The sequence below is a fragment of the Pseudomonas sp. MWU12-3088 genome (assembly GCF_023242405.1).
Classification (GTDB): Bacteria; Pseudomonadota; Gammaproteobacteria; order Pseudomonadales; family Pseudomonadaceae; genus Aquipseudomonas; species Aquipseudomonas kribbensis.
Genome location: NZ_JALJEA010000002.1, coordinates 172,699 through 228,393, shown reverse-complemented (window position 1 = coordinate 228,393; position 55,695 = coordinate 172,699). Strand labels below are relative to the sequence as shown.

Below are 55,695 nucleotides of genomic sequence, written 5' to 3'. Positions count from 1 at the left end.
AACGATCACGCGCCGCGCTTGATTGATGCCCCCACCCGACACTCCTAAGGTAGCTCCACGACAGCGAACCCCGTGGAGTGAGCATGACAACAACAATTTCCCCCGACTCGCGCTGGACGCGGCGGCGCGACGAGAAGCAGCGGCGCCTCGACAAGGTGCGCGGGCTGGCCGACGGTGCGGTGTTGCCCAGCGACAGGATCGTCGCGGCGCTTGAGGCGCTGATCCTGCCCGGCGACCGTGTGGTGCTGGAGGGCAACAACCAGAAGCAGGCGGATTTCCTTTCCCGTGCCCTGGCCAAGGCTGATCCCGAGAAGCTCCACGACCTGCACATGATCATGCCCAGCGTCGGACGCTCCGAACATCTGGACCTGTTCGAACGCGGCATCGCCCGCAAGCTCGATTTCTCCTTCGCCGGCACCCAGAGCCTGCGCATCAGCCAGTTGCTCGAAGACGGCCTGCTGGAAGTCGGCGCGATCCACACCTACATCGAACTCTACGCCCGGCTGGTGGTGGACCTGATTCCCAACGTCGTGCTCTCGGCCGGGTTCATGGCCGACCGGGCCGGCAACATCTACACCGGCCCAAGCACCGAAGACACCCCGGCGCTGATCGAACCAGCGGCGTTCAGCGACGGCATCGTCATCGTCCAGGTCAACCAACTGGTGGACGACGTCAGCGAACTGCCCCGCGTGGACATTCCCGCGTCGTGGGTGGATTTCGTGGTGGTGGCGGACAAGCCGTTCTACATCGAACCGCTGTTCACCCGCGACCCTCGGCACATCAAGCCTGTGCATGTGCTGATGGCGATGATGGCGATCCGTGGCATCTACGAAAAACACAACGTGCAGTCGTTGAACCACGGCATCGGTTTCAACACCGCCGCCATCGAACTGATCCTGCCGACCTACGGCGAATCCCTCGGCCTCAAGGGCAAGATCTGCCGTAACTGGACCCTCAATCCGCACCCGACTTTGATCCCGGCGATTGAAAGCGGCTGGGTCGAAAGCGTGCATTGCTTCGGCACTGAACTGGGCATGGAAAACTACATCGCCGCCCGTCCCGACGTGTTCTTCACCGGCCGCGACGGCTCGTTGCGTTCCAACCGGATGTTCTGCCAACTGGCCGGGCAATACGCGGTGGACCTGTTCATCGGCGCAACCCTGCAAGTCGATGGTGATGGCCATTCTTCAACCGTTACCCGAGGCCGCCTTGCCGGTTTCGGTGGCGCACCGAACATGGGCCACGACCCGCGCGGCCGTCGTCACGGCACCCCGGCGTGGCTCGATATGCGTCATGACGATTCGCAGCAACCGATGCTCGAACGCGGCAAGAAGCTCGTGGTGCAAATGGTCGAGACCTTCCAGGAGGGCGGCAAACCGACCTTCGTCGAAACCCTCGACGCGGTGGAGGTGGCGAAGAAAAGCGGCATGCCGCTGGCGCCGATCATGATCTACGGCGACGACGTCACTCACTTGCTCACCGAAGAGGGCATCGCCTACCTGTACAAGGCGCGTTCGCTGGAAGAGCGTCAGGCGATGATCGCCGCCGTTGCGGGTGTCACCGCCATCGGCCTGCGCCACAACCCGAAAGACACCGAGCGCATGCGCCGCGAAGGGCTGATCGCCTTGCCCGAAGACCTCGGCATCCGTCGTACCGACGCCACTCGCGAACTGCTCGCGGCGAAGAGCGTGGCCGATCTGGTCGAGTGGTCCGGCGGCCTCTACAACCCTCCCGCCAAGTTCAGGAGCTGGTAATGCACGCACTCAACCTGAAAGCGAAACCTGTTTCCTTGGCCGACCGGTTAGCGGATCTGGCCGTGGACGCGCTGATCGACGAGGCCGACCTGTCGCCGAAACCGGCGCTGGTCGACCGTCGCGGCAACGGTGCGCACACCGACCTCCACCTGGGGTTGATGCACGCCTCGGCGCTGGCCTTGTGGCCAGCGTTCAAGGAAATGGCTGAAGCCGCGCTTGAGTTCGGCGAGATCGGCTTGCCGCTGCGCGAAGCCATTGGCCGCATTGGGCGGGAAGGCGAGCAAGCGATGCTCGCCACCACCCACGGCGTGAACACCCATCGCGGTGCGATCTGGGCGCTGGGCCTGCTGGTCACGGCGGCTGCGCTGGAGACGAAATCCACCAGCGCTGGCGCCGTTACCCTGCGCGCCGCACGTCTGGCGTTGCTCGATGACCGTTATGCGCCGCGCCCGCTGAGCCACGGCGCGCAAGTCGCCCAACGCTATGGTGCTCGCGGTGCCCGGGAAGAAGCGCAGCTCGGCTTCCCCTCCGTGGTGCAACGAGGTCTGCCGCAGCTCAAGCGCAGCCGCGCCGCCGGCCATGGCGAACAGAACGCCCGGCTCGATGCCTTGCTGGCGATCATGACCGACCTTGCCGACACCTGCGTGCTGTACCGCGCCGGCGAACCGGGCCTGCACGTCATGCAGCACGGCGCTCAAGCGGTGCTCGACGCCGGGGGCAGTGCCAGCCTCACCGGTCGCCGCCGCCTGCACGAACTTGATCAACAACTCATCGCATTGAATGCCTCGCCCGGTGGCGCCGCCGACTTGCTTGCCGCCACGCTGTTGCTCGACCGGATCGAGCGCGACGGCATCCTTCAGGGAGCGTTTTGATGGAAACCTTATCCTTTGAATTCCCCGCCGGGCAGCCGCCACGCGGCCGGGCGCTGGTCGGTTGTGTCGGCTCGGGCGATCTGGAAGTGCTGATCGAACCGGGCCTGGCCGGCAGGCTGACGATCAATGTGCAGACCTCGGTCAACGGTGCGCAGCAGCGCTGGCAGCATCTGTTTGCGCGGATGTTCGACGGCACCACGCCACCGGCGATGGCCATCGATATCCACGACTTCGGCGCGACCCCGGGCGTGGTTCGCCTGCGACTGGAACAAGGCTTCGAGGAGATCGGCCATGACTGACACCTCGGCACTTTTGCACAAACATTCGTTCGTCGAACTCGGCGCTCGGCAGCGGGCGAAAGCCTTGCTCGACACCGGCACCTTCCGCGAACTGCTCGACCCGTTCCAACGCGTCATGTCGCCATGGCTCGAACGCCAGGACGTTGTGCCACAGGCCGATGACGGCGTGGTGATCGCCAAGGGCAGACTCGACGGTTTGCCGGTGGTGATCGCGGCGATTGAGGGCGCGTTTCAGGGTGGCAGCCTCGGTGAGGTCGGCGGCGCCAAAATCGCCGGCGCGCTGGAACTGGCCGCCGAAGACAACCGCAAAGGCATCCCGACCCGCGCCATTCTGCTGCTGGAGACCGGCGGCGTGCGCTTGCAGGAAGCCAACCTCGGACTGGCGGCGATTGCCGACATTCACGCGGCGATTGTCGATCTGCAGCAGAACCAACCGGTGGTTGGTGTGGTGGCCGGCAGCGTCGGTTGCTTTGGCGGCATGTCGATTGCCGCCGCCCTGTGCAGCTACTTGCTGGTGACCCAGGAAGCACGCCTCGGCCTGAACGGCCCGCAGGTGATCGAGCAGGAAGCCGGGATCGAGGAATACGACTCCCGCGACCGGCCGTTCATCTGGAGCCTGACCGGCGGTGAGCAACGTTTCGCCAGTGGCCTGGTGGATCGCTATGTCGCCGATGACGTGGCGCAGATTCGCCAGCAGGTCGGCGAATTGCTGCAACAAGGCTTGCCGCTGCAACCGCGCAGTCAGCGGGCCGAGTGGTTCCTGCAACGCCTGACGAGCCTGGACACTGACAAGCAAATCGAGCCTTCGGTGGTTCGCGATCTGTTTCAAGGAGAGCGCTCATGAGTGGTTATTCCGTGCGCGGTTTGAACTGGTTCAACGCCTTGAGCGCCGGGGCGAATGCCGTTGAAGGTTTACCGCCATCGCTGAAGGTTGCCGACGGGCCACTCGGGCGTTTTATCGCCGTGGTCGCCGATCCGCAAAACCGTTTCCCTCGGGCTCGCAACGGCGAAGTCGGATTGCTCGAAGGCTGGGGCCTGGCCAAGGCTGTGGAGGATGCAATCACCGCCGACCGCGACAAAACGCAAAAACGCCCACTGATTGCCATCGTCGATGTGCCGAGCCAGGCCTATGGCCGCCGCGAAGAAGCCCTAGGCATTCATCAGGCCTTGGCCGGTGCGGCAGATGCTTACGCCCGCGCACGTCTGGCCGGGCATCCGGTGATTGCGCTGCTGGTGGGCAAGGCCATGTCCGGGGCGTTTCTGGCCCACGGTTATCAGGCCAACCGCTTGATCGCCCTGCGCGATCCGGGGGTGATGGTGCATGCGATGGGCAAGGCATCGGCGGCGCGGGTGACCCTGCGCAGCGTCGAAGAGCTGGAAGCCCTGGCCTCCAGCGTGCCGCCGATGGCCTATGACATCGACAGCTATGCCAGCCTCGGATTGCTCTGGGAAACCTTGTCAGTGCAACAGATCGAACAGCCGACAGCGGAGGATCTGGCGCGGGTCGGCGAATGCCTGAAGCAGGCCATCGGCAATATTGGCGCGACGGATTTGAGCAATCGTCTCGGCGCGAAGAATCGCGAAGCCTCGAGTCGCGTACGTGAGCTGTTGAGGGCGCAGTGGTGAACAGCGTTCTCACCCACGACCTGCTGTGGGGCATGACGCCTGAGCAGTTGCCGGCGGATGCGCCGCAGTGGGCGATTGATTCGCTGGCGGCCGGGCAACCGGTAGTGGTGCGGCGGGCGCTGAGTGAAGACGGGTTCGTGGCGGTGGGCGTGCGCGGTCGGTTGCGCGAGCAGCGGCTGGCGGCGTTCATGCCTGTCGATTCGATTGCCTGTCGGGTCAGCCCGGAAGCGCTTTGTCAGGTCGAGAGCGAACGTGATCTGCCGGTCATGCGGGCGCTCCGGCAACTGCGGCCGATGCTCGATGATTGTGGTTGGATCTGGGGCGTCAGTGGCAGTGTCGGATTCGAATTGGCCAGCGGTTTTAAAGCGATGCATGAGGCCAGCGATCTCGATCTGATCCTGCGTGCGCCGCAACTCGTCACCCGTAATCAGGCACGCAAACTGGTTGCGATTTTCGATCAAGCAATCTGCCGGGTCGACCTGCAGTTGCAGACGCCATTCGGTGCCGTTGCCCTGCGCGAATGGGCCGGGAACGCTTCGCGGGTGCTGCTGAAAAACGCCCATGCGGCCTGTCTGGTGTCTGATCCGTGGAACCCGCAGGAGCAGGCAGCGTGAGCAGCCTGCTGGTGTTTCCCGGTCAGGGCGCGCAGCAGCCCGGCATGCTCCAGCGTTTGCCTCGGGAAACGTTGATCGAGGCCAGCGACGGGCTCGGAGAAGATGTCTTGCGCCTGGATTCCAGCGAAGCGTTGCGCAGCACCCGGGCGGTTCAGCTTTGCTTGCTGATCGCCGGCGTCGCGGCCTCGCGGCAGTTGCTGCAGGACGGACTCACCGCCGATTACGTCGCCGGCCTGTCCATCGGTGCCTACCCGGCAGCGGTGGTCGCCGGCGCGTTGAGCTTCAGCGATGCGTTGCATCTGGTCAGCCTGCGGGGTGAGTTGATGCAGCAGGTTTATCCACAGGGCTTCGGCATGACCGCGATTATCGGCCTGCAATTATCCACAGTTGAAACGCTGCTGGCGCAGGTGCACGGCGCAGAAACGCCGGTGTACCTGGCCAACATCAATGCCGATAACCAGGTGGTGATTGCCGGCAGCGACAAGGCGATGCAAGCGGTCGCCGAGCTGGCGCGCAGTCGTGGTGCCGGGCTGGCAAAACGTCTGGCGGTCAGCGTGCCGTCGCACTGCACGCTGCTGGATGAACCTGCGCAAACTCTCGCCGAAGCGTTCAAAAAGGTTGAACTGAAAACACCGAAAATCGCTTACCTGAGCGGCAGTCGCGCCAGGCCTGTGACCAAGGTAGAAGCGCTGCGCGACGATCTCGCCTTCAACATGTGCCGCGTGGTGGACTGGCGCGGCACCGTGCAAAGCGCCTACGAGCGCGGCGTGCGACTACAGATCGAACTGCCGCCCGGTGCGGTGCTGACCGGGCTGGCGCGCCGGGTGTTTGAACAGGGGACTGTCACTGCCTTTGACAGTGCCCGGCTCGACACCTTGCAGGCGCTGTTGCGAGAGGAGGAGGGCCGACGACCCTAAATCACCGACTCAGGCTTCGAACAACAAAAACAACATTCGACGATGCACTTTGAGGACTACAACAATGATTATTTACGGTGTGGCGCTGTTGGCGATCTGTACGCTGGCAGGGGTGATCATGGGTGACCTGCTCGGCGTGTTGCTGGGGGTCAAATCCAACGTCGGCGGGGTCGGCATCGCGATGATCCTGTTGATCTGCGCGCGGCTGTGGATGCAAAAACGCGGTGGCATGACCAAGGATTGCGAGATGGGCGTCGGCTTCTGGGGCGCCATGTACATTCCGGTGGTGGTGGCGATGGCCGCGCAACAGAACGTCGTCACCGCCCTGCACGGCGGCCCGGTGGCAGTGCTGGCGGCGATCGGTTCGGTGGTGGTCTGTGGCTGCACCATTGCCCTGATCAGCCGCACCCACAAGGGCGAGCCGTTGCCCGATGAACCGGCGGAAATCTCCCCGGTCGGCACACCCGTAGGAGGTCGCTGACATGTGGGATCTCATTGAAAAGGGTCTGGAACACAACGGTCTGATCACTGCGTTCGCCTTCGTCGGCGTGATCATGTGGGTCTCGGTGATTCTCTCCAAACGCCTGACGTTCGGGCGGATTCACGGCTCGGCGATTGCCATCGTCATCGGCCTGGTGCTGGCGTGGGTGGGCGGCACCATGACCGGTGGCCAGAAGGGCCTGGCGGATCTGTCGCTGTTCTCTGGTATCGGCCTGATGGGCGGCGCGATGCTGCGGGATTTTGCCATCGTCGCCACGGCGTTCGAGGTGCAGGCAACCGAGGCGAAGAAGGCCGGGTTGATTGGCGTGATCGCGTTGCTGCTGGGCACGATCCTGCCGTTCATTGTCGGCGCGTGTATGGCTTACGCGTTCGGTTATCGCGATGCCGTGAGCATGACCACCATCGGCGCAGGCGCGGTGACCTACATCGTCGGCCCGGTGACCGGCGCGGCGATTGGCGCGACCTCGGATGTGATGGCGCTGTCGATTGCCACCGGGTTGATCAAGGCGATTCTGGTGATGGTCGGTACCCCGGTGGCGGCGCGCTGGATGGGCCTGGATAACCCGCGTTCGGCGATGGTGTTTGGCGGGCTGGCCGGGACGGTGAGTGGCGTGACGGCGGGGCTGGCGGCGACGGATCGGCGGTTGGTGCCTTATGGGGCGTTGACCGCTACTTTCCACACTGGGCTTGGCTGCCTGCTTGGGCCTTCGCTGCTGTTCTTCATCGTGCGCGGGATTGTGGGCTAGGTTCGGATTCTGGGTTGTCGGGTCTGACGCCATCGCTGGCAAGCCAGCTCCCACAGGTTTTGTGTTGTAGGAAGATTTTCGAATCAGCACAAATCCCTGTGGGAGCTGGCTTACCAGCGATGCAGGCGACTCGGGTTCAGGTCTGGCGATTCGCATACATCCGACACTCCGCCAACAACGCCAGCAAATTCGGATCCCGCTCCTTGGCCTTCAAAAACACCACGCCAATGTGCTGCTGCAACCGGTACTTCTCCTGCAACGGAATCAGCTTCACCCGGTTCTCGTACACCGCCGCAATCCTCCCCGGCAGCAACGCATAACCGACCCCGGAGCTGACCATGCTCAGCAGGGTGAAGATGTCGTTGACCTGCATCGCCACCTTCGGCTCGAACCCCGCCTGCCTGAACACCCGGATGCCGTCCTGATGGGTGGCGAAGCCCTGGGTGAGGGTGATGAAGGTTTCGTCGCGCACCTCCGCCAAGTCCACTTCGCTGCGTTGGGCAAAGCGGGAATCGGCGGGGGTGGCGAGGAAGATGTCGTCGGAAAACAGCGGAATCTGCTCGCAGTCCGGGTCGTTGACGCTGTCGTCCAGCGACACCAGGATCGCGTCGACTTCCATGTTTTTCAGCTTGTAGAGCAGGTCGATGTTCGAGCCGAGGATCAGGTCGATGTTGAGTTCGCTGCGGCGGATCTTCAAACCCATGATCAGCTGCGGCACGGTCTTCACCGTCAGCGAATACAGCGAGCCGAGCTTGAAGCGTTCGGCCGAGAACCCGGCGGCTTCGCGGGTCAGGCGCACGCTTTCGACCACGTCCTGAATCAGCTTCTGCGCCCGCTCTTCGAGTACGTAGGCACTTTCCAGCGGTGTGAGGTTGCGTCCTTCGTGCTTGAACAGCGGGCAGCGCAAGGCGCTTTCCAGCGAATGGATCGCACGGTGCACGCTGACGTTGCTGGTCTGCAATTCAGCGGCGGCGCGGGCAAGGTTGCCGGTGCGCATGAAGGCGAGGAACACCTCGAGTTTCTTCAGGGTCAATTCTTCGTCGATCAGCATGGCGCGGACTCTTCTTGGTATCGCTCGATTGTGCCCAAATATCAGGACAGGTGCAGGCCCGCGTTGAACGGAAACATTGCGCTTTTACGCTCAAGGCCCGAGCCTTGCGCGCTGCGGTAATGAAATCGAGGTGTGCGACACATGTATCACGGAGAAAAACTGAACGCCTGGACGCATCTGGTCGGGGCGGTAGCGGCGTTTGTCGGGGGCGTCTGGATGCTGGTGATCGCCAGCCTCGACGGCAGCCCGTGGAAGATCGTCAGCGTGGCGATTTACGCCTTTACGTTGCTGGTGCTCTACAGCGCATCCACCGTGTATCACAGCGTGCGCGGGCGCAAGAAAGCGATCATGAAGAAGGTCGATCACTTTTCGATCTACCTGCTGATCGCCGGCAGTTACACGCCGTTCTGTCTGGTGACCTTACGTGGGCCGTGGGGCTGGACGTTGTTCGGAATCGTCTGGGGGCTGGCGCTGATCGGCATCCTGCAAGAGATCAAGCCGCGCTCCGAGGCGCGGATCCTGTCGATCGTGATCTACGCGGTGATGGGCTGGATCGTGCTGGTGGCGGTCAAGCCGCTGATCGACGCGCTGGGGACGGCGGGGTTTGCCTGGCTGGCGTCGGGCGGCGTGTTGTACACCGTGGGGATCATCTTTTTTGCCCTTGATCACCGGTTGCGGCATGCGCACGGGATCTGGCATTTGTTTGTGATCGCCGGGAGTCTGCTGCACTTTGTGGCGATTCTGTTTTACGTCCTTTAAGGGCGCATCAGTCGGTCGAGTTGTTCCCGGGCGCGCTGACTGAAGATCTGCAGCAAATCATTCAAGTTGTGGGGCGGAGGTTCGGTGGCGCGGGTCACGGCGTACAGCGTGATCGGCAGCGGCGGGGCGAGGGGGCGGATAGTGGTGGTGGCCGATGAGGCACCGAGCGCGGTGAACGGGTCGATTACCGCCACGCCAGCTCCGGATTCAACCATCGCCCGGGCCAGTGAGTACGTCTGCACGGCGATCCGCACACGCGGCGGCGGCTCGACCGCTTCCAGATAACTGTCGAGGCGGGCGGCCAGCGGGTCGGCGCTGGACAGCCCGATCAGCGGCGCTCCGGCCAGAGCCATCAGCGGCAACGGCTGACCGGCGTCTTCCTCCGGCCAATAACCTTTCGGCGCCAGCGCTACCAACACACCCGCTGCCAATGCCTGCGCCTTCAGCCCCGGGTGGTCCGGCAACTGCAACGTCAGGGCCACGTCCACTTCGCGCATCAGCAGGTTCTGCATCAGCTCGCGGCTGTGGGCGCTCGACAGTTCGCAGGCGATGTCCGGGAACTGCGCGGTCCAATGCTGGATCGCCGGCGGCAGCAATGACAGCGCCAGCGCCGGGGTCGCGCCGATGCGCAAGCTGCGGCCGGGCTCACGGCGCAGGCTCTGGGCGAGACGCCGCACGCCTTGCAGGCTTTCCGTGACCTTGTCGACTTCGCGCTCCAGTTCAAGCGCTTCCGGGGTCGCCTGCAATTTACCGCGCACCCGCAGAAACAATGGAAAGCCCAACTGCTGCTCGGCGTGCTGCAGCACTTTGGTCACCGCCGGTTGCGAGACGTGCAGCAATTGCGCAGCGGCGCTGACCGAGCCGGTCTGGCGAATGGCCTGGAAAATCTCGATGTGACGAAGGCGCATGACGATCCCATAACCTTTTTATATAGGCCTGGCATCTTTATTCATTGTTCGGCGCCTGTCACCTCACCCTAACCTCGGCCTCGTCTTCAAAAAGAATTAAGGACGGACATGGCTCAGCGAGTGTGCATCATCGGCGGCGGTGTGATTGGCCTGGCAACGGCCTATGCGCTGGTGCGCGACGGCTTCGAGGTGACAGTGGTCGAGGCGCGGCAGTCGCTGGGCAGCGAAACCAGTTTCGCCAACGGCGGTCAGTTGTCCTATCGCTACGTTGCGCCGCTGGCCGATGCCGGCGTGCCGTTGCAGGCCATCGGCTGGATGCTGCGCGGCGACTCACCGCTCAAGTTGCGCCCGCGTCTGGACCCGGCGCAGTGGCGCTGGATGGCGTCGTTTCTTGCCGCGTGCCGCACCTCGGTCAACCGGAAAAACGCGGCGCATCTGTTGCGTCTGGCGCTGTTCAGCCAGAGCACGCTGAAACGCTGGCGCGAGGACGACGGGCTCGTCGGCTTCAACTGGCGGCGCAACGGCAAACTGGTGACCTTCCGCAACGCCGCCAGCTTCGACCATGCGCGCAGGGGCCTGGCCGATCCGCAACAACAGCAGGTGTTGTCCGCCACCGAATGTGCGCAACTGGAACCGGCACTGGCCGATGCGCCATTTGTGGGCGCGATCTACACACCCGATGAAGAAGTCGGCGACTGTCACGGCTTCTGCCAACAGTTGGCCGCGCGATTGAAGGCGTCGGGCCGCTGCGAGTTTCGCCTCGGTCAGGCAGTGACCGGCATTCGCCACAACGTCGGCGCCGTCACGGCCATTGAGCTAGGTGAAGAAACCCTGCCGGTCGAACAACTGGTGATCGCCGCCGGCCATCGCAGCCCGTTGCTGGCGCTGCCCGGCCTGCGCCTGCCGCTGTATCCGCTGAAGGGCTACAGCCTGACCGTGCCGATTGGCAGCGGGCATCGGGCGCCGGACGTGAGCATCACCGACTACGACCGCAAGATCGTCTACGCGCGCATCGGCGAACAGTTGCGCGTGGCGGCGATGGTCGACATCGTCGGTTTCGACCCGGCGGTGGACCCCGAACGGCTGGAGCTGATCAAGCGCCAGGCCCGCAACACCTTTCCCGACGCCGGCCACTACGACGCCGCCGTCGAATGGGCCGGCATGCGCCCGGCCACCCCCACCGGCGTTCCGCTGCTGGGCGCCACGGCGTATCGCAATCTGTGGCTTAACCTCGGCCACGGCGCGCTGGGTTTCACTCTGGCCTGCGGCAGCGGGCAGTTGCTCAGCGAACTGATCGGCCAGCAGCGCACATCCATTGATCTGTACGGGTTCAATCCCCGTGCGGCGTGAACGCCAAATGCTTAGAAATCACCCCACAGTTGCTGCGCCACCGCCAGCGCCACAACCGGCGCCGTCTCGGTACGCAGCACGCGCGGGCCGAGGCGGGCGGCGTGGAAGCTGTTGCCCTTGGCCTGCTCGACTTCGGCGTCGGACAAACCGCCTTCGGGGCCGATCAGGAATGCCAGGGTCGATGGTTTGGCGTGGCTGACCAAAGGCTCGGCCACCGGGTGCAGAACCAGTTTCAGTTCGGCTTCGGTCTGTTTCAGCCAGTCGGCCAGCAGCACCGGCGGATGAATCACCGGCACCCGTGAACGACCGCATTGCTCGCAAGCGCTGATCGCCACCTGGCGCCAGTGCAGCAGGCGTTTGTCGGCGCGTTCGTCCTTGAGGCGGACTTCGCAACGTTCGCTGAAGATCGGGGTGATTTCGTTGACGCCCAGTTCGGTGGCTTTCTGGATCGCCCAGTCCATCCGCTCGCCCCGGGACAGACCCTGGCCGAGGTGGATGTGCAACGGCGATTCAACCTGACCGGCGAACTGCTCGTCGATCTGCACCACGACGCGCTTCTTGCCGACTTCTACCAACGATCCGCGAAAGTCGTGGCCGGAACCGTCGAACAACTGCACCGCATCGCCCTGGGCCATGCGCAGCACGCGGCTGATGTAATGCGCCTGGGCTTCCGGCAGTTCGTGTTCGCCGGTGCTGAGCGGGGCGTCGATAAAGAAGCGGGACAGTCTCATTCGGAGTCTCTGAAAAGGATCATTGTTCGTTGTGCAACTTTGTGGGAGCGAGCCTGCTCGCGATTGGATCGGCGAGTTGTATCAGACAGTTCGCGGCGTCCGCATCGCGAGCAGGCTCGCTCCTACATGAAATCAATCAGCCCGGATCACGGAACCCGGGATGGAAATCCTTCGGCACGGCCACGCTGACACTGTCGCGGGTAGCGATGTCGATGCCTTCGCTGGCGACTTCGGCGAGGAAGTCGATCTGCTCCGGGGTGATCACGTACGGCGGCAGGAAATACACCACGCTGCCCAGCGGGCGCAGCAACGCGCCGCGGCCCAGAGCATGCTGGAACACTTTCAGGCCGCGACGTTCCTGCCACGGATAAGCCTCTTTCGTGGCCTTGTCCTTGACCATCTCGATGGCCATGACCATGCCGGTCTGACGGACTTCCGAAACATTCGGATGATCCACCAGATGCGCGGTCGCAGACGCCATGCGTTGAGCCAAGGCCCGGTTGTTCTCGATCACGTTGTCCTGTTCGAAGATATCCAGGGTCGCCAATGCTGCCGCGCAGGCCAGCGGGTTGCCGGTGTAGCTGTGCGAATGCAGGAAGGCGCGCAGGGTCGGGTAATCGTCGTAGAACGCGCTGTACACCTCGTCGGTGGTCAGGCACGCCGCCAACGGCAGATAACCGCCGGTCAGGGCTTTCGACAGGCACAGGAAGTCCGGACGGATGCCGGCCTGTTCGCAGGCAAACATGGTCCCGGTACGACCGAAACCGACGGCGATTTCATCGTGGATCAGATGTACGCCGTAGCGGTCGCAGGCTTCGCGCAGCAGCTTGAGGTACACCGGGTGATACATGCGCATGCCGCCGGCGCCCTGGATCAGCGGCTCGAGGATCACGGCCGCAACGCTGTCATGATTTTCCGCCAGCGTCTGCTCCATGGCCGCGAACATGTTGCGCGAGTGCTCTTCCCAGCTCATGCCCTGCGGGCGCAGGTAGCAATCCGGGCTCGGCACCTTGATGGTGTCCATCAGCAGGGCTTTGTAGGTCTCGGTGAACAGCGGCACGTCGCCGACCGCCATCGCCGCCATGGTTTCACCGTGGTAGCTGTTGGTCAGGGTGACGAAGCGTTTCTTGTTCGGCTGGCCGCGGTTGAGCCAGTAGTGAAAGCTCATTTTCAGCGCGACTTCGATGCAGGACGAACCGTTATCGGCGTAGAACACCCGATTCAGGCCTTCCGGCGTCATCTTCACCAGACGCTCGGACAGTTCGATCACCGGTTGATGGCTGAAACCGGCCAGAATCACGTGCTCCAGCTGATCGACCTGATCCTTGATGCGCTGGTTGATACGCGGGTTGGCGTGGCCGAACACGTTGACCCACCAGGAACTGACGGCGTCCAGGTAGCGCTTGCCTTCAAAGTCCTCCAGCCAGACGCCTTCACCGCGCTTGATCGGAATCAGCGGCAGCTGTTCGTGGTCTTTCATCTGGGTGCAGGGATGCCACAACACCGCGAGATCGCGTTGCATCCACTGGTTGTTCAGGCCCATGTTCAGTCTCCTCGAGGCGGCTCGCGTCAGGCGCGGGCAAACAATCGCGCAAGCCTATGCAATGCGTCGCGCCGGGACAACCCATTGCGTCGATTGAGCTACTTTGTATGGGCCGATAGACGTCGCTGGCGGCGTTTTGATGGCTGACGTATTCTTCGCGGTTCTTTGGGTCGTCTGACCCGCAAAACTGCTTTTTCCTACGTGTTTTTCCGGAGTTCGCTGAATGTCTGTCGGTTGGCTGCGCGCCTGTGCGCTTGTGGTGTTGGGGCTTTTCAGCGTTACGGCGCTGGCCAAGGATAAAACCGCGATCGTGATCGGCGGCGGCCTGTCGGGCCTGACCGCGGCTTACGAGCTGCAGAACAAGGGCTGGCAGGTCACGCTGCTGGAAGCCAAGCCGAGCCTGGGCGGCCGCTCGGGCATGGCCACCAGCGAGTGGATCGGCAACGACAAGGCGCAGCCGGTGCTGAACAAGTACGTCTCGACTTTCAAGCTGAGCACCACGCCGGCCCCTGAATTCGTGCGTACCCCGGGTTACCTGATCGATGGCGAGTATTTCTCTGCCGCCGACCTGGCCACCAAGCAACCGGCCACCGCGCAGGCGTTGAAAACCTTCGAGAAAACCCGTGACGATCTCGCGCGTTCGATCGACGATCCGCAGAACCCTGCGGCGACCAACACTCTTCACGCGCTGGACCAGATCAACGTGTCGAGCTGGCTCGACAAGCAGAACCTGCCTGCCACCGCGCGTCAGCTGATCAACCAGGATATCCGTACCCATTACGACGAACCGTCGCGTCTGTCGCTGCTGTACTACGCACAGCAGAGCCGTGTTTATCGCGGCGTGTCCGACCGTGACATGCGCGCTTCGCGTCTGGTCGGTGGCAGCCCGGTGCTGGCCCAGGCCTTCGTCAAACAACTGAAAACCATCAAGACCAGCTCGCCGGTTTCCGCGATCGTTCAGGACAAGGACGGCGTGACCGTCAAAGTCGGCAGTGTCGGCTATCAGGCAGACTACGTTGTGCTGGCGGTGCCTTTGCGCGCCCTCGACAAGATCCAGCTGACCCCGGCCCTGGATGCCCAGCACCTGGCCGCGATCAAAGGCACCAACTACGGCTGGCGCGACCAGATCATGCTGAAGTTCAAGACGCCGGTCTGGGAAAGCAAGGCGCGGATGTCCGGCGAGATCTACAGCAACACCGGCCTGGGCATGTTGTGGATCGAACCGGCCTTGAAGGGCGGCGCGAACGTGGTGATCAACCTGTCCGGCGACAACGCCCGCGTCATGCAGGCCTTCGGCGACAAGCAGATGGTCGATCAGGTGCTGATCCGTCTGCACGCGTTTTATCCACAGGCCCGTGGCGCGTTCACCGGTTATGAAATCCGTCGCTACAGCACCGACCCGTCAACCGGCGGTTCGTACCTGGCCTTCGGCCCGGGCCAGATCAGCAAATACTGGCGTCTGTGGGAGCGTCCGCTGCAGCGCGTAGCGTTTGCCGGCGAACACACCGACACCCTGTACCCGGGCACCCTGGAAGGCGCACTGCGCACCGGTCAGCGTGCGGCCAGTCAGGTTGAAGACCTGGCGGCAGGCAAATCCTTCGAACCGATCAAGGTCGGCCCGGCGGCGGCCACCGCAGCAGCGGCGGCAGGCGCAGCAGGTGCGGCCACGGCGGCGAAGAAAGGCAACTTCTTCACCAACCTGTTCGGTGGTTCGGATGACGAGAAGAAACCAGAGCCAGTAAAAGCCCCAGAGCCGGCACCTGCTCCAGCCGCTCCGGCGCCTGCACCGACTCCGGCACCTGCGCCAGCCCCGGTGGAAGCGCCGAAGCCAGCGGCCCCGGTGAAGGCCGAGCCAGCCAAGAAAGCACCGGCCAAGCCGGCAGCGAAAAAACCTGCGGCCAAGACCGAGGCGAAAAAAGCCCCGGCCAAACCGGCAGCGAAAAAGGCTGAACCGGCGAAGAAGCCAGCCGCAAAACCGGCTGCGGCCCCGGCTGCAGCGACCGATACCAAAGCGCAGTAAGGCTTTGCGGTGAATGAAAAAGCGCGGCTTTCAGGCCGCGCTTTTTTATTGCCTGTGAAACAGCAAGCATTCTGTGTTTGCTCGCTCGCCAGCTAATCTCCCGTCACACTTTTCCCCTTTAATCTTTCCTTAACTCCCTTGTTCAAGACTCTTGATCGTATTTCTCGATATTTCAAAGCGAAATTTTCCGCTTTAATTCGATAGATAACTCGCTAGTCTTGGTTCGCAGTTCTCACAGGATTTGGGCAATGCAGCTACGTAACTCTTCTTCGCGCTACGGTTGGGTCAGCATCTTCATGCACTGGGGTGTGGCGCTGGCGGTCTTCGGGCTGTTCGCGCTCGGTCTGTGGATGGTGGGGCTGGATTACTACAGCACCTGGCGCAAAGACGCGCCGGATCTGCACAAGAGCATCGGTCTGGTGCTGCTGGCTGTGATGGTGTTGCGGGTGCTGTGGCGCTTTGTCAGCCCACCGCCGCCAACGCTGCAGAGCTACAGCCGCATGACCCGCATCGGCGCCAGGTTCGGCCACGGGTTTCTGTACCTTGCGCTGTTCGCCGTGATGATTGCCGGTTACCTGATTTCCACCGCAGACGGTGTCGGGATCCCGGTGTTTGGCCTGTTTGAAGTTCCTGCACTGGTTTCCGGACTACCGGATCAGGCAGATACCGCCGGGGTGATTCACTTGTACCTGGCGTGGGCACTGGTAATTTTTTCCGGTCTCCATGCGTTGGCAGCATTGAAGCACCACTTTATCGATCGTGATGCGACCCTCACTCGAATGCTCGGTCGCAAAGCCTGAAGCTCAACCTCGACTCAAAGGAAAAGAAAGCATGTTGAAAAAGACTCTGGCCGCTCTGGCAATCGGTTCTGCCGTGCTGTCCGCCAACGTAATGGCCGCTGACTACACCGTCGACAAAGAAGGCCAGCACGCCTTCGTCGACTTCAAGATCAGCCACCTGGGCTACAGCTACATCACCGGTACCTTCAAGGACATCAGCGGCAAGTTCAGCTTCGATGCTGCCAAGCCTGAAGACAGCAAGATCGAGTTCGACGTGAAGACCGCCAGCGTGTTCACCAACCACGCCGAGCGTGACAAGCACATCGCCAGCAAAGACTTCCTGGACGTGGGCAAATTCGCTGACGCCAAGTTCGTTTCCACCAGCGTCAAATCCACCGGCAAGAACGCCGATGGCAAAGACACTGCCGACGTGACCGGTGACCTGACCCTGCACGGCGTGACCAAGCCGATCGTGGTCAAGGCCACTTTCCTGGGTGAAGGCAAGGATCCATGGGGCGGCTACCGTGCCGGCTTCGAAGGCACCACCAGCATCAAGCGTTCTGATTTCGGCAAGATGATGGACCTGGGTCCACAGTCCGACAAAGTCGACCTGTACATCTCGTTCGAAGGTGTCAAAGCGAAGTAATTTTCGCTTGGCACACAAAAACGCCCCCGGTCTTGCGACCGGGGGCGTTTTTTATTGCCTTGTCGAAACTCAGCGATTGCGGGTCAGCAAGGCCGGCTTCTCACCGCGTGGGCGGCTTGGCAGTTGATCCAGCTGCTCAGGCGTCGGGAAGCGGTCGGCTTTCGATTCCTTGTGCATGATCTTCGGGCCGCTGCTGCGCGGGTTCTGCACGGCCGGTTCGGCACGTTGCTGATCGTCACGGGCCGGACGGCGGTTGCGCGAATTTTCGTCGCGACGACCCTGACCATCACGCGGGGCACCGTTACGCGGGCCGTTGCGTTTGCCCGGCGGGGTGCCGGTGCTCGAGCCGTTGCTGTTGCGCGGGCCGTTCTGACGACCTTGCGACTGGCCGCCGCGTGGAGCGCCCGAACCTGCGCCTTGCGCCGGAGCGCCAGGACGACGGTTGCGACCACCGGCCGGAGCCTGCTTCGGCACGTAGTCAACGCGGTTACCGAAGTTATCGATATCGTCGTCGAGGAACTCGTCCGGTGCACGATCAGCCGCAGCACGTGGCGGCTGGCTTGGCTGACGCTGTTCGCGGGCCGGGGTGCCTTCGCGTGGTTTCTGCTGGCGGGCTGGACGTTCGCCACGCTCACCGCGTTCGCCGGCAGGTTTTTCCTTGCCCTTGTCCTTGCCTTTGTCTTTACGACCGCCGCCACCGCCGCCGCCATTCGGGCCGTCGCCGCGCGGGCCACGACCGTTGCGCGGGTTGCGCATGTCCGGACGCTCGCGCACTTCAGGCTTCTCGGCCTCGATGGTGCTGGCGTCGAAGCCCATCAGGTCGCCGTCGGCGATTTTCTGCTTGGTCATGCGTTCGATGCTTTTCAGCAGTTTCTCTTCGTCCGGCGCGACCAGCGAGATCGCCTCGCCCGAACGACCGGCACGGCCGGTACGGCCGATGCGGTGCACGTAGTCTTCATCGACGTTCGGCAGTTCGAAGTTGACCACGTGTGGCAACTGGTCGATGTCCAGGCCGCGCGCCGCGATGTCGGTGGCAACCAGGATGCGCACCTGGTTGGCCTTGAAGTCGGCCAGGGCTTTGGTGCGGGCGTTCTGGCTCTTGTTACCGTGGATCGCCACAGCCGGCAGGCCGTGTTTGTCCAGGTACTCGGCCAGACGGTTGGCGCCGTGCTTGGTGCGGGTGAACACCAGCACCTGTTCCCACGCACCGGCGGTGATCAGGTGGGCCAGCAGCGCACGCTTGTGGCTGGCCGGCAGACGGAAGACGCGTTGTTCGATGCGCTCGACCGTGGTGTTCGGCGGCGTCACTTCGATGCGTTCCGGGTTGTGCAGCAGCTTGCCGGCGAGGTCGGTGATGTCTTTGGAGAAGGTCGCCGAGAACAGCAGGTTCTGGCGCTTGGCCGGCAGGCGGGCGAGGACTTTCTTCACGTCATGGACAAAGCCCATGTCGAGCATGCGGTCGGCTTCGTCCAGCACGAGGATTTCAACGTGGGACAGATCGATGCTGCCCTGGCCGCACAGGTCGAGCAGACGACCCGGGCAGGCAACCAGTACGTCCACACCACGGGACATGGCCTGAACCTGCGGGTTCATGCCGACGCCGCCGAAGATGCAGGCGCTGACGAATTTCAGGTCACGGGCGTAGATCTTGAAGCTGTCGTGTACCTGGGCCGCGAGTTCGCGGGTCGGGGTCAGGACCAGGACGCGCGGCTGGCGCGGGCCGTGGCGCTGGGATTTGTCCGGGTGACCGTTGGGGAACAGCCGCTCCAGGATCGGAAGGGCGAAACCGCCGGTTTTACCGGTACCTGTCTGTGCCGCAACCATCAGGTCGCGACCTTGCAACACGGCGGGAATGGCCCGCTGTTGCACCGGAGTAGGCTCGGTATAGCCCGCGTCTTCGATAGCGCGGACCAAAGCCTCGGAGAGACCGAGGGAAGCAAAGGACATGAGTAATCCTGTTTTAGTTAGGGCTTGGCCCAATGGGAGTCTTGCCTGGCGCGAATGGCGTTTAAGAGGACGCAATCCCGTCCGGTCCTGCTGCGGTTCCGAAGGCACGTCCGGAGCGCTCGCGCGGGCTGAAGAGCTGCGCTGTAGCGGGTCGGGAGGCCTGTTACGGTTCCGGGCGTCCGGGCGTGAGCCTGGCGGGAACGCCGGAGTATAACAGAGCTATCACTGCGCGCCCCTTTCCTGCTGCTCAACGGTTTTGCCGCTGGCGGTGGCGCTGCTCAAGGGTTTTTCCGAAACCGGGGCTGCACCGTAGCGTGCGCTCAACTCGGCATAGGCCGGCTCGCGCTTGAAACGCTTGAGCTCGGCGCCGAAGCGTTGCACCAGCAAATCCATCCCTGCATTGCGCCGCACGGCCAGAAACTGGCTCTGGCGGCTAATGACGGTGGGGTTTTCGGTGATCTGATCGCGGATATTCAGTTCATCGAGCAAATGCTGACCCACGCGGCGATCGGTGATCAGCAGGTCGATGCGCCCGCGCACCAGTTTGCCGAAATTGGCTTCATGGGTCGGGGCCGGTTCCCGGTTGAACAGGGTCGATTCACTGAAGTCGGGGCTGTACAGATAACCCGGCGAGGTACCGATGGTCAGGCCCTTGAGGTCTTCAAGGCTGCGAAAAGGGTGCGGTCGGTCGTTGGCGTAGAACATCACGAACTCGACGTCCGACAGCGGTTCGCTCGGATAGAGCAGGGTGGCGTCGCGTTCGTCGCTGTGAAAGATGTCCAGCGCACCGTCGGCCTGGCCGGTTTCGAGCATCGACAGGCAACGCTTCCATGGCAGGAACTGCCACTCGACATCGATGCCGAGGCGTTTGAACACGATGGCAGTGGTTTCGTAGTCCAGCCCGAGGTTCTTGCCGTTCTCTTCGTAAACGTACGGCGCCCACGGTTCGGTGACGATACGCAGCTTCTCGCCTTGAGCCGCAAAGCTCAGGCAAGCAAAAACCAGCACGGCGAATAACTGCGTGATCAAAGGCATGACTTGAGATTACGACGAGAAACGCCAAAGAGCCAGAAACTGGCTGCAGAAGCTCTGTTTCGGGCCTTAAAAGCAAAAGATCGCAGTTGCGACAACCCACCAGGAGCTGTCGAAACTTGCGATCTTCTGTTGTTGCATGAAGCTTTCAGCTTGAAGCGTACAGCGGTATCAGCGTGGCAACTTCAGGTTGTTCCAGATCGCCAGGCTAGGTTCGGCCTGGTTCATGGAATAGAAGTGCAGGCCAGGAGCGCCGCCTTGCAGCAGGCGCTCGCACATTTCGCTGACGACTTGCTCGCCGAAGCGCTGAATGCTCTGGCTGTCATCGCCGTAGGCTTCCAGCTGCTTGCGGATCCAGCGCGGGATTTCCGCACCGCAGGCATCGGAGAAACGCGCGAGTTTGCTGTAGTTGGTGATCGGCATGATCCCCGGAACCACCGGAATGTCCACGCCCAGCGCCTGCAAACGGTCGACGAAGTAGAAGTAGCTGTCGGCGTTGAAGAAGTACTGGGTGATCGCGCTGTCGGCGCCGGCACGGGCCTTGCGCACGAAGTTGGCGAGATCGTCTTCGTAGTTGCGCGCTTGCGGATGCATCTCCGGGTAAGCGGCGACCTCGATGTGGAAATGATTGCCGGTTTCTTCACGAATGAACTCAACCAGCTCATTGGCGTGACGCAGCTCGCCGCTGGTCATGCCCATGCCGGACGGCAGGTCGCCACGCAGGGCAACGATGCGCTTGATGCCGGCAGCCTTGTACTCGTTCAGCAGGCCGCGCAGGTCGTCCTTGCTGTCGCCGACGCACGACAGGTGCGGGGCGGCGGGTACTTTGACTTCGCTTTCCAGCTGCAGCACGGTGTTCAGCGTGCGGTCACGGGTCGAGCCGCCGGCGCCGTAGGTGCAGGAAAAGAAGTCAGGGTTGTAGGTGGCCAGCTGACGGGCAGTGGCGAGCAGTTTTTCATGCCCGGCATCGGTCTTGGTCGGGAAGAACTCGAAGCTGTAGCGACGGTCTTGGGACATCGGGGGACCTCCAGTCACGAGCGGCAAGCTACAAGCTTCGAGAGAAGCGGAGGTGCGCTGATCTCTCGTGCGTGATTCCTGCTGCCTGAAACTGTTTTGAAATAGGGGCAGAGCTCTCAAGCTTCGTACGGCAAGCCCGGCTTGTGGCCTTGCTTGCCGCTTGAAGCTTGAGGCTCGCAGCTGCTCTTAGTAGCGGTAAGCGTGCGGCTTGAACGGGCCTTCGACGGTCACGCCGATGTAGTCAGCCTGTTGCTTGGTCAGTTGAGTGACCACGCCGCCGAAGCCGCGAACCATTTCCAGGGCCACTTCTTCGTCGAGTTTCTTCGGCAGTACTTCAACGGTCAGGCGCTCGGCTTTCTGGGCTGGCGACAGGTCGGCGTACTTCTGGCCGAACAGGAAGATCTGCGCCAGAACCTGGTTGGCGAACGAACCGTCCATGATGCGGCTCGGGTGACCGGTGGCGTTGCCCAGGTTCACCAGACGGCCTTCGGCCAGCAGGATCAGGTAGTCGTCGTTCTGAGCATCGAATGCGCCCGGGCCGGTACGGTGGATCTTGTGTACCTGTGGCTTCACTTCTTCCCATGCCCAGTTCTTGCGCATGAAAGCGGTGTCGATTTCGTTGTCGAAGTGACCGATGTTGCAGACAACGGCGCGCTTCTTCAGGGCTTTGAGCATGTTTGCGTCGCAAACGTTGACGTTACCGGTGGTGGTCACGATCAGGTCGATCTTGCCCAGCAGCGCTTTGTCGATGCTTGCTTCGGTGCCGTCGTTGATACCGTCGATGAACGGCGAAACCAGTTCGAAACCGTCCATGCAGGCCTGCATGGCGCAGATCGGGTCAACTTCGGAAACCTTGACGATCATGCCTTCCTGACGCAGGGACTGGGCCGAACCCTTGCCCACGTCACCGTAGCCGATGACCAGCGCTTGCTTGCCGGACAGCAGGTGGTCGGTACCACGCTTGATTGCGTCGTTCAGGCTGTGACGGCAGCCGTACTTGTTGTCGTTCTTGGACTTGGTCACCGAGTCGTTGACGTTGATGGCCGGGATGCGCAGTTCGCCCTTGGCCAGCATGTCCAGCAGACGGTGTACGCCGGTGGTGGTTTCTTCGGTCACGCCGTGAACGCGGTCCAGAACCTGTGGGTACTTGTCGTGCAGCAGCTGGGTCAGGTCGCCGCCGTCGTCGAGGATCATGTTGGCGTCCCATGGCTGGCCATCCTTCAGGATGGTCTGCTCCAGGCACCACTCGTACTCTTCTTCGGTTTCACCTTTCCAGGCGAAAACCGGGATGCCGGCAGCGGCGATGGAAGCGGCGGCCTGATCCTGAGTCGAGAAGATGTTGCAGGACGACCAACGAACTTCGGCACCCAGGGCAACCAGGGTTTCGATCAGCACGGCGGTCTGAATGGTCATGTGGATGCAGCCGAGGATTTTTGCGCCTTTCAGCGGCTGCTCGGAAGCGTACTTGCGGCGCAGACCCATCAGGGCCGGCATTTCCGACTCGGCGATGATGGTTTCGCGACGGCCCCAGGCAGCCAGGGACATGTCGGCAACTTTGTAATCGTTAAAATCTGCAGGCGTGATAACAGCGCTCATGAGAGCCTCCATTCGTAATGTATGCGAATGGGCGCCGTTGTGCGTTTAGTGTCCGGCCTGAGCCAGTCAACGCCCCATCCGAGCCTGACAGGTTGAACCTGCTGCAGCGCCCCTCGGACAGGTGGCGGGAAAACGGTATCAAGTGAACGTTACCGTTTTGAAACGGGGGCGATTATAGCCGTCTAGACTGATCTTCCAAAGGGTTTCTGTCGGCCAAATGAAGATCGCTAATAGCGACCATAGTAGAAGCCTCATGGAGCATGACCGCTCAGTCTGCCAAGATGGCCCCATCATTCGGCAAGACGCTCAGGAGTGAAGATGAATTTCCACACCCGCAAGTGGGTAAAACCCGAAGACCTCAACCCCAACGGCACCCTGTTCGGCGGCAGCCTGCTGCGCTGGATCGACGAAGAAGCGGCGATCTACGCCATCGTCCAGCTGGGCAACCAGCGCGTGGTGACCAAGTACATTTCCGAGATCAACTTCGTCAGCGCCTCGCGCCAGGGCGACATCATCGAACTGGGCATCACCGCCACCGAGTTCGGCCGCACCTCGATCACCCTGACCTGTGAAGTGCGCAACAAGATCACCCGCAAGAGCATCCTGACCGTCGAGAAGATGGTCTTCGTCAACCTTGGCGAAGACGGCCTGCCGGCGCCGCACGGGCGGACCGAGATCAAGTACGTCAAAGACCAGTTCAAGGATGAAACGCCCGTTACCGAGTAATCGGCGAGTCCCGTAGAACGGAAGCCGAGCGGCGCGTGTCGTAGCTTTATGACCCCGCCACCGGTTTCCCGCCATGACCACGCCAACAGACGGCAAGACCCCCGACCTCTCGGCCAAGGAACAACACGAAGTCGAGAAAAACCAGCCGCCCCGGGCGGCGGTCCTGCATGAAATCATCCGCAAACAGGGCGACCAGGAACTGGAGCGCAGCATCGCCGCGCTGTGGTGGTCGGCACTCGCGGCCGGGCTGACCATGGGCCTGTCGCTGATGGGCATGGGCCTGCTCAACTCCCGTCTGCCCGAGGGCGACGAATTCAAAGTGATCGCCAGTTTTGGTTACTGCGCCGGTTTCCTTGCGGTGATCCTGGCTCGCCAGCAACTGTTCACCGAAAACACCCTGACCGCAGTCCTGCCGGTCATGACCAAACCGACGCTCGGCAATTTCGGCCGATTGATCCGGCTCTGGACCGTCGTGCTGTTCGGCAACCTGTGCGGCACGATTCTGGTGGCCTACGTGATGCTCGAACTGCCTATCTTCGACAGCAAGACCGACGCCGCCTTCCTCGAAATCGGCCGCAAGGTCATGGAAAACCACGCGAGCCAGATGTTCGCCAAGGGCATCGTTTCCGGCTGGATGATCGCCACCATGGTCTGGATGATCCCGTCCATGGAGAGCGCGAAGATGTGGATCATCATCCTCATCACCTACCTCATGGCGCTGGGCGACTTTACGCACATCGTGGTGGGTTCGGCGGAGGTGTCGTATCTGGTGTTTGCCGGCGAATTGCCGTGGAGCGATTTCTGGGCGGTGTTTGCCGGGCCGACTTTGGCGGGGAACATCATCGGCGGCAGTTTCATCTTTGCCCTGATCAGCCATGCGCAGATCCGCAGCGAAAGCGGCAAACCGAAGGAGTCTGCGGATCAGGCGGAAAAGCCCGACCCGCAGCGGATCAGGAAATGATCAGTGGTGCGCAGGCTCGGCAGTGGTCGCCGGCTCGTCGCGAGTCGCATGCTTGACCAGTTTGCCGATGGTCAGACCCTGCAACAGGATCGACGACAGCACCACGATGTAGGTGATGCTCAGCAGCAGATCGCGCTCCGGGCCCAGCGGCAGGGCCAAAGCCAAGGCCACCGAAACCCCGCCGCGCAAACCGCCCCAGGTCAGGATCCGAATAGTGCCGCGCGGCACCGTGCGCCAGCGCCGCAACAGAACGATGGCCGGTGCCACGGTGAGCAGGCGCGACAACAGAATCGCCAGCGCCAGCAGACTTGCCGCCGCCACGTGCAGCCAGTTGAACGGCAGCAGCAACAGTTCCATGCCGATCAGCGCGAACAGCAGGGCGTTGAGCATGTCGTCGAGCAACTCCCAGAAACCGTCCAGGTATTTGCGCGTCATGTCGTTCATCGCCAGGTTGCGACCGAGGTTGCCGATGATCAGGCCGGCGACCACCATCGCAATCGGCGCCGAGACGTGCAGCTCGGTGGCCATCGCCGAACCGCCGATGACCAGCGCCAGGGTCAGCATGACTTCGATCTGGTGCTGCTCGATGCTCTTGATCATCAGGTACACCAGATAACCGATCAGCCCGCCGAACAGCACGCCGCCGATGGCTTCGTGGGCAAACAGCATGGCGGTGGCGCCGATGGTCGGGGTTTCGCCCAGTTGCGCGATGCCCAGTAACACGGTGAACACCACCACGGCAGTGCCGTCGTTGAACAGCGATTCGCCGACGATGGTGGTCTTCAACGGCTTCGAGGCGTTGGCAGTCCGCAACACGCCGAGCACCGCGATCGGGTCGGTCGGGGAAATCAGTGCGCCGAACAACAGGCAGTAAAGGAAGCTCACGTGCCAGCCGAACAGGGCGAAGATGTAGTAGGCGAGGCTGCCGATCACGGCGGTGGCGATCAATACACCGAAGGTCGCCAGCAGGCCGATGGGCCAGCGATAACTGCGCAGGTCGTTCAGGTTGACGTGCAGGGCGCCGGCGAACAGCAGGAACGACAGCATCCAGTTCATCAGCAGATCACCGAAGTCGATCTGGCCGATCAATTGCTGTACGCGTTCTTCGAGGCCGGGGTAGCCGAGCAGGCTCAGGCCTTGCAGCAACAGGGAAAACATCAGTGCGGTAACCATCACGCCGATGGTCGGAGGCAAACCGATGAAGCGGAAATTCACAAAAGTGAGGAGGGTGGTGAGGCAGATGAAAGCGGCGACAAGTTCAAGCATCCGGGGTCCTTTGGATGGGGGGTGAAAAGACAGCGCACCTGTTCATGGGCGCAAGGGTTGGATGGGTAGACACCGGGTGGGGGCACAATTGTGTGACCCGGGCAGGTTTTTTTGGCATTTGTCTGTGCGCAACCGGGTGTGGCGAGGTCGCTTGACGTATAAACAGCGCCTGATACATCGCGAATCAAAGACCTGATCAAATGGCTCGGGTTCAAAAACAAGAATGAAGGAGTGACACGTGCTGGCGACAGCTCTGGTGTTGGTGGCGGCGCTGTTGCACGCCGCGTGGAATACCCTGATCAAGTTCAGCGCCGAGCGGCTGCTGGTGGTGGCCTGCATGGACACCGTGGCGCTGTTGTTCGTCGCGCTGGCGTTTCCTTTCATCAGCCTGCCGCCGCAGGAAATCTGGCCGTGGATTCTGGCGTCGGCGGCGTTCGAGCTGCTTTATCGCTACCTGTTGATCCAGGCCTATCGGGTCGGCGACCTGGGACTGGTCTATCCGTTGATGCGTGGATTGTCGCCACTGGTGGTGCTGGCGCTGACCCTGATCTTCGCCGGCGAAGTGCTGACCACCCAGCAGATCTTCGGAATCATGCTGATCCCGCTGGGCATGGCCTGCCTGCTCTGGCAGGGCGGCGGCGGGAAACACCTGCCGTGGTCGATGCTGCCGGTGGTGGCGCTGATCGGGCTGTGCATCGGCTGCTACACCTACATCGATGGGCAGGCCTTGCGGCGCTGGTCGCATCCGCTGGATTACCTGGTCTGGGTCACGCTGCTCAGTGCGTGGCCGTTCCCGATGCTGGCGTGGGTGGCCAAACGTCCGGCGTTCCTGCAGTTCTGGCGCGAACAATGGAAGCTGGGGCTGGCGGTCGGGTTCTGCGTGTTGTTCAGCTACGCTCTGGTGCTGTGGGCGATGCAACTGGGGTCGATTGCCGAGGCCGCAGCGTTGCGCGAGATCAGCGTGATTCTGGTGGTGCTGTTCGGCATGCGTTACCTGAAAGAACCTTTCGGTCGGCCACGGCTCTTAGCCTGTGGGCTGGTGCTGATCGGCATGCTGGTGATGAAGTTCTGACCCGCCAACTCTAAAAACTGAAAAAGGACGGCGTTATGACGGTGGCTCTGTGGTGCGTTTTCATTGCGATCTTTCTGCCCTATGTGTGCACGGGCGTGGCCAAGGCTGTCGGTGGTTACCGGCTGAGCGACAATCACGATCCCCGGGATTTTCTCGAAAGCCTGAACGGTGTGGCGCGACGGGCCCACGCGGCGCAACTGAACAGTTTTGAGGTGACGCCGGCCTTTGCAGCGGCGGTGATCGTCGCGCACCTGGTGGGCACGGCACAGCTGGTGACGGTGAATGTGCTGGCAGTGCTGTTCATCACCAGTCGCCTGCTTTACATCATCTGCTATCTGGCGGACTGGGCGATTCTGCGGTCGCTGGTGTGGTTTGTCGGGATGGGGCTGATTGCCAGTTTCTTCTTCGTTTCGGTCTGACGCTGAAGGGATCGCAGGCTGACGAGGCCTGCGATCCCTTGCGTTTCGCTTACTGCTTGTCGGCCACTTGCGGCACTTGTGGCAATGCCGCGCCTTTTGGCCAGAGCATCCAGATCTGCCCCTGCTGCTTCATGTCGCCGGCCAGTTGCCCGGCAGTATCGCCGGTGCCCCAGAACAGATCCGCACGAACCTCACCGGCAATCGCGCCGCCGGTGTCCTGCGCAGCCACCGGGCGTACCAGTGCCGTACCGTCAGGGCGGGTGGTCGACAGCCATAACAGGCTGCCCAACGGAATCACCTTGCGATCCACCGCCGCGCTGTAACCGGCGGTCAGCGGCACATTCAGCGAGCCGCGCGGGCCTTCGTTACTGTCCGGGTTGCGGGTGAAGAACACATAGCTCGGGTTGCTGCCCAGCAATTCCGGAATGCGCGACGGGTTGGCCTTGGCCCAGTTGCTGATCGCGCCCATGGTCACGTCTTCTTTCTTCAGCTCGCCCTGTTCCACCAGCCAGCGGCCGATCGGCCGGTACGGGTGACCGTTCTGGTCGGCGTAGGCGATGCGCAGTTGCCGGCCGTCATCGGTCTGAATCCGCCCCGAACCCTGGATCTGCAGGAATTGCAGGTTCATCGGATCGGTCAGCCACGCCACCACGGGCGCCTTGACGCCTTTGCTCTCGATGGTCGAGGCGTCGTCGTAAGGTTTCAGCACGCGGCCCTCAAGGCGTCCGCGCAGTCGTTTGCCTTTCAGCTCCGGGTAAATGCTGTCCAGGGAGACGATGATCATGTCTTCGGGCACGCCATACACCGGCACATTGGCGGTCGCGGTTTGCGTCAGGCTGCCGGGATAGACCGGTTCGTAGTAACCGGTGATCAGGCCGTTGGGGTTGTCATTTTCGGCGCGCAGGCCGAACACATCGAGGTGCTGCTTGAGGAACGTGCGGATGTCGCCAGCGCTTTGCGGCACATTGGCGGCCGCCGCACAGGTGGCACCCCAGATCGGGTCAGCCTTGAGCCGGGTGCAGGCGCTGCGCCATGAACCGAAACCGGCCACCAGATCGTTGTCGGAAACCGCAGGCAGGGCTTCCCAGGTGGCGCTGGAGTAAGTGGCCAGTGCGTGGGTTTTCGGCTTGGCACTGTCGCCCCCGGTGCAGCCGGCAAGAATGGCCAGCAGCGGCAGGGTTGCGATGAGTGGGTGACGCCAGGCCTTGAAACGGCTGTTCATGGAGAGTTTCCTGTGTCGGTTGCAGGCGTGCTCCATGCGCGCCAGCAACCCGTATTATTAATAGGGCTATTGGTGTTTGGCGGTGACGCGAGGATACTGGCCGCCGAATTCCGTGACCTGAAGCCACCATGACTCTTAAAAGACTTTCTGTTGTATTGCTGGCCTGTCTGACCTTGTCCGCCTGTGGCGGTGTTGATCCCAATTCCCCACTGGGTCAGCGCAAGGCGATCTTCAAGCAGATGCTCAAGACCGGCGAAGACCTGGGCGGCATGCTGCGCGGGCGCATCCCCTTCGACGGGCCGAAATTCACGGAAGGCGCGGTCAAGCTCGATGCGTTGTCCCATGAACCGTGGAAGCATTTTCCTTCGGTGCGCGAGGAAGATCACACCAGCGCCAAGGACGATGTCTGGCAGCGACAGGCACGTTTCCAGGAAATGGCCCGCACCCTTGAGGCGGCCACCGGTGAACTGGTGGTCGCCAGCAAGGTCCAGCCGTACAAGGCCAGCAACCTGGGGCCGGCGGTGCAGAAGGTCGAAGATGCCTGCAGTGCCTGTCATAAAGAGTTTCGGGATCATTGATCCTGACGTGCGGTGACGGAGAGGGCTCTTTCACCGCATGTTGCCTGCCGGATTACTTGTCCAGTTCGTCCAGTGCGTCCTGCAATTCCTTGCGCGACTCGGCGAGCTTGTTCTTGCGCTTGTCGATCTTCTCCGGATCGCCCTTCTTCATGGCCTTGTCGAGATCGGCCTGACGCTTGCTGACTTCGTGCTTGGCGTCGAGCACCTTGTTTTCACGTTCCTTCTTCAGGCCCGCATCGGTGCAGTGTTCGGTGACTTCGCGCAGGGCGGTTTCGAGACCGGCCTGCTGGTCGGCGTTGCCACGGGATTTGGCCTGTTCGATCTGATTGATGATGCCTTGCTTCTTGGCGGCACAGCCGGTCAGGCCCGGGGCGTCTTCGCCAGCCATCGCGGGTGCGGCCATTACGGCGCAAAGAGTCAGCATGGCGAGCGGTGCGAGAAATTTCATAAAAGCTCCATGTGCAAAGGCAATCGGGTCGGGAAAGCACTGCGCTGTTGGAGCGCTTCGGCGACCGTTGGGTTCCCGGCTTGCCGGGATGCATGTTCAGAAACCGTCGATTCCGGCGGCGCGTAAGGTTTCACTCAGGGCCAGCACCTGCGGGTCGCGGAAAAAAGCGCTCAATTGCGCCGCACGACCGGGGCCGATTCCGGGTTCTGCCTGCCATTGTTCGGTATTTCGTTGTGCCAGCGCTTGCCATGAATCAGCCAAAGAGGCCTGACCGGTCGGCGGCAGCCCGAGAGCCTTGAGCCATTGGGTAAACGGCCGCTGGCGAGCGCTGTGAAAACTGTGGAGCAGGCGGGCGCTGCTGCGCTCGCCGAGGCCGGCAATCTTAGCAAGCTCTGGCTCGTCGAGGGTCAACCAATCCAGCAGGCTGTTCAGTCGGCCTGTATCCAGAAGTTTCTCCCACGTGCCGCGACCGACATGGGGCAGTGCCAGCCCTTGCTTGCCGCCAAGCCAGATCAGGCGCGCGAGGAACTGACTCTCGCACCCGGGCGTCGGTTGCCAGCAGCTTAGCGGGTGAAAGTCACTGGCGAGAGGAGCGTTCAATTCGATGCGGTCCGTGCTGCGCAGCACGACGCTGTCGAGTCGCGGAATCGTCAGCCCAGCCAGGCTGATCGCCACTTGATCGCCGGGACGAATGTCCAGTTCCTGCCAGCGTTTGAGCGAGCTGACGCTGACCCGTCTGATCTGGCGGTCATCGAGTATGACCGGCGCCAGTTCCAGTACGGGGGTGATACGTCCGGTGCGGCCGACCTTGAAATCGACCTTGCGCACATCGGCCAGCGCCTGGGCAAACGGGTATTTCCAGGCCACGGCCCAGTAAGGTGAGCGCGCCTGCCAGCGTTCGGCAGCAGGACGCTGGCTCTGACGCAGGACGATGCCGTCGCTGGCAAAGGGCAGTGGCGAGCGATACCAGTGATCGCGCCACTGCTGCGCATCGGCAAGACTACTGACGGGTTGGCTATAAGGTTCTGTCGTGGCGAAGCCCAGTGTTGTCAGCCCCCTGATTCGCTCTGTCAGGCTGTCCGGTCCCAGCGGCCAGTCCCAGACAAACAGCCCGATACCCGCTGCCTGTTCGGCACTGAGATCCTTGCGTCCCATCAGGCCGGCGACTATTGCGCGGGCGTTGGCGCTGCCGGCGCGGGCCTGGATATGGTCGTTCAGTTGCCAATAGAGCTCGCCCTGTACCGACAGATCCAGCGGTTGGGTCAGTTGCCGGGGAATGGCGTTGATCTTTTGTGCCGAGGCAGTCCAGTCCTGCCCGCGAACGCCGTCGCCGCGACTGATCGCCTGCTGCAACCGCCCGGCGCGATAGATCAGCGTGACGGCCACACCATCGACCTTGGGTTGTACCCAGACGTCCTTGCGGTCACGCAGCCAGGCTTCGATGTCCGCTGCGTCGTGAAGCTTGTCGAGGCCGGTGTGGACGATCGGGTGCACGACCGGACCTGATGCGGTGCGTAACGGCTTGGTCGGTGAAGGAAGTTTGAAGCACTGGCGCCATTCGCCGAGCCGGGTGCGGGACTGATCGTAGAGTTCATCGGCGATCAGTGACCGGCCTTCACGGTGATAGGCGTCGTCCCATTGATCGATCTGCTGTTGCAGGGCAGTGATTTCGCTTCGGGCCCGGTCGGCTGGCCAAGTGGGGCAATCGCCAGCGAAGGCGCTGAGGTGGGTGCAGAGCAGCAGGAAAATGCAAAACAGGCGCAGTGTGGCAAGCATCGTGAGCGTCCTTGCTCAGGGAGATACCTGAAGGCTAGCCGGGATTTTCCAGCGGGCCGGTCGGCTGTTTTGCCGGGTGTTTCGCGGCCATGAAAAAGCCCCGCACGGCGAACCGTGCGGGGCTTTTTGTACCGCCAGGAAAATTACAGGCCGGCAGCAGAACGCAGAGCGTCGGCGCGGTCGGTTTTTTCCCAGGTGAAAGTGGAGAAGGTGTCTTCGCCAACAGTCTTGGTCTGCGGAGCACGGCCGAAGTGGCCGTAGGCTGCAGTTTCCTGGTACATCGGGTGCAGCAGATCCAGCATGGTGGTGATTGCGTATGGACGCAGGTCGAACACTTCGCGGACCAGTTTGATGATCTTGTCATCGCTGATCTTGCCGGTGCCGAAGGTGTTCAGCGAGATCGAAGTAGGCTGGGCCACACCGATCGCGTAGGAAACCTGGATCTCGCAACGCTCGGCCAGGCCGGCCGCCACGATGTTCTTGGCAACGTAACGGCCAGCGTAGGCAGCCGAACGGTCAACCTTCGATGGATCCTTGCCGGAGAACGCGCCACCGCCGTGACGGGCCATGCCGCCGTAGCTGTCGACGATGATCTTGCGACCGGTCAGACCGCAGTCGCCCACCGGGCCGCCGATGATGAACTGGCCGGTCGGGTTGATGTGGAACTGGGTGTCCTTGCTCAGCAGTTCGGCAGGCAGCACGTGCTTGACGATCAGCTCCATCACACCTTCGCGCAGGTCGTTGTACGACACTTCAGGGTTGTGCTGGGTCGACAGGACCACGGCGTCGATACCGACAACCTTGCCGCCTTCGTAACGGCAGGTCACTTGCGACTTGGCGTCCGGACGCAGCCAAGGCAGCAGACCCGATTTACGGGCTTCGGCCTGACGCTGCACCAGCTGGTGGGAGAAGGTGATCGGTGCTGGCATCAGCACGTCGGTTTCGTTGCTGGCGTAGCCGAACATCAGGCCCTGGTCGCCGGCGCCCTGATCTTCAGGCTTGGCACGGTCAACGCCCTGGTTGATGTCAGGGGACTGCTTGCCGATGATGTTCATCACGCCGCAGGTAGCACCGTCGAAGCCGACGTCGGAGCTGGTGTAGCCGATGTCGCAGATCACGTCACGAACGATCTGCTCCAGGTCGACCCAGGCGCTGGTGGTTACTTCACCGGCAACGATGGCCACGCCGGTCTTGACCAGGGTTTCCACCGCAACGCGTGCGTGCTTGTCCTGGGCGATGATGGCGTCCAGCACTGCATCGGAAATCTGGTCGGCGATTTTGTCCGGATGTCCTTCAGACACGGACTCGGAGGTGAAGAGGGAGTATTCGCTCATCTCGATGTTTTCCTGAATTTACCGATGGTGAGTGTCGCCAGCCGGTCGCTGAAAGTGGCGGACCTGGATCTGGAAACCATTACGTAAGCCTACATAGAGGCTTTCCCCGGGAACGAGTCCCGCAGCGGTGGCCCAACGGGCCAGATCGTCCTGTTCAAACCCCAACCACAGATCACCGCAGGCCTCCCTGGCCCAACTCTGGTTGTGGCTACATAACTCTGTCACGAGCAGACTACCGCCCGGTTGCAGCAGGCTGGCCATGTGCTTGAGCGCTTCGGCCGGCGCGGCGAAATGGTGCAACACCATGTTCAACACCACGCAATCGGCCTGAAGGCTAACGCCATTCAATGCATCGGCCAATTGCAGGCTGACGTTAGTCAGCTTTTCACGTTCACATACCTGGCGGGCCAGTTCGAGCATCGCCGCGCTGTTGTCCAGTGCGGTTACGGTGCCGAAGCGATGCGCCAGTTCCGGCAGGAATGCACCATCGCCGGGGCCGACTTCAATGGCCGTGGCAGCGCCATTGAAGTTCAGTTTGTCGAGCAGGGCCAGCACGCTTTCACGGTACTGCGGCAGGCCGGCAATCAAATCCTGCTGGGCGCGGAATTTCTCTGCGACCCGTGCGAAAAAGTCCTGGCTGTTGGCAGCACGCTGTCCATGGACCTGTGCGATCCGTGTTTCCACGTCGGCCGGCAGCGCCAGATTGTCGACTTCTTCTAACAATGCAGCGTGCAACTTGCCGCCCAGCAACTCGGTGTGGGGCAGGGCGCGGCGATAGAAAACCGCATTGCCTTCACGGCGAGTCGCCACCAGATCGGCTTGTGCCAACACCTTGAGGTGATGGCTCATGCCGGACTGGCCGATATCGAAAATCTGCGCCAGTTCCAGTACGCCGAACGAGTCGTTGGCCAGGGCGCGCAATACGTTCAGCCGCAGCGGATCACCGCCGGCCTTGCACAGGGCCGCCAGCTCGTCGCAATCGTCATGGCGAATGGAAGGCACGCGTAAGTTCATAGGGCCAGCAGTCTAGAGACGACCGGAAAACACCGCAAGGCCAATATCAAAAAGTTTTGATATTGCTCGATGGGTGGCACTTTTTATTGCACTTCTCACTGACCGGTTAACTCTACAGGCGAACAGCGGAAAGGTTTCACCAGCCGAAACCGATGTTATCCATGGGAAAAACGCCTCCGGATGACTATCTGTCATTGCCCCGAGGCGCTCGGGTGAGGGAAAATGCCCTCCTTTTTTCCGTTTCAATCTATTCACACCCAGGAGATCAGCGATGCCTAGCCGTCGTGAGCGTGCCAACGCCATTCGTGCCCTCAGCATGGATGCCGTGCAAAAAGCCAACAGCGGCCATCCCGGTGCCCCTATGGGTATGGCAGATATTGCCGAAGTGCTTTGGCGCGACTACCTCAAGCACAACCCGAGCAATCCGTCTTTCGCCGACCGTGACCGCTTCGTGCTGTCCAACGGCCACGGCTCGATGTTGATCTACTCGCTGCTGCACCTGACCGGTTACGACCTGTCGATCGACGACCTGAAACAGTTCCGTCAACTGCACAGCCGCACCCCGGGCCACCCGGAATTCGGTTACACCCCGGGCGTTGAAACCACCACCGGCCCGCTGGGTCAGGGTCTGGCCAACGCCGTAGGCTTCGCCCTGGCTGAAAAGGTACTGGGCGCGCAGTTCAACCGTCCTGGCCACAACATCGTCGACCACCACACCTACGTGTTCCTGGGTGATGGCTGCATGATGGAAGGCATTTCCCACGAAGTCGCTTCCCTGGCCGGCACTCTGGGCCTGGGCAAGCTGATCGCCTTCTACGATGACAACGGCATCTCCATCGACGGCGAAGTCGAGGGCTGGTTCACCGATGACACGCCGAAGCGGTTCGAAGCCTACAACTGGCAGGTGATCCGCAACGTCGACGGTCACGATCCGGAAGAGGTCAAGACCGCCATCGAGACCGCTCGCAAGAGCCCGCTGCCGACTCTGATCTGCTGCAAGACCACCATCGGTTTCGGTTCGCCGAACAAGCAGGGCAAGGAAGATTGCCACGGCGCCCCGCTGGGTGACGCGGAAATCGCCCTGACCCGTCAGGCGCTGAACTGGAACTACGGTCCATTCGAAATCCCGGCCGACATCTATGCCGAGTGGGATGCCAAGGAAAAGGGCCGCGCCGTCGAGTCCGAGTGGGACCAGCGTTTCGCTGCCTACTCCGCCGCGTTCCCGACCGAAGCCAACGAACTGATCCGTCGCCTGAGCGGAGAACTGCCAGCTGACTTCTCCGAGAAGGCTGACGCCTACATCGCCGAAGTCGCGGCCAAGGGCGAAACCATCGCCAGCCGTAAAGCCAGCCAGAACGCCCTGAACGCGTTCGGCCCGCTGCTGCCGGAAGTGCTGGGCGGTTCGGCTGACCTGGCCGGTTCCAACCTGACCCTGTGGAAAGGCTGCAAAGGCGTCAGCGCCGAAGACGCCAGCGGCAACTACATGTATTACGGCGTGCGCGAATTCGGCATGACCGCGATCATGAACGGCGTTGCCCTGCACGGCGGTCTGGTGCCTTACGGCGCGACCTTCCTGATGTTCATGGAATACGCCCGCAACGCGGTGCGCATGTCCGCACTGATGAAGCAGCGCGTGATCCACGTCTACACCCACGACTCCATCGGTCTGGGCGAAGACGGCCCGACGCACCAGCCGATCGAGCAGCTGACCAGCCTGCGCAGCACGCCGAACCTCGACACCTGGCGTCCAGCCGATGCCGTTGAATCGGCAGTGGCCTGGAAAAACGCCCTGGAACGCAAGGATGGTCCGTCGGCGCTGATCTTCTCCCGTCAGAACCTGCAGCACCAAACTCGTGATGCCGGCCAGATCGCCGACATCAGCCGTGGTGGCTACGTGCTGAAGGACTGCGCAGGCGAGCCTGAGCTGATCCTGATCGCTACCGGTTCGGAAGTCGGCCTGGCCGTTCAGGCCTACGACAAACTGACCGGGCAGGGCCGCAAGGTACGTGTGGTTTCCATGCCATGCACCAGCGCGTTCGACGCTCAGGACGCCAGCTACAAGCAATCGGTCCTGCCGTTGCAGGTTGGCGCGCGTATCGCGATCGAAGCGGCCCACGCCGACTTCTGGTTCAAGTACGTGGGTCTGGAAGGTCGCGTGATCGGCATGACCACTTACGGCGAATCGGCTCCGGCTTCGGCACTGTTCGAAGAGTTCGGCTTCACCCTGGAAAACATCCTGGGTCAGGCTGAAGAGCTGCTGGAAGACTGATCCAGAAGTTTTGTCGTCTGGGCTGCCGCCCATCGTCGGAACGCCGCCCGGAGCAGGCTCGCTCCCACATTGGAATGCATTTTCCTGTGGGAGCGAGCCTGCTCGCGATAGCGGTAGTTGAAGCACCGCAACACTGACGGTTTCACCACGGTAATCGAGAACCCCATGCCTCAACCGCGTCCCTACAAAGTTGCACTCAACGGCTACGGCCGGATTGGTCGTTGCGTCTTGCGTGCGTTGTTCGAGCGAGGCGATAAGGCCGGGTTTGAAATTGTCGCAATCAACGATCTGGCCGACATGGCCAGCATCGAATACCTGACACGCTTCGACTCCACCCACGGCCGGTTCCCGGGCGAAGTGAAGGTCGACGGCGATTGTCTGCATATCAATGGCAACTGCGTGAAGGTTCTGCGCAGTTCCACCCCCGAAAGCATCGATTGGGCGTCCCTTGGCGTCGATCTGGTGCTCGAATGCTCCGGCGCCTACCACACCCGTGAAGACGGCCAGCGTTTCCTCGACGCCGGCGCGCCGCGGGTGCTGTTCTCGCAGCCGATGGCCAGCGAGGCGGATGTCGACGCCACCATCGTCTACGGCGTCAATCAGGATTGCCTGACCGGTGACGAATTGCTGGTGTCCAACGCCTCCTGCACCACCAACTGCGGCGTGCCGCTGTTGCGCCTGCTGGACAAGGCGATCGGCCTGGAATTCGTGTCGATCACCACGATTCACTCGGCGATGAACGATCAGCCAGTGATCGACGCCTATCACCACGAAGACCTGCGCCGCACCCGTTCGGCATTCCAGTCGGTGATCCCGGTGTCCACCGGTCTGGCGCGGGGCATCGAGCGCCTGCTGCCGGAACTTGCCGGGCGAATCCAGGCCAAAGCCGTACGCGTGCCGACGGTCAACGTGTCCTGCCTCGACATCACGATGCAGACCGCGAGCGACACCGACGCCGGCGAGGTCAACCGGATCCTGCGCGAGGCTGCCACCAGCGGCCCGCTCAAAGGTCTGCTGGCCTACACCGAGCTGCCCCACGCAAGTTGTGATTTCAACCATGACCCACATTCGGCCATCGTCGATGCCAGTCAGACCCGCGTTTCCGGCCCACGGCTGGTGAACATCCTGGCCTGGTTCGACAACGAATGGGGTTTTGCCAACCGAATGCTGGATGTTGCAGAACACTATCTGCAGACAGCGACTTCAAAAAAACCGTAGGAAGTGCGACCCATGACCGTGTTGAAGATGTCCGACCTCGATCTGCAAGGTAAGCGCGTATTGATCCGCGAAGACCTCAACGTCCCAGTCAAGGACGGTGTTGTCACCAGCGATGCGCGTATCCTGGCTTCGCTGCCGACCATCAAGCTGGCCCTGGAAAAAGGCGCGGCCGTGATGGTCTGCTCGCACCTGGGTCGTCCGACCGAAGGTGAGTTCTCTGCCGAGAACAGCCTCAAGCCTGTCGCCGACTACCTGAGCAAGGCCCTGGGCCGCGAAGTGCCGCTGGTGGCCGACTACCTGGGCGGCGTTGACGTCAAGGCCGGCGACATCGTGCTGTTCGAAAACGTGCGCTTCAACAAGGGCGAGAAAAAGAACGCCGACGAACTGGCCCAGCAATACGCGGCCCTGTGCGACGTGTTCGTGATGGACGCTTTCGGTACTGCTCACCGCGCCGAAGGTTCGACCCACGGCGTGGCCAAGTTCGCCAAAGTCGCTGCCGCTGGTCCGCTGCTGGCCGCCGAACTCGACGCACTGGGCAAGGCTCTGGGCGCACCGGCCAAGCCGATGGCGGCCATCGTTGCCGGCTCCAAGGTCTCGACCAAACTCGACGTGCTGAACAGCCTGAGCCAGATCTGCGATCAACTGATCGTCGGCGGCGGCATCGCCAACACCTTCCTCGCTGCGGCCGGTCACCCGGTCGGCAAGTCGCTGTACGAACCGGACCTGCTGGACACCGCGCGCGCCATCGCCGCCAAGGTCAGCGTGCCGCTGCCGGTGGACGTTGTGGTTGCCAAGGAATTCGCTGAAAGCGCCGAAGCGACCGTAAAACTGATCGCTGACGTTGCGGCTGACGACATGATCCTGGACATCGGCCCGCAAACCGCGGCCAACTTCGCCGAACTGCTGAAGTCGTCGAAAACCATCCTGTGGAACGGCCCGGTCGGCGTGTTCGAATTCGACCAGTTCGGCAACGGCACCAAAGTGCTGGCCGAAGCCATCGCCGAAAGCGCGGCGTTCTCGATTGCCGGCGGTGGCGACACCCTGGCGGCCATCGATAAATATGGCGTGGCGGAAAAGATCTCCTACATTTCCACCGGCGGTGGCGCGTTCCTCGAATTCGTCGAAGGCAAGGTGCTGCCGGCCGTTGAAGTCCTGGAAAGCCGGGCCAAGGCCTGAGGCCGCCCGTTTGGCCAGGCAAAGGAGTGTTCAGATGGTCAAGTCGTTAGCGCTGTTGTTGCTGACCGGTACATTGGCAGCCTGCGGGAGTAACCCGAAGGCCGAGCCGACACCGGCACCCGGCGAGGCACAGAAAGGCTGCTACCAGGCCGACTGGCAGGCCGAAACCAACCCGGTGCTGAACAAGCGCTCGGGGCCGGAAGGCCTGGACAAATACGAGACGCAAACCCCGGCCAAGGAACATGGTTGCCCTTGACCGGTCTGACTCTTTAACTCAGGGCCGGCGGCGTGCGCTGCCGGTCGAGGAACACGGATGAAAGGCTTGATCGCCGTTGCGGCACTGGGATTGTTGGGTGGTTGCGCGCAGTGGAACCCGTTCCAGTCGTCCGCCCCTGTGGATAACTGGACCACCTGGACCTGCGACAGCCAGGCCAAGGTGCTGTGGCGCTACACCGATGCCGGCCAGAAAGCCGTCGATGTGCGACTGGGCGGCGGCGATCAGGTCTATCGCCTGAAAGAAGAGCCGGGCGCCTCGGGCGCGTTGTACAGCGACGACATGCTGGCGTTTCACATCAAAGGTAATGAAGGCCTGGTTTACTGGGTCGCAACCAATGATCTGATCGGCCGGGGCTGCAAAGCCGAATAAAACAGAATCTGCTTTATCGAATCACCAGGCCGGGCCTCAACCCCCGATCTGCAATCACTTGAATAGCCGCCGCCGCTCCGGCAGGCTGGCACGATTAACGACCCAAACCGGGAGAGACACACACAATGGCACTTATCAGCATGCGCCAGATGCTGGACCACGCAGCCGAGTTCGGCTACGGCGTTCCAGCCTTCAACGTCAACAACCTTGAGCAGATGCGCGCCATCATGGAAGCCGCTGACAAGACTGACTCCCCGGTGATCGTCCAGGCTTCGGCCGGCGCTCGCAAATACGCCGGCGCGCCGTTCCTGCGTCACCTGATCCTGGCCGCGATCGAAGAATTCCCGCACATCCCGGTGTGCATGCACCAGGACCACGGCACCAGCCCTGACGTCTGCCAGCGCTCGATCCAGCTGGGCTTCAGCTCGGTGATGATGGACGGCTCCCTCGGCGAAGACGGCAAGACCCCGACCGACTACGAATACAACGTTCGCGTAACTCAACAAACCGTCGCCATGGCTCACGCCTGCGGCGTTTCGGTTGAAGGCGAGCTGGGCTGCCTGGGTTCGCTGGAAACCGGCATGGCCGGTGAAGAAGACGGCATCGGTGCCGAAGGCGTTCTGGACCACAGCCAGATGCTGACCGACCCGGAAGAAGCCGCTGACTTCGTCAAGAAGACTCAGGTCGACGCCCTGGCCATCGCCATCGGCACCAGCCACGGCGCCTACAAGTTCACCAAGCCACCTACCGGCGACGTGCTGGCCATCGACCGCATCAAGGAAATCCATAAACGTATCCCGAACACCCACCTGGTGATGCACGGTTCCTCGTCGGTTCCACAAGAGTGGCTGGCGATCATCAACCAGTACGGCGGCGACATCAAAGAAACCTACGGCGTACCGGTTGAAGAAATCGTCGAAGGCATCAAGCACGGCGTGCGCAAGGTCAACATCGACACCGACCTGCGTCTGGCATCCACCGGCGCCATGCGTCGCCTGATGGCCACCAACCCGAGCGAATTCGACCCGCGTAAATTCTTCGGTGAAACCGTGAAGGCGATGCGCGATGTATGTATCGCTCGTTACGAAGCTTTCGGCACTGCCGGCAACGCTTCGAAGATCAAGCCGATCTCGCTGGAAAGCATGTATCAGCGTTATCTGAAGGGTGAGTTGAACGCCAAGGTCAATTGAGACTGGGTGTTTAGCTGATTTAAAGAAAACCCGCCGAGAGGCGGGTTTCTTTTTGCCTGAAATTTCACGGCGAGCTCATATTTCTGCTGCGTGAAATGTCACCTGTAACGGACAAAATCTGGATCGGCTTGGCCGAAGTCCGATATGGGTGACATTTTTATGGTCTGCGCAGCTTGTAGCGGCTTTAGTGAGAAGTTGATGGTTAAATAAATCCGTTCCCTTTGATTCATTGTTTGTTTTCTTGTGTTTTATTTAGTGAAGGTGATGTTGTATGTTTTACCTACATTCGGTCCTCCACGATCGACGCGAACAGTGCCGTTCAAATTGGAGTAACTTCTATCAGGTGAACTCATGCTGATAATAAGGACGTTATATTCCGGGGCTCCTGCTTGTGCTCGAAGGTCGAAGGATACAGCGGATTCATCTGATAAATTTTGATAGGCGAAACTCCCGTCAACGGTAAAGGTAAGTCCGTAATAATCCATTGTGGCCTGTGAAATGTTGCCTGTTTGCGGGTCGGAATCAATAATGATGAGAGTGGCGTTATGACTCTCGCCGGCATCATACACGCGCCCGTAATAGGTTCCGTTCGGATTGACCTGGCCCATGACCTTTCTCCTTCATGTCTTCGTGGAATATTAAAATTTAGGAACTTTTTTCTGTGCCGTTCATGATGTTAGTTTTTAACTCGAGTTGCAGCACCTGTTATAAATGACAGTTTTTAATAATTATTTGGAATGGTTTTTGATTTTTTTGATATTTGGACAGGCGTGGCGATGAAAGGCAGCTGGTTTGTTGTTTTTAATGTGAAAAAATCGGACGCAGATGCTTGGGGAAATGCTGAGAGTAATAGAGGGGGCGACTCAATGAGTTCGCCCCTTTTTGCACTTATTACTTCGGCTCGACGTGATCCAGCGCCTGATTCACCGCCAGTTCCCCAAGCATCACCACTTGTGCGATACCCAGCGCGGTTTTGCGGTGGAATGGCGGGAGTATCGCGGCGAAGTTGTTGAGCATTTCGCTGGCGGAGCCGAGGGTTTCGCTGGCGTTGGCCAGCAGGGATTCGGTGTTGCAGGCGGGGTTGGCGAAGTACATGCGGTCGGGTTCGTTGACCGTGACCATGATGCGGGCGCCGGGGCAGAGGTAGTGGTCGAGGGCGCGTTCGGCGGCTTCGTTGAGTTTTTTGGGGTCGAGGGAATCGTAGGGGGAGGCCGGATCTGTTTCTGGCGGGTTAGGCGTAGGTTTGAACATAAGCTGAAAACTCCTGTAAGGAGCTGCCGGTCCTTCCCTACTAAAAGAAGGGTGGCAGCTGTGCGCAGGTTAGTAGACCGGGGAGTATTCAGCATTGACCGGCGCGCCGAAGCGCCCTGCGCACAGCCACCATCACAGTCAGACTGGAATGTCTGATGGATAGCGCATTGCACGTAGCTGAAAACACCACGGGCTACTAAACCCGATCACTGCGAATCAGTGACCCGAATCAAGTTACCGACGGCCCTCCAGGCGCACAAGCCGGCGGATTCTGGCGTAGCGGTAGGCCGCGACGCAAGCCGTTGTAGGCTTCAGGAAGTAACGCGAACCGTCTTTAAACAGCAGCCTTAAACGGTCACGCGGCTGCTATTTATCGTGATCGATATCCAGCTTGCTGAACGTCACCTGCCCACCCTCGCTGGTGTACCCGGTGTTGTCCTGCACATACACGCCGGCCTTGAAGTACAGCGGTTTGTTGCGCCACGTCGCGCTGATCTGCGAGTCCCACTGATACCCGGCCGCGCTGATACCCAGCGCACCACCGGGGCTGAGGTGAATCAGGTAGTTGAACTCGCGATCCAGTTTGATTCCGGTCGCGAGGGTAATCACCCGGCCTTCGTCATCATCCGGATGCATGCGCACCTTGATCACCAGGTTGCCGGAGTCCAGTTTGCTCTTGTACTGATACTCGAGTTTCACCAGCGGTTTCTGGCTTTCATAGGCGTGGATCTGGCCGATGACGATCTTGCCGGAGCTGGGCACTTTGTTGACCGAGAGGGTCGCGCGTAGCAGGTTGTCGGCGTCCGGGTAGTACCAGTTGCGCAGGGTGCCGTTGCTGAAGGTTTCGCGCAGTTCGGTGCGCGGGTAGATGGCGTTTTCGGTTTTCGAGCCGGTCACCGGGGACCAGAAAAACAGGGTGCCGGTGTCGGAATGGAAGTACTGATCCTTGAAGCCGTTCACCAGTCTGGAGGTTTCGACGGTGTGGGGCGGGCTGCCAACGGGAACGCTGAGGTTCCAGGTTGCGAGGTCGATCATGTCGGTTCTTCCACTCTGTTTCTGCTGCACGCGCGTGCCAGAAGCTCTAGCCCGCGCCTCTTGGGGGCGGCCTTTATAAGCGTAGAGGGATTTTTTGTTAACGGCCGTCTGGCGGATGATTGGCGCCAACATCCTGTCGAAATGCCATGTTTCCCGGTTTTCGGGGGCTGCAGCGATGACCGTTAGTCGGCTACTTACCGGTTTGGTTAAATGATGGCCTGATGACAGCTACTGCTTTTTCGGATCCAGGACTAGAGTGAAGGCTCAGTAACAGTACGGTTTTCACGAGAAACCGGCCGCGTCCCGATTGGATGTCCCGACAAGAGAAGCAGCATGGAATGCGCGCAAACCCAGCCAGGTGAAGGCAGCTCCGTCCTTTTGATCGTTGATGATTACCCTGAAAATCTGATCAGCATGCGCGCGTTGCTGCAGCGCCAGGACTGGCAGGTCATGACCGCGGCTTCCGGTTTCGAAGCCCTCAGCCTGTTGCTCGAACACGACATCGACCTGGTGCTGCTGGATGTGCAGATGCCGGGCATGGACGGTTTCGAAGTTGCACGCCTGATGCGCGGCAGCCAGCGAACGCGGCTCACTCCCATCATTTTCCTTACCGCCAACGAACAGTCCCAGGACGCCGTGATCAAGGGCTATGCCAGTGGCGCGGTGGATTACCTGTTCAAACCGTTCGACCCGCAGATTCTCAAGCCCAAGGTCCAGGCGTTGCTGGAGCATCAGCGCAATCGCCGGGCCTTGCAGCGCCTGAGTCAGGATCTGGAATCGGCGCGGGCCTTCAATGCGTCGGTGCTGGATAACGCCGCCGAAGGGATTCTGGTATTGGCCGAGGATGGCTTGATCCGCTTCGCCAACCCGGCGATTTCCCGATTGCTCAATGCGCCGGTGAAGGAACTGGAAGGGCAGGAGTTTCTCGATTTCCTGCAGAAACCGCACATTCCGCTGTGGGCCGATTCGGAGTTTTATGCCAGTTACAAACGCGGCGAGACGCTGCGCTTACACGACGCGTTGCTGCGTACCGCTCCGGGCCAGCAAGTGCCGGTGGCGCTGTCCTGCGCGCCGTTGCCGAGCGAGCAGCACGCGATGGTGGTGACGGTGCTGGACATGTCGGTGGTGCGGCATCTGCATCAACAGCTGGAATTTCAGGCGGTCACCGATCCGTTGACCGGGCTGCTCAATCGCCGTGGTTTTTACCAGACGGTGGAAAACCTGCTGTTGCGCGGTGAGCGCAGTGACAGCAGTTGGGTGTTGATGTACCTCGATCTCGATGGCTTCAAACGGGTCAACGATTCTCTCGGCCACGATGCCGGCGACCGGGTGTTGCGCTGGGTCTCCGAACAACTGAAAGCCTGCCTGCGGCCGTTCGACATTCTGGCGCGGATGGGCGGTGACGAGTTCACAGCGCTGCTTGATCTGGAATTCCCCGAACAAGCGGCGAAGATCGCTGAGAAACTCATCGAACGGGTGTCGATCTGTCAGCAGATCGAAGGCATGGACATTGCCCTTGGCGCCAGTATCGGCATCGCCACGTACCCGGATTGCGGCAACAACCTCGACGGTCTGATGCGCGCCTCGGACATTGCCATGTACGAAGCCAAGCGCGCCGGGCGTCAGCAATATCGCTTCTACGATCACGAAATGAACGGCCGCGCGCGCTCAAGGCTGATGCTGGAAGAGAGCGTGCGCAACGCCATCGAGAACCGGGATTTCAATCTGGTGTATCAGCCGCAAGTCGCGATTGGTGACGGCCGGATTCGCGGTTTCGAGGCATTGCTGCGCTGGCAGCATCCGAGTGTCGGCGACGTGCCACCGGGGCTTTTCCTGCCGTTGCTGGAAGAGGCGACGCTGATCAGCCGGCTCGGCAGCTGGATCTATCACCGCAGCGCCGGGCAGCGTAAGGCCTGGGAGTCCGCGTTTTCCAGGGATCTGGTGCTTGGGGTGAGCCTGAGCAATACCCAGTTCGGTTTGCCGAATCTGGTGACCGAGTTGCGCCAGGTGCTGGAGCGCCATGGCTTGCAGCCGCATCAGATGGAAGTGGAAGTGACCGAAGAGGCGCTGACGATCAACCCGGACGAGACCCGCAAACAGCTGAAGCTGCTGCGCAATCTCGGGGTGCGGGTGGCGCTGGACGATTTCGGCTCCGGGTCCTGCTCGCTGTCGCATCTGCGGGATCTGGAGCTGGATACGCTCAAGCTCGATCGCCACCTGATCGCCCGATTGCCCGACTCGTCCCGGGACGCCTCGCTGGTGCGCACTGTCATTGATCTGTGCAAGGAATACGGGTTGCTGGTGATTGCCGAAGGCGTGGAAACCGTCGAGCAATATCAATGGCTGCAAGCCCATGGCTGTGAGTACGTGCAAGGCTTCCTGGTGGCGCGGCCGTTGGTCGCCGAGGACGCGACGCGCTTTGCCGAGCCGTTCGACTGGAGCGCGTTGGCCGGTTGAATTCGCTACACTGGCGGCCTTTTCATGACCCGTGCCGCCCATGACCGCGTTGAAATACCTCCAGGCCTATCCCGCGCAATTGCAGGATCAGGTGCGCCAATTGATTGCCGAAGATCGCCTTGGTGATTACCTGAGCCAACGTTATCCGGGCCGCCACGATGTGCAGAGCGACAAGGCGTTGTACGGCTACGCGTTGGACTTGAAACAGGAGTACCTGCGCAACGCTCCGGCCATCGACAAGGTGCTGTTCGACAACCGCCTCGACCTGACCCACCGCGCCCTCGGTCTGCACACCACGGTCTCTCGGGTGCAGGGCGGCAAGCTCAAGGCCAAGAAAGAGATTCGCATTGCCTCGCTGTTCAAGGAGGCCGCGCCTGAGTTCTTGAAGATGATCGTCGTGCATGAACTGGCGCACTTCAAGGAGTCGGATCACAACAAGGCGTTCTATAAATTATGTGAGCACATGCTGCCGGGCTATCACCAGATCGAGTTCGATCTGCGGGTGTACCTGACGTGGCGGGACATGCAATAAGACATCAAACAACGGAGCGCATGCATGGACGTGAGCAAGACCAAGAGCAGTTTCTACCGGCGCTTGTACGTGGCGTATCTGATCGACAGCGGCCTGGCCAGCAGCGTACCGGCGCTGACCGACGTCACCGGCATGCCCCGGCGCACGGCGCAGGACACCATCGCGGCACTGGCGGATCTGGATATCGTCTGCGAGTTCGAGCAGGAAGAGGGCGCACGCAATCATGCGGGGCGCTATCGGATTCGCGAGTGGGGGGCGATTGATCGGGGGTGGATCGAGCGGAATTTGCGGCAGATCAAGGCTGTTCTCGAGTATCCCTGACCTGAGTAGCCCCTTCGCGGGCACGCCCGCGAAGGGGTAGCCTCAAGACCGACGCATCCCGATATGCGGAATGTCATCCTCCAGATATTCCTCACCCGCCACCACAAACCCGTACCGCCCGTAATACCCCTGCAAATGCGCCTGGGCCGACAGATAGATCGGCACTTCAGGCCAGCGCTTTTCGGCTTGCTTCAGCGCCTGCTCCATCATCTCGTGCCCCAAGCCTTTGCCACGTCCTGCTGGCGCCGTCAGTACACGGCCGATCACCACGTCGCCTCCCTGGGATTCCGGGTCCAGCAGACGCAGATATGCCACCAGTTGATCACCGTCCCAGCCCATCAAATGGCAGGTGTCCCCGTCCAGATCCTGGCCGTCCGGGTCCAGGTACGCGCAGCGCTGTTCGACCACGAACACTTCCGAGCGCAATTTCAAAATGGCGTACAGCTGTTCCAGTCCCAGATCGCTGTGATGTTTGCAGACCCACTCGATTGTCATCTTCCGATTCCTTGAACTACGTCGCCCGATACTAAGCGCCACGTCGAAATATGTCTGTATGGCTGAGAAATCTGTGACAAAGGCCAAAATGCCATCATTCCCTTCTGGCGGCGCCGACATCTTTGTGTAATCTGCTGAGAAGCGCTGTGCAACGGCTTCAATGAGCTAAGGTTAGGGCCTGGGATTCGCCGGTACGGGGCCTTGGGGTTTTGACTGAAAACACGCCGGGCGGCCCGCCCGCTAAGGATTTTCAAGCATGCCGCGATTGCATCGAGCGTTGGCTTTGATCGGATTGCTGTTGCTGGGTCAAAGCGCTGCAGCGGAGAAACTGCGTCTGGTCTTCGACGTCTGGCCACCCTTTACCGATGACACACTGGTCAACGGCGGGCTGGCCACGGACATCGTCAGCACGGCCCTGGCCCGGGCCGGTTATGCCAGCGATTACGAACAGGTGCCGTGGGCGCGGGCGCTGCTCGGGGTTGGCGAGGGGCGTTACGACGTGCTGGTCAACGCCTGGTATAACGACGAGCGTACGAAGCTCGGGCAGTTTTCTGACGAGTACCTGCTCAACCGCGTGCGTTTTCTCAAGCGCAAAGACACGCCCATCGAATACAACAACTTGCAGGAACTGCACACCTATCCGATTGCGGTGGTGCGCGGCTATGCCTATTCCGCGCCGTTCGATGCCGACACGGCGCTGCAGAAAGTCCCTGTGCATAACTTCGCCATGGCCGTGCGCATGCTGGCGGCGGATCGGGTCAAGCTGACCCTGGAAGATGAATACGTCGCCCGCTATTACCTGGCCCGTGAATCACCGAAAGTGCGCAACGCCGTGGAGTTCCTGCCCAAGCCCTTGAGCGAGAACAGTCTGCACATTCTGGTCAGCCTGAAGAACCCGGAGCACGAACAGATCGTGGCCGGGTTCGACAAGGCGATTGCGGCGATGAAGGCCGATGGCAGCTATGACAAGTTACTCAGGCAGCATGGCATGTGAGGCGGCTCAATCCTCGGCGGTGTCCTTGATCAAGTGCGCCGCCAGCGTCCGCAACGGGCCTAGCTGACGGCAGATCAGCGCCAGTTGCGTCTGCACCAGTCGCTGGCCTTCGTCGATCTCGTCCGCCATTTGCTCAAGTTCATTGGCCAGCGCTTCTTCTTCATCGCTCTGGATCGCAATCGGCTGTTTGCTCGCCAGCCCCTGGGCGATCTCGTCGATGCTGCTGGCCAGTTTCACCCCGGCGCCATCGATCAGATGCTCACGCACCTCGGCCGGCAACTGGGTTTCCCGGTGTGCGCCGAGGCCCGACAGATAACTGAGCAAGGTGTGTGACAGCACCAGGAAGCGGAAGCCGACGTCGGCTTCCTTCCGGAAATGCCCCGGCTCCATCAGCATGTTTGCCAGCGTGGTCGACAGCGCCGCGTCGGCGTTGTGCGCGTTGCGTCGGGCGAGGCGATAGGCGAGGTCGTCGCTCTTGCCGGCGGCGTATTGCTGCATGATCTGGCGCAGGTAGATGCTGTTGCAGGTCAGGGTGTTGGCCAGCACTTTGTTCAGGCGCCGACCCTGCCAGTCCGGCAGGAACAGGATCACCGTCAGGCCTGCGATCAGACTGCCGAGCAGGGTATCGAACAGCCGCGGCACAAACAGCCCGTAACCGTCACCGACCTGGTTGAAGCAGAACAGCACCATGATCGTGATGGCGGCGGTGGCCACGGTGTAGCGGGTGGTGCGGTTGGTGAAGAACACCACGCCGGCGGCGATGGCGAAGCACGACTGCACCAGCGGGCTCGGGAACAGATCGAACAGCGCCCAGGCGATGGTCAGGCCGATGGCGGTGCCGAGAATCCGCTGGCCGAGTTTGCGCCGGGTGGCGCCGTAGTTCGGCTGGCAGACGAACAGCGTGGTGAGGATGATCCAGTAACCCTGCGACGGGTGAATCAGGTGCACCATGCCGTAACCGATACTCAGCGCCAGCGGCAGGCGCAGGGCATGGCGGAACAGCAATGACGTCGGCGTCAGCTGCGTGCGCAGACGGGTCAGGACATCCTTGAAGTTGCGCGGCGAGCGGTCGAGCAGGCTGCTGTCGGTGGCATCGGCCAGGGCATCAGGGTTGCTGGCGTCGCTGAGCAAACGGTCGAGGGTGCCGAGGTTGGCCGCCAGTGCCCGCAGCGAACGCAGCAGTCCGCGCCAGGCCGGGTTGCTCTGGATGCGCAGGTGTTCGAGGGAGGCGTGCAGGTCGCTCAGGGCTTCGGCGAATGTCGCGTCGTAGATGAATGGCTGGCGCATCTGGATCGATTCGGCCAGCGCCCGACAGGCCTTGCCTTGCTGGCGCAGCAGGCGTTGGCAGCGGAACAGCACGTCGCTGTGGAAAAACGCCTCGGCCAGCGCGTTGTAAGGGTAGTGCGAAGAACTGGCGCGTTCGTGAATGTCCTGAGCGAGGAAATACAGCTTCAGGTAGCGGCTGACTTTCGAGCCGGGGCGCCCGTTGCCGACGCGGTGCAGGATGATTTCCTTGGCGCTGTTCAGTGCTGCGACGACACGACCGTTTTGCTGGGCCAGTTCCAGGCGCCGCGCTTCGACGTCCAGTTGACGGATCGGCTCGAACAGCGAGGCTTTCAACTTCAGGTAATAACCCAGCTCACGGAACAGCCGCGCCAGGCTCTGCTGCACCGGCTGGTTGGAGAACATCGCCTGCCACAAAACCGACAGCAGGCCGTACCACGCGGCGCCGGCCACCAGCAGCATCGGTTCGTGCCAGAAATCCGTGACCGCGCCGCCGCGCTGGTCCACACCGATCATGGTGTAGACCGAGAGAATCAATGTCGCCGAGGCAATCGCGCCATAACGTTCGCCGAGCGCGCCGAGCATGGTCAGGCCGAAACTGGCCAGTGCCAGAGCGATGACGAACACGATGGGGTAGGGGAACAGCAATTCCACCGACAGCGCCGCAACGCTGAAACACACCAGCGTCACCGCCAGTGCGTTGAGGCGGCCCTGCCAACTGTCGTCGGTCTCGGCCAGGGCGCTGGCGATGATCCCGAGGAACAGCGGGATCAGCAGCCCCATTTCATCCTGATACCAGCACAGCGCCATGCTGCCGGTCAGGGCGATGAACACCCGCACGCTGTAGCTGAATTTATCCAGCGCCCACAGGCGCCGCAAAGACTGACGAAACGAGGTCGAGGACATGAAGTGCGAAGGCCTTCCGAGGCGATGCCGCTAAATTGAGCCAGTAATGACGCCGACGCAATGGCGCCGATCACATCTGACAGCAAAAAGTGTTCCGCACGACCTTCAAGTCAGACGTATTGCGCCGCCGCGTAACCCGATGCCCAGGCCCACTGAAAGTTGAAGCCGCCCAGATGCCCGGTGACATCCAGCACTTCGCCAACAAAATAGAGGCCCGGGCTTTTCAGCGATTCCATGGTCTTGGACGACACTTCGCGGGTGTCGACGCCACCGAGGGTGACCTCGGCAGTGCGGTAGCCTTCGGTGCCGGCCGGGACGACTTTCCAGCTGCCGAGTTTCTCGGCGATGTCTGCCAGTTCGGCGTGGGTGTACTGCTTTATCGGTTTGGAGACGAACCAGTTGTCCGCCAGCAGGTTGGCCATCTTCTTGGTGAAGATTTCGCCGAGCAGGGTTTTCAGTTCGCTGTTCGGGCGCTCGGCGGTCTGTTGTTGCAGCCAGCTCGCGGCGTCGTGATCCGGCAGCAGGTTGATCTCGACGGTATCGCCCGGTTCCCAGAACGAGGAAATCTGCAGAATCGCCGGGCCGCTGAGGCCGCGGTGAGTGAACAGGATGTTCTCGCGAAAGCTCTGGTCGTTGCAGCTGACCAGGCAATCCACCGAGGTGCCCGACAGTTCGGTGCACAAATCCTTGAGCTGATCGGTGATGGTGAACGGCACGAGCCCGGCGCGGGTCGGCAGCAGGTCGTGGCCGAATTGCCTGGCAACCTGGTAACCGAAACCGGTGGCGCCCAGCGTCGGGATCGACAGGCCACCGGTGGCGATCACCAGCGACTGGCACTGGATCTGGCCGAGGGTGGTGTCGAGCAGGTAGCCGCCCTCGACTTTCTCGATGGTCTGGATCGAGGTGTCCAGATGCAGATTGACGCCGACCTGATCGCACTCGTCCAGCAGCATGCCGAGGATGTCGCTGGATTTGTTATCGCAGAACAGCTGGCCGAGTTTTTTCTCGTGATAGGGCACGCCGTGCTTGGCGACCATGCCGATGAAATCCCACTGGGTGTAGCGGGCCAGCGCGGATTTGCAGAAGTGCGGATTCTGCGACAGGAAATTGCCCGGTTCGGTGTACATGTTGGTGAAGTTGCAGCGCCCACCGCCGGACATCAGGATTTTCTTGCCGGCCTTGTTCGCGTGGTCGAGCAGCAACACCTGACGCCCGCGCCCGGCGGCGGTCAGTGCACACATCAACCCAGCGGCGCCAGCGCCAATGATCACGACTTCGGTAGAGCGCAAAACGGTGTCCTCACACAACGATCAGTATCGGTTTCGGTAACGCTCAGGTCAGAGGACGCGAACGCGCAGCGAACGACCCTTGATCTTGCCGTTGTTCAAGCGCTGCAGCGCCTGCATGACCACGGTGCGTTCAACTGCCACGTAAGACTGGAAGTCGAAGATCGCGATCTTGCCGACCTGGGTGCCCGGAATCCCGGCCTCACCGGTCAGTGCGCCGAGAATGTCGCCCGGACGCACCTTGTCCTTGCGTCCGCCGGCGATGCACAGCGTGCTCATCGGCGGTTGCAGCGGGGCACCGCCCTGGGATTTCAGGTTGTCCACCTGATCCCAGTTCAGCGGGGTTTTCTGCAGTTGTTCGATGGCCTGGGCGCGGTGCGCTTCCGACGGCGCCACCAGGCTGACCGCGATGCCTTTCTCGCCGGCACGACCGGTACGGCCGACGCGGTGAATGTGGATTTCCGAATCCCGGGCCAGCTCGACGTTGATCACCATGTCCAGCGAATCGATATCCAGACCACGGGCGGCAACGTCGGTGGCGACCAGTACCGAAGTGCTGCGGTTGGCGAACATCGCCAGTACTTGGTCGCGGTCACGCTGTTCCAGATCGCCGTGCAGGCCGACGGCGGAAATGCCTTTGGAGGTCAGGTGATCGACGGTTTCCTGCACCTGCTGCTTGGTGAAGCAGAAGGCCACGGTGGAGGCCGGACGGAAGTGGTGCAGGACCTTGGTCACCGCGCTCATGCGCTCTTCCGGGGAAATCTCGTAGAAGCGCTGTTCGATCTGGGTGTCGTCGTGAAACGCTTCGGCTTTCACCGTCTGCGGATCGCGCATGAACTTCGAAGCGAGTTGCTTGATGCCCACCGGATAGGTGGCCGAGAACAGCAGGGTCTGACGGCGGGTCGGGGTCTGCTCGATGATGTCTTCGATGGCGTCGTAGAAACCCATGTCGAGCATGCGGTCGGCTTCATCGAGGATCAGCGTGTTCAGGCCATCGAGGACCAGCGAACCCTTGCGCAGGTGCTGCTGGATGCGCCCCGGGGTGCCGACGATGATGTGTGCGCCGTGCTCCAGCGAGGCGATCTGCGGGCCGAACGACACGCCGCCACACAGGGTCAGGACCTTGATGTTGTCTTCGGCGCGGGCCAGACGACGGATTTCCTTGGCGACCTGGTCGGCCAGCTCGCGGGTCGGGCAGATGACCAGAGCCTGGCAACCGAAGTAGCGCGGATTGATCGGGTTCAGCAGGCCGATGCCGAACGCGGCGGTCTTGCCGCTGCCGGTCTTGGCCTGGGCGATCAGGTCCATCCCCTTGAGGATCACCGGCAAGCTCTGCGCCTGGATCGGCGTCATCTGGGCATAACCGAGAGATTCGAGGTTAGCCAGCATGGCGGCGGACAGCGGCAAAGTATTAAAAGCGGTGGCGATGGTGGTCACGGGACTGGCCTGCAAAACAAAATGTCGCGCAGTGTAGCAGCCCCGTGCCACTTTCCTCGAAAGTTCTGGACGAACAGTGGTTAATGTTCGATGTGTTCGTCCGGATGTTCATCGGGACGTTTGACGCGCCGCCCGTCCTCTTTCGAGAGTTGCGAGAAGATGGTCGCAGCCAGCATCGCCATCACGCCTACGGTCACGAACGTCAGCTGGAACGCGCCCAGCACGGTTTCAACGCCATCATTGCCGATTTCCGCGGTGAAGCCGCCGAGCAACGCACCGGCGCAGGCCACCCCGAGGCTCAGCGACAATTGCGCAACCACCGACAGCAGGCTGTTGCCGCTGCTGGCGCTGGCGTCGTCGAGATCGATCAGGGTCACGGTGTTCATCGCGGTGAACTGCAGCGAGTTGATCGCGCCGAGAATCGCCAGCAGGCACAACAGCAGCCAATACGGTGTCTGCTCGCTGACCAGGCCCATGCTCGCCAGCATGATCCCCAGCGCCAGCGTGTTGCCGGTGAGCACGATGCGATAACCGAGACGCTCGATCAGCGGCCGCGCCATCCACTTGGCAAACATCGCTGCGGCAGCCAGCGGCAGCATGCTCATCCCGGCCTGCGACGGTGAATAACCCAGCGCCACCTGCAGCAGCAACGGCACCAGAAACGGCAACGCGCCGCTGCCCAGGCGGGCGAACAGGTTACCGATGATCCCCACTGCAAACGTCCGGGTCTTGAACAGTGAAGGCGCGAACAGCGGGTTCTCGACCCGCCCGGCGCGCAGCCAGTACGCGGCCAGACAGGCCATGCCACCGAACAGCAGCAACATCACCCGCAGGTGCGGCAGATGCAATTCGCCAAGGCCTTCCATGGCGATGGTGATCAGAATCATCGCCGCGCCGAACAGCAGGAAACCCAGGCTATCGAAACGCGTGCGCTCGGTGCCGCGCAGGTCGGGAATGAACTTCCACACCGCGTAGCAGCCGATGACGCCGACCGGCAGGTTGATCAGGAAGATCCAGTGCCACGTCAGATACTGCACCATCCAGCCGCCCATGGTCGGGCCGATCAACGGGCCGAGCAGGCCGGGAATGGTGATGAAACCCATGATCCGCACCAGCTCCGAACGCGGGTAGGCGCGCAGTACCACCAATCGCCCGACCGGCAGCATCAGTGCACCGCCGAGGCCCTGAATCACCCGGGCGCCGACCAGCATGGTCAGGCTGCTCGACAGGGCGCAGAGCAGCGAGCCGATGCTGAACAGCAGGATTGCGCCGAAAAAGATCTTCTTGGTGCCGAAGCGGTCGGCGATCCAGCCCGAGGCCGGAATCAGCAACGCCACGGTGAGCATGTAGGCGATGACCACACCTTGCATGCGCAACGGGTCTTCGGCCAGGTCCCTGGCCATGGCCGGCAGGGCGGTATTGAGGATGGTCCCGTCGAGGGACTGCATGAAGAAAGCGATGGCGACGACCCACGGCAACCAGCGGGCGGTGATGGCGTCGAGAGGCGGGCGGTTGGGCATGGAACCTCTTGTGGTGTGGGGCTGTGAATGATCGTTCCCGCGCCAGGCGCGGGAACGATTTGTATCAGAGGGTCAAGGTCAGCCGGCTCACCAACGCCCCCGGCAACAACGCCGACGACGTATTGCGCTGGCTGTAGGTGCTCGCCGACAACAGCAACTCGCGCTCGGCGGTCAATGCTTCCAGCTGCGAACCCAGCAGGCTGTAGGCACTGTCGTCGAAACGCATGGTGCTGACTGGCGCCTGGATCTCGCCATTCTCGACCCAGAACGTGGCAAACCGGGTCATGCCGGTCAGGCGCGCCGCCGGTTGATCCGAGAAGTTCAGATACCACAGGTTGCTGATGTAAAGCCCGGTGCCCAGTTGCTTGAGAATCTCCGCTTGCGGCAGATCACCGGCGCCCATGTTCAGCGCGCTCGGTGATTCGCCACCGCCGGCACCGTTGGCCGTCAGACCGTATTCGGCAGCACTGCGCGAACCCACCAACTGGTCACCCGCTTTGCCTTCGATGATCAACCGCAAATCGCTGCGCGGGTAACCTTCACCGGAAAACGCCGGGCTCAGCGAGCCGCTGACTTTTTCGTCGAGGGACACCAGCGGACTGAGCGTCTGATCGCCGGCATACAGCTTCTGCAACGGGCTGCTCTTGCTGGCAATCGACTGCGCCGAGAAACCGCCCCAGCACAACATGCCCATGATTTCTTCCAGGGCTGCCGGTGCCAGATAGGCGCGGTATTGTCCCGGTGGCAGGGTGCGCAACGGACGACCGAGAAACTCAAGCTGCTCGCGGGCCTGCTGGAAACGTTTGGCGAAACCTTCGCTGCTCCACTCGTGCCCGGCATAGCTGGCTTTCACCGCTTCGCCGTTCTCGTGGAACAGGCTGAAGTCGAAGTTGAAGCTGTTGGCCTGATGCCAGCCGAACGCGCCGGAAGAGCTGGCGAAACCACGGCTGATCGGGCCGGCAGCATAGAAACCGACCAGATCCAGCCCTTCGGCCGCCTCGGCGATTTCAGCGACCACCTGCTCGGTGTCCGGCAGCGGATGCTCCTGCACGTTCTGGCTCTGCCAGCCGTTGTGGTTGAGCAGCAGGTACGGATCCTGCGGCAGCAGCGGCAGGGTTTCGCGCAGTTGTTGCAGGCCTTCGGCGAGGCGTTGCAGGTCGGTTGCCTGTTCGCCGGACAGGGTGATGTGCAGGTCGGCATGGCGGCCATCGTCGATCAGTTTCAGACCGATACCGGCTTGTTGCACTTGCCCGGCCTGACGCACCTTGGCGTGGTTGAAGCGCACGAAGGCCGACGATTCGGCGTCGTAACTCAGCGTGAACTGTTCCGGCTCGCGCACGGCATCGCGCAGCCAGTTGACCAGCACCTTGAAGGCCTCGACCTGGCTCTTGGAAATACTCATCAGGCGTCTCCCCCAAACACATCAACATTGCTGAACACGCAGGCCGGCGAAGCGTGGCCGACGCGGATCACCTGGTTCGGTTCGCCCTTGCCGCAGTTCGGCGTGCCCAGCACCTTGGTGGTGCCAGCGTTGCCGACCGCGCGCAGGCTCTTCCAGAAATGCGCGGAAATGCCCCGGTAATTCGGGTTTTTCACCACACCCTTGAGTTCGCCGTTTTCAATCAACTGGCCCCATTCGCAGCCGAACTGGAATTTGTTCCGCGCGTCGTCGATCGACCACGAACGGTTGGTGCTCATCAGAATGCCGTTTTCGATGCCGCCGATCAGTTGTTCCAGCGACTGGTCGCCCGGCTCGATATTGAGGTTGGCCATGCGGTCGATCGGCGGTCGGTTCCAGCCGCAGGCGCGGCTGTTGGCGACACCGTCCAGGCCCGCGCGGAACTGCGACAGCGCACCGCCCAGCGGCCGCACCAGCAGACCTTCGCGAATCAGGAATTGCTTGCTGGCTTTGGAGCCGTCGTCATCGTGGCCGTAGCTCGCCAGTTCCTCGGGAATGTCCGGATCGAAGGTCACGTTGAGCAGTTTCGAGCCGTATTGCAGGCTGCCGAAATCCGAGGCTTTGACGAAACTGGTGCCAGCGTAATTGCGTTCGTCGCCGAGAATCCGGTCCAGTTCCAGCGGGTGACCGATGGATTCGTGGATCTGCAGCATCATCTGGTCGGGCATCAGCAGGAGGTCGCGTGGGCCTTGCGG

Annotated in this window: 53 protein-coding genes and 1 riboswitch (1 of these 54 only partly in view); of the genes, 29 read left to right on the top strand and 24 right to left on the bottom strand. The window is 61.6% G+C overall.

The window, feature by feature from the left end:
- The first annotated feature begins 83 nt into the window (after positions 1-83).
- From mdcA to madM, 9 genes are all read left to right on the top strand, one after another.
- On the top strand, positions 84-1,754 hold the full coding sequence (mdcA, locus tag M5B98_RS06775; protein ID WP_248739945.1) for a malonate decarboxylase subunit alpha: 1,671 nt from the start codon (positions 84-86) through the stop codon (positions 1,752-1,754).
- Positions 1,754-2,626, top strand: coding sequence for a triphosphoribosyl-dephospho-CoA synthase (locus M5B98_RS06770; RefSeq protein WP_248742282.1), 873 nt, complete (start codon positions 1,754-1,756; stop codon positions 2,624-2,626). The genes mdcA and M5B98_RS06770 overlap by 1 nt, the downstream gene beginning before the upstream one ends.
- Positions 2,626-2,925: a malonate decarboxylase subunit delta gene (locus tag M5B98_RS06765; protein WP_248742281.1), complete on the top strand. Its 300-nt coding sequence runs from the start codon at positions 2,626-2,628 to the stop codon at positions 2,923-2,925. Before M5B98_RS06770 ends, M5B98_RS06765 begins: the two co-directional genes overlap by 1 nt.
- Entirely contained in the window at positions 2,918-3,769 is an 852-nt protein-coding gene (locus M5B98_RS06760) for a biotin-independent malonate decarboxylase subunit beta (protein WP_248742280.1), read from the top strand. The genes M5B98_RS06765 and M5B98_RS06760 overlap by 8 nt, the downstream gene beginning before the upstream one ends.
- Positions 3,766-4,551, top strand: coding sequence for a biotin-independent malonate decarboxylase subunit gamma (mdcE, locus tag M5B98_RS06755; protein ID WP_248742279.1), 786 nt, complete (start codon positions 3,766-3,768; stop codon positions 4,549-4,551). Before M5B98_RS06760 ends, mdcE begins: the two co-directional genes overlap by 4 nt.
- Entirely contained in the window at positions 4,545-5,165 is a 621-nt protein-coding gene (locus M5B98_RS06750) for a malonate decarboxylase holo-ACP synthase (protein WP_248742278.1), read from the top strand. The genes mdcE and M5B98_RS06750 overlap by 7 nt, the downstream gene beginning before the upstream one ends.
- Entirely contained in the window at positions 5,162-6,082 is a 921-nt protein-coding gene (gene mdcH, locus M5B98_RS06745; RefSeq protein ID WP_248742277.1) for a malonate decarboxylase subunit epsilon, read from the top strand. The genes M5B98_RS06750 and mdcH overlap by 4 nt, the downstream gene beginning before the upstream one ends.
- Positions 6,083-6,146: 64 nt before the next feature.
- Complete coding sequence (gene madL, locus M5B98_RS06740) at positions 6,147-6,563, top strand: malonate transporter subunit MadL (RefSeq protein WP_007953315.1); 417 nt, start codon at positions 6,147-6,149, stop codon at positions 6,561-6,563.
- Position 6,564: 1 nt separating this feature from the next.
- Positions 6,565-7,329 carry a malonate transporter subunit MadM gene (gene madM / locus M5B98_RS06735; protein ID WP_085709095.1) on the top strand — a complete coding sequence of 255 codons (765 nt, stop codon included), beginning with the start codon at positions 6,565-6,567 and terminating at the stop codon, positions 7,327-7,329.
- Positions 7,330-7,465: 136 nt separating this feature from the next.
- Here madM and M5B98_RS06730 read toward each other — a convergent pair whose 3' ends face one another.
- Positions 7,466-8,380 carry a LysR substrate-binding domain-containing protein gene (locus tag M5B98_RS06730; RefSeq protein WP_248742276.1) on the bottom strand — a complete coding sequence of 305 codons (915 nt, stop codon included), beginning with the start codon at positions 8,378-8,380 and terminating at the stop codon, positions 7,466-7,468.
- A gap of 141 nt (positions 8,381-8,521) precedes the next feature.
- On the opposite strand from M5B98_RS06730, the gene trhA reads away from it, so the two are divergent.
- The gene (gene trhA, locus M5B98_RS06725) at positions 8,522-9,139 is read left to right on the top strand and encodes a PAQR family membrane homeostasis protein TrhA (protein WP_114886061.1); all 618 of its coding nucleotides are present in this window, start codon (positions 8,522-8,524) and stop codon (positions 9,137-9,139) included.
- On the opposite strand, the gene M5B98_RS06720 is transcribed toward trhA, so the two are convergent.
- On the bottom strand, positions 9,136-10,047 hold the full coding sequence (locus M5B98_RS06720) for a LysR family transcriptional regulator (protein WP_248742275.1): 912 nt from the start codon (positions 10,045-10,047) through the stop codon (positions 9,136-9,138). The genes trhA and M5B98_RS06720 overlap by 4 nt on opposite strands.
- A gap of 108 nt (positions 10,048-10,155) precedes the next feature.
- On the opposite strand from M5B98_RS06720, the gene M5B98_RS06715 reads away from it, so the two are divergent.
- Positions 10,156-11,397 (top strand): D-amino acid dehydrogenase, encoded by a 1,242-nt coding sequence (locus M5B98_RS06715; RefSeq protein WP_248742274.1) that lies wholly within the window; start codon positions 10,156-10,158, stop codon positions 11,395-11,397.
- An 11-nt stretch (positions 11,398-11,408) separates the two neighbouring features.
- On the opposite strand, the gene M5B98_RS06710 is transcribed toward M5B98_RS06715, so the two are convergent.
- Together M5B98_RS06710 and M5B98_RS06705 are read right to left on the bottom strand one after the other, a co-directional pair.
- Positions 11,409-12,128, bottom strand: a complete 720-nt coding sequence (locus tag M5B98_RS06710) for a 16S rRNA (uracil(1498)-N(3))-methyltransferase (RefSeq protein ID WP_248742273.1) — start codon at positions 12,126-12,128, stop codon at positions 11,409-11,411.
- Positions 12,129-12,264: 136 nt separating this feature from the next.
- Complete coding sequence (locus M5B98_RS06705; protein WP_248742272.1) at positions 12,265-13,671, bottom strand: adenosylmethionine--8-amino-7-oxononanoate transaminase; 1,407 nt, start codon at positions 13,669-13,671, stop codon at positions 12,265-12,267.
- 223 nt (positions 13,672-13,894) lie between these two features.
- On the opposite strand from M5B98_RS06705, the gene M5B98_RS06700 reads away from it, so the two are divergent.
- The 3 genes from M5B98_RS06700 to M5B98_RS06690 all read left to right on the top strand — a co-directional run bounded on the left by M5B98_RS06700 (position 13,895) and on the right by M5B98_RS06690 (position 17,116).
- Positions 13,895-15,691 (top strand): flavin monoamine oxidase family protein, encoded by a 1,797-nt coding sequence (locus M5B98_RS06700; protein WP_114886052.1) that lies wholly within the window; start codon positions 13,895-13,897, stop codon positions 15,689-15,691.
- A gap of 248 nt (positions 15,692-15,939) precedes the next feature.
- Positions 15,940-16,491, top strand: a complete 552-nt coding sequence (locus M5B98_RS06695; protein WP_119427560.1) for a cytochrome b — start codon at positions 15,940-15,942, stop codon at positions 16,489-16,491.
- 31 nt (positions 16,492-16,522) lie between these two features.
- The gene (locus M5B98_RS06690) at positions 16,523-17,116 is read left to right on the top strand and encodes a YceI family protein (RefSeq protein ID WP_085731599.1); all 594 of its coding nucleotides are present in this window, start codon (positions 16,523-16,525) and stop codon (positions 17,114-17,116) included.
- Positions 17,117-17,185: 69 nt separating this feature from the next.
- Here M5B98_RS06690 and M5B98_RS06685 read toward each other — a convergent pair whose 3' ends face one another.
- The 4 genes from M5B98_RS06685 to ahcY all read right to left on the bottom strand — a co-directional run bounded on the left by M5B98_RS06685 (position 17,186) and on the right by ahcY (position 22,708).
- Entirely contained in the window at positions 17,186-19,063 is a 1,878-nt protein-coding gene (locus M5B98_RS06685) for a DEAD/DEAH box helicase (protein ID WP_248739960.1), read from the bottom strand.
- A 222-nt stretch (positions 19,064-19,285) separates the two neighbouring features.
- Positions 19,286-20,098: a substrate-binding periplasmic protein gene (locus tag M5B98_RS06680; RefSeq protein WP_248742271.1), complete on the bottom strand. Its 813-nt coding sequence runs from the start codon at positions 20,096-20,098 to the stop codon at positions 19,286-19,288.
- Positions 20,099-20,266: 168 nt separating this feature from the next.
- A complete protein-coding gene (metF, locus tag M5B98_RS06675; RefSeq protein WP_114886047.1) occupies positions 20,267-21,112 on the bottom strand; it encodes a methylenetetrahydrofolate reductase [NAD(P)H] in 846 nt (281 codons plus the stop codon).
- A gap of 186 nt (positions 21,113-21,298) precedes the next feature.
- Complete coding sequence (gene ahcY / locus M5B98_RS06670; RefSeq protein ID WP_127800358.1) at positions 21,299-22,708, bottom strand: adenosylhomocysteinase; 1,410 nt, start codon at positions 22,706-22,708, stop codon at positions 21,299-21,301.
- A gap of 22 nt (positions 22,709-22,730) precedes the next feature.
- A riboswitch (S-adenosyl-L-homocysteine riboswitch) is annotated at positions 22,731-22,829 on the bottom strand.
- A gap of 197 nt (positions 22,830-23,026) precedes the next feature.
- Between ahcY and M5B98_RS06665 the strand changes: the two genes are divergently transcribed.
- Entirely contained in the window at positions 23,027-23,434 is a 408-nt protein-coding gene (locus M5B98_RS06665) for an acyl-CoA thioesterase (protein WP_007959686.1), read from the top strand.
- A 73-nt stretch (positions 23,435-23,507) separates the two neighbouring features.
- A complete protein-coding gene (locus M5B98_RS06660) occupies positions 23,508-24,395 on the top strand; it encodes a formate/nitrite transporter family protein (protein ID WP_248742270.1) in 888 nt (295 codons plus the stop codon).
- Here M5B98_RS06660 and M5B98_RS06655 read toward each other — a convergent pair whose 3' ends face one another.
- Positions 24,396-25,661, bottom strand: a complete 1,266-nt coding sequence (locus tag M5B98_RS06655; RefSeq protein WP_134828377.1) for a cation:proton antiporter — start codon at positions 25,659-25,661, stop codon at positions 24,396-24,398.
- A 238-nt stretch (positions 25,662-25,899) separates the two neighbouring features.
- On the opposite strand from M5B98_RS06655, the gene M5B98_RS06650 reads away from it, so the two are divergent.
- Together M5B98_RS06650 and M5B98_RS06645 are read left to right on the top strand one after the other, a co-directional pair.
- Positions 25,900-26,733: an EamA family transporter gene (locus M5B98_RS06650; protein WP_248742269.1), complete on the top strand. Its 834-nt coding sequence runs from the start codon at positions 25,900-25,902 to the stop codon at positions 26,731-26,733.
- 35 nt (positions 26,734-26,768) lie between these two features.
- Positions 26,769-27,152: an MAPEG family protein gene (locus M5B98_RS06645; protein WP_085709110.1), complete on the top strand. Its 384-nt coding sequence runs from the start codon at positions 26,769-26,771 to the stop codon at positions 27,150-27,152.
- 49 nt (positions 27,153-27,201) lie between these two features.
- On the opposite strand, the gene M5B98_RS06640 is transcribed toward M5B98_RS06645, so the two are convergent.
- The gene (locus M5B98_RS06640; protein WP_248742268.1) at positions 27,202-28,374 is read right to left on the bottom strand and encodes a murein transglycosylase A; all 1,173 of its coding nucleotides are present in this window, start codon (positions 28,372-28,374) and stop codon (positions 27,202-27,204) included.
- 128 nt (positions 28,375-28,502) lie between these two features.
- Here M5B98_RS06640 and M5B98_RS06635 point away from each other — a divergent pair, with 128 nt between their 5' ends.
- Positions 28,503-28,952: a c-type cytochrome gene (locus M5B98_RS06635; protein WP_248742267.1), complete on the top strand. Its 450-nt coding sequence runs from the start codon at positions 28,503-28,505 to the stop codon at positions 28,950-28,952.
- A 52-nt stretch (positions 28,953-29,004) separates the two neighbouring features.
- Here M5B98_RS06635 and M5B98_RS06630 read toward each other — a convergent pair whose 3' ends face one another.
- The 4 genes from M5B98_RS06630 to M5B98_RS06615 all read right to left on the bottom strand — a co-directional run bounded on the left by M5B98_RS06630 (position 29,005) and on the right by M5B98_RS06615 (position 33,524).
- Entirely contained in the window at positions 29,005-29,400 is a 396-nt protein-coding gene (locus tag M5B98_RS06630) for a DUF1090 domain-containing protein (RefSeq protein WP_085709113.1), read from the bottom strand.
- Between the two features lie 96 nt (positions 29,401-29,496).
- The gene (gene ligB / locus M5B98_RS06625) at positions 29,497-31,176 is read right to left on the bottom strand and encodes an NAD-dependent DNA ligase LigB (protein WP_248742266.1); all 1,680 of its coding nucleotides are present in this window, start codon (positions 31,174-31,176) and stop codon (positions 29,497-29,499) included.
- Between the two features lie 143 nt (positions 31,177-31,319).
- Positions 31,320-32,510: a methionine adenosyltransferase gene (gene metK, locus M5B98_RS06620; RefSeq protein ID WP_011336330.1), complete on the bottom strand. Its 1,191-nt coding sequence runs from the start codon at positions 32,508-32,510 to the stop codon at positions 31,320-31,322.
- An 18-nt stretch (positions 32,511-32,528) separates the two neighbouring features.
- On the bottom strand, positions 32,529-33,524 hold the full coding sequence (locus tag M5B98_RS06615; protein WP_248742265.1) for an ArsR/SmtB family transcription factor: 996 nt from the start codon (positions 33,522-33,524) through the stop codon (positions 32,529-32,531).
- Positions 33,525-33,795: 271 nt separating this feature from the next.
- Here M5B98_RS06615 and tkt point away from each other — a divergent pair, with 271 nt between their 5' ends.
- The 6 genes from tkt (at position 33,796) to fba (ending at position 40,023) form a co-directional block, all read left to right on the top strand.
- The gene (gene tkt / locus M5B98_RS06610; protein ID WP_248742264.1) at positions 33,796-35,793 is read left to right on the top strand and encodes a transketolase; all 1,998 of its coding nucleotides are present in this window, start codon (positions 33,796-33,798) and stop codon (positions 35,791-35,793) included.
- Between the two features lie 165 nt (positions 35,794-35,958).
- Positions 35,959-37,011, top strand: a complete 1,053-nt coding sequence (gene epd / locus M5B98_RS06605) for an erythrose-4-phosphate dehydrogenase (RefSeq protein ID WP_134828368.1) — start codon at positions 35,959-35,961, stop codon at positions 37,009-37,011.
- A 12-nt stretch (positions 37,012-37,023) separates the two neighbouring features.
- Complete coding sequence (locus M5B98_RS06600) at positions 37,024-38,187, top strand: phosphoglycerate kinase (protein WP_011336326.1); 1,164 nt, start codon at positions 37,024-37,026, stop codon at positions 38,185-38,187.
- A gap of 34 nt (positions 38,188-38,221) precedes the next feature.
- Entirely contained in the window at positions 38,222-38,443 is a 222-nt protein-coding gene (locus tag M5B98_RS06595) for a hypothetical protein (protein WP_197867242.1), read from the top strand.
- A gap of 57 nt (positions 38,444-38,500) precedes the next feature.
- On the top strand, positions 38,501-38,833 hold the full coding sequence (locus M5B98_RS06590) for an MliC family protein (protein ID WP_114886030.1): 333 nt from the start codon (positions 38,501-38,503) through the stop codon (positions 38,831-38,833).
- A 125-nt stretch (positions 38,834-38,958) separates the two neighbouring features.
- Complete coding sequence (fba, locus tag M5B98_RS06585; protein WP_007959708.1) at positions 38,959-40,023, top strand: class II fructose-bisphosphate aldolase; 1,065 nt, start codon at positions 38,959-38,961, stop codon at positions 40,021-40,023.
- A gap of 248 nt (positions 40,024-40,271) precedes the next feature.
- Here fba and M5B98_RS06580 read toward each other — a convergent pair whose 3' ends face one another.
- From M5B98_RS06580 to M5B98_RS06570, 3 genes are all read right to left on the bottom strand, one after another.
- The gene (locus M5B98_RS06580; RefSeq protein ID WP_248742263.1) at positions 40,272-40,631 is read right to left on the bottom strand and encodes a hypothetical protein; all 360 of its coding nucleotides are present in this window, start codon (positions 40,629-40,631) and stop codon (positions 40,272-40,274) included.
- A gap of 283 nt (positions 40,632-40,914) precedes the next feature.
- The gene (locus M5B98_RS06575) at positions 40,915-41,274 is read right to left on the bottom strand and encodes a DUF6124 family protein (protein WP_248742262.1); all 360 of its coding nucleotides are present in this window, start codon (positions 41,272-41,274) and stop codon (positions 40,915-40,917) included.
- A 366-nt stretch (positions 41,275-41,640) separates the two neighbouring features.
- Entirely contained in the window at positions 41,641-42,309 is a 669-nt protein-coding gene (locus M5B98_RS06570) for a polysaccharide lyase family 7 protein (RefSeq protein ID WP_134828365.1), read from the bottom strand.
- 333 nt (positions 42,310-42,642) lie between these two features.
- Here M5B98_RS06570 and M5B98_RS06565 point away from each other — a divergent pair, with 333 nt between their 5' ends.
- From M5B98_RS06565 to M5B98_RS06555, 3 genes are read left to right on the top strand one after another with little or no spacing between them, the layout of a single operon-like run.
- Positions 42,643-44,766, top strand: a complete 2,124-nt coding sequence (locus M5B98_RS06565) for a putative bifunctional diguanylate cyclase/phosphodiesterase (RefSeq protein WP_248742261.1) — start codon at positions 42,643-42,645, stop codon at positions 44,764-44,766.
- 40 nt (positions 44,767-44,806) lie between these two features.
- Positions 44,807-45,298, top strand: coding sequence for a M48 family metallopeptidase (locus tag M5B98_RS06560; RefSeq protein ID WP_114886018.1), 492 nt, complete (start codon positions 44,807-44,809; stop codon positions 45,296-45,298).
- 24 nt (positions 45,299-45,322) lie between these two features.
- A complete protein-coding gene (locus tag M5B98_RS06555; protein WP_008033286.1) occupies positions 45,323-45,619 on the top strand; it encodes a winged helix-turn-helix domain-containing protein in 297 nt (98 codons plus the stop codon).
- Positions 45,620-45,661: 42 nt separating this feature from the next.
- Here M5B98_RS06555 and M5B98_RS06550 read toward each other — a convergent pair whose 3' ends face one another.
- A complete protein-coding gene (locus tag M5B98_RS06550) occupies positions 45,662-46,114 on the bottom strand; it encodes a GNAT family N-acetyltransferase (protein WP_011336314.1) in 453 nt (150 codons plus the stop codon).
- A 256-nt stretch (positions 46,115-46,370) separates the two neighbouring features.
- On the opposite strand from M5B98_RS06550, the gene M5B98_RS06545 reads away from it, so the two are divergent.
- A complete protein-coding gene (locus tag M5B98_RS06545) occupies positions 46,371-47,108 on the top strand; it encodes a substrate-binding periplasmic protein (protein WP_085709128.1) in 738 nt (245 codons plus the stop codon).
- 6 nt (positions 47,109-47,114) lie between these two features.
- On the opposite strand, the gene yccS is transcribed toward M5B98_RS06545, so the two are convergent.
- The 6 genes from yccS to M5B98_RS06515 all read right to left on the bottom strand — a co-directional run.
- On the bottom strand, positions 47,115-49,298 hold the full coding sequence (gene yccS, locus M5B98_RS06540; protein WP_134828362.1) for a YccS family putative transporter: 2,184 nt from the start codon (positions 49,296-49,298) through the stop codon (positions 47,115-47,117).
- Between the two features lie 110 nt (positions 49,299-49,408).
- Entirely contained in the window at positions 49,409-50,587 is a 1,179-nt protein-coding gene (locus M5B98_RS06535; RefSeq protein ID WP_248742260.1) for an NAD(P)/FAD-dependent oxidoreductase, read from the bottom strand.
- A 48-nt stretch (positions 50,588-50,635) separates the two neighbouring features.
- Entirely contained in the window at positions 50,636-52,021 is a 1,386-nt protein-coding gene (dbpA, locus tag M5B98_RS06530) for an ATP-dependent RNA helicase DbpA (protein ID WP_085709131.1), read from the bottom strand.
- Positions 52,022-52,101: 80 nt separating this feature from the next.
- On the bottom strand, positions 52,102-53,541 hold the full coding sequence (mdtD, locus tag M5B98_RS06525) for a multidrug transporter subunit MdtD (protein ID WP_085709132.1): 1,440 nt from the start codon (positions 53,539-53,541) through the stop codon (positions 52,102-52,104).
- A gap of 64 nt (positions 53,542-53,605) precedes the next feature.
- Positions 53,606-54,943, bottom strand: a complete 1,338-nt coding sequence (locus M5B98_RS06520) for a TldD/PmbA family protein (protein WP_248742259.1) — start codon at positions 54,941-54,943, stop codon at positions 53,606-53,608.
- Positions 54,943-55,695, bottom strand: partial view of a TldD/PmbA family protein gene (locus M5B98_RS06515; RefSeq protein ID WP_248742258.1) — the 3' portion only. 690 nt of this gene lie beyond the right edge of the window; the window shows 753 of its 1,443 coding nt (coding positions 691-1,443); its start codon lies off the right edge, out of view; the stop codon is at positions 54,943-54,945. Before M5B98_RS06515 ends, M5B98_RS06520 begins: the two co-directional genes overlap by 1 nt.

What these genes read in the sequence shown, in the direction of transcription:
- M5B98_RS06680 (WP_248742271.1), bottom strand. Translation starts at nt 20,098, where the DNA reads ATGCCTTTGATCACGCAGTTATTCGCCGTGCTGGTTTTTGCTTGCCTG.
- tkt (WP_248742264.1), top strand. Translation starts at nt 33,796, where the DNA reads ATGCCTAGCCGTCGTGAGCGTGCCAACGCCATTCGTGCCCTCAGCATG.
- ligB (WP_248742266.1), bottom strand. Translation starts at nt 31,176, where the DNA reads ATGCTTGCCACACTGCGCCTGTTTTGCATTTTCCTGCTGCTCTGCACC.
- M5B98_RS06710 (WP_248742273.1), bottom strand. Translation starts at nt 12,128, where the DNA reads ATGAGACTGTCCCGCTTCTTTATCGACGCCCCGCTCAGCACCGGCGAA.
- M5B98_RS06760 (WP_248742280.1), top strand. Translation starts at nt 2,918, where the DNA reads ATGACTGACACCTCGGCACTTTTGCACAAACATTCGTTCGTCGAACTC.
- M5B98_RS06645 (WP_085709110.1), top strand. Translation starts at nt 26,769, where the DNA reads ATGACGGTGGCTCTGTGGTGCGTTTTCATTGCGATCTTTCTGCCCTAT.
- M5B98_RS06580 (WP_248742263.1), bottom strand. Translation starts at nt 40,631, where the DNA reads ATGGGCCAGGTCAATCCGAACGGAACCTATTACGGGCGCGTGTATGAT.
- M5B98_RS06720 (WP_248742275.1), bottom strand. Translation starts at nt 10,047, where the DNA reads ATGCGCCTTCGTCACATCGAGATTTTCCAGGCCATTCGCCAGACCGGC.
- mdcE (WP_248742279.1), top strand. Translation starts at nt 3,766, where the DNA reads ATGAGTGGTTATTCCGTGCGCGGTTTGAACTGGTTCAACGCCTTGAGC.
- M5B98_RS06600 (WP_011336326.1), top strand. Translation starts at nt 37,024, where the DNA reads ATGACCGTGTTGAAGATGTCCGACCTCGATCTGCAAGGTAAGCGCGTA.
- M5B98_RS06705 (WP_248742272.1), bottom strand. Translation starts at nt 13,671, where the DNA reads ATGGGCCTGAACAACCAGTGGATGCAACGCGATCTCGCGGTGTTGTGG.
- M5B98_RS06685 (WP_248739960.1), bottom strand. Translation starts at nt 19,063, where the DNA reads ATGTCCTTTGCTTCCCTCGGTCTCTCCGAGGCTTTGGTCCGCGCTATC.
- M5B98_RS06665 (WP_007959686.1), top strand. Translation starts at nt 23,027, where the DNA reads ATGAATTTCCACACCCGCAAGTGGGTAAAACCCGAAGACCTCAACCCC.
- ahcY (WP_127800358.1), bottom strand. Translation starts at nt 22,708, where the DNA reads ATGAGCGCTGTTATCACGCCTGCAGATTTTAACGATTACAAAGTTGCC.
- M5B98_RS06730 (WP_248742276.1), bottom strand. Translation starts at nt 8,380, where the DNA reads ATGCTGATCGACGAAGAATTGACCCTGAAGAAACTCGAGGTGTTCCTC.
- M5B98_RS06700 (WP_114886052.1), top strand. Translation starts at nt 13,895, where the DNA reads ATGTCTGTCGGTTGGCTGCGCGCCTGTGCGCTTGTGGTGTTGGGGCTT.
- M5B98_RS06590 (WP_114886030.1), top strand. Translation starts at nt 38,501, where the DNA reads ATGAAAGGCTTGATCGCCGTTGCGGCACTGGGATTGTTGGGTGGTTGC.
- M5B98_RS06565 (WP_248742261.1), top strand. Translation starts at nt 42,643, where the DNA reads ATGGAATGCGCGCAAACCCAGCCAGGTGAAGGCAGCTCCGTCCTTTTG.
- M5B98_RS06595 (WP_197867242.1), top strand. Translation starts at nt 38,222, where the DNA reads ATGGTCAAGTCGTTAGCGCTGTTGTTGCTGACCGGTACATTGGCAGCC.
- M5B98_RS06655 (WP_134828377.1), bottom strand. Translation starts at nt 25,661, where the DNA reads ATGCTTGAACTTGTCGCCGCTTTCATCTGCCTCACCACCCTCCTCACT.
- metF (WP_114886047.1), bottom strand. Translation starts at nt 21,112, where the DNA reads ATGTCCCAAGACCGTCGCTACAGCTTCGAGTTCTTCCCGACCAAGACC.
- M5B98_RS06640 (WP_248742268.1), bottom strand. Translation starts at nt 28,374, where the DNA reads ATGAACAGCCGTTTCAAGGCCTGGCGTCACCCACTCATCGCAACCCTG.
- trhA (WP_114886061.1), top strand. Translation starts at nt 8,522, where the DNA reads ATGTATCACGGAGAAAAACTGAACGCCTGGACGCATCTGGTCGGGGCG.
- M5B98_RS06570 (WP_134828365.1), bottom strand. Translation starts at nt 42,309, where the DNA reads ATGATCGACCTCGCAACCTGGAACCTCAGCGTTCCCGTTGGCAGCCCG.
- fba (WP_007959708.1), top strand. Translation starts at nt 38,959, where the DNA reads ATGGCACTTATCAGCATGCGCCAGATGCTGGACCACGCAGCCGAGTTC.
- M5B98_RS06520 (WP_248742259.1), bottom strand. Translation starts at nt 54,943, where the DNA reads ATGAGTATTTCCAAGAGCCAGGTCGAGGCCTTCAAGGTGCTGGTCAAC.
- M5B98_RS06660 (WP_248742270.1), top strand. Translation starts at nt 23,508, where the DNA reads ATGACCACGCCAACAGACGGCAAGACCCCCGACCTCTCGGCCAAGGAA.
- M5B98_RS06615 (WP_248742265.1), bottom strand. Translation starts at nt 33,524, where the DNA reads ATGAACTTACGCGTGCCTTCCATTCGCCATGACGATTGCGACGAGCTG.
- epd (WP_134828368.1), top strand. Translation starts at nt 35,959, where the DNA reads ATGCCTCAACCGCGTCCCTACAAAGTTGCACTCAACGGCTACGGCCGG.
- M5B98_RS06770 (WP_248742282.1), top strand. Translation starts at nt 1,754, where the DNA reads ATGCACGCACTCAACCTGAAAGCGAAACCTGTTTCCTTGGCCGACCGG.
- M5B98_RS06715 (WP_248742274.1), top strand. Translation starts at nt 10,156, where the DNA reads ATGGCTCAGCGAGTGTGCATCATCGGCGGCGGTGTGATTGGCCTGGCA.
- M5B98_RS06545 (WP_085709128.1), top strand. Translation starts at nt 46,371, where the DNA reads ATGCCGCGATTGCATCGAGCGTTGGCTTTGATCGGATTGCTGTTGCTG.
- madM (WP_085709095.1), top strand. Translation starts at nt 6,565, where the DNA reads ATGTGGGATCTCATTGAAAAGGGTCTGGAACACAACGGTCTGATCACT.
- M5B98_RS06550 (WP_011336314.1), bottom strand. Translation starts at nt 46,114, where the DNA reads ATGACAATCGAGTGGGTCTGCAAACATCACAGCGATCTGGGACTGGAA.
- M5B98_RS06555 (WP_008033286.1), top strand. Translation starts at nt 45,323, where the DNA reads ATGGACGTGAGCAAGACCAAGAGCAGTTTCTACCGGCGCTTGTACGTG.
- metK (WP_011336330.1), bottom strand. Translation starts at nt 32,510, where the DNA reads ATGAGCGAATACTCCCTCTTCACCTCCGAGTCCGTGTCTGAAGGACAT.
- M5B98_RS06635 (WP_248742267.1), top strand. Translation starts at nt 28,503, where the DNA reads ATGACTCTTAAAAGACTTTCTGTTGTATTGCTGGCCTGTCTGACCTTG.
- mdtD (WP_085709132.1), bottom strand. Translation starts at nt 53,541, where the DNA reads ATGCCCAACCGCCCGCCTCTCGACGCCATCACCGCCCGCTGGTTGCCG.
- M5B98_RS06630 (WP_085709113.1), bottom strand. Translation starts at nt 29,400, where the DNA reads ATGAAATTTCTCGCACCGCTCGCCATGCTGACTCTTTGCGCCGTAATG.
- yccS (WP_134828362.1), bottom strand. Translation starts at nt 49,298, where the DNA reads ATGTCCTCGACCTCGTTTCGTCAGTCTTTGCGGCGCCTGTGGGCGCTG.
- M5B98_RS06560 (WP_114886018.1), top strand. Translation starts at nt 44,807, where the DNA reads ATGACCGCGTTGAAATACCTCCAGGCCTATCCCGCGCAATTGCAGGAT.
- M5B98_RS06690 (WP_085731599.1), top strand. Translation starts at nt 16,523, where the DNA reads ATGTTGAAAAAGACTCTGGCCGCTCTGGCAATCGGTTCTGCCGTGCTG.
- madL (WP_007953315.1), top strand. Translation starts at nt 6,147, where the DNA reads ATGATTATTTACGGTGTGGCGCTGTTGGCGATCTGTACGCTGGCAGGG.
- mdcA (WP_248739945.1), top strand. Translation starts at nt 84, where the DNA reads ATGACAACAACAATTTCCCCCGACTCGCGCTGGACGCGGCGGCGCGAC.
- M5B98_RS06695 (WP_119427560.1), top strand. Translation starts at nt 15,940, where the DNA reads ATGCAGCTACGTAACTCTTCTTCGCGCTACGGTTGGGTCAGCATCTTC.
- M5B98_RS06765 (WP_248742281.1), top strand. Translation starts at nt 2,626, where the DNA reads ATGGAAACCTTATCCTTTGAATTCCCCGCCGGGCAGCCGCCACGCGGC.
- M5B98_RS06575 (WP_248742262.1), bottom strand. Translation starts at nt 41,274, where the DNA reads ATGTTCAAACCTACGCCTAACCCGCCAGAAACAGATCCGGCCTCCCCC.